58 protein-coding genes and 1 tRNA gene (2 of these 59 cut by a window edge) are annotated in these 56,371 nt (G+C 62.6%); 34 read left to right on the top strand and 25 right to left on the bottom strand.

Annotation, left to right across the window (positions count from 1 at the left end):
• The 3 genes from NP503_RS25485 to NP503_RS25475 all read left to right on the top strand — a co-directional run.
• Positions 1-75: the final stretch of an ABC transporter substrate-binding protein gene (locus NP503_RS25485; RefSeq protein ID WP_127272575.1), read on the top strand. Its footprint begins 1,125 nt before the window's first position; the window shows 75 of its 1,200 coding nt (coding positions 1,126-1,200); its start codon lies off the left edge, out of view; it ends in the stop codon at positions 73-75.
• A 372-nt stretch (positions 76-447) separates the two neighbouring features.
• The gene (locus NP503_RS25480; RefSeq protein WP_245456788.1) at positions 448-813 is read left to right on the top strand and encodes a thermonuclease family protein; all 366 of its coding nucleotides are present in this window, start codon (positions 448-450) and stop codon (positions 811-813) included.
• A 151-nt stretch (positions 814-964) separates the two neighbouring features.
• Positions 965-1,717, top strand: coding sequence for a GGDEF domain-containing protein (locus NP503_RS25475; protein ID WP_127267697.1), 753 nt, complete (start codon positions 965-967; stop codon positions 1,715-1,717).
• A gap of 58 nt (positions 1,718-1,775) precedes the next feature.
• On the opposite strand, the gene NP503_RS25470 is transcribed toward NP503_RS25475, so the two are convergent.
• Positions 1,776-3,323: a GMC family oxidoreductase gene (locus NP503_RS25470; protein WP_164748746.1), complete on the bottom strand. Its 1,548-nt coding sequence runs from the start codon at positions 3,321-3,323 to the stop codon at positions 1,776-1,778.
• Between the two features lie 43 nt (positions 3,324-3,366).
• The gene (locus NP503_RS25465; protein WP_127267698.1) at positions 3,367-4,044 is read right to left on the bottom strand and encodes a FadR/GntR family transcriptional regulator; all 678 of its coding nucleotides are present in this window, start codon (positions 4,042-4,044) and stop codon (positions 3,367-3,369) included.
• Between the two features lie 204 nt (positions 4,045-4,248).
• Here NP503_RS25465 and NP503_RS25460 point away from each other — a divergent pair, with 204 nt between their 5' ends.
• The 10 genes from NP503_RS25460 (at position 4,249) to NP503_RS25415 (ending at position 13,349) form a co-directional block, all read left to right on the top strand.
• The gene (locus NP503_RS25460) at positions 4,249-5,877 is read left to right on the top strand and encodes a GMC family oxidoreductase (RefSeq protein ID WP_127267699.1); all 1,629 of its coding nucleotides are present in this window, start codon (positions 4,249-4,251) and stop codon (positions 5,875-5,877) included.
• A 290-nt stretch (positions 5,878-6,167) separates the two neighbouring features.
• Complete coding sequence (locus NP503_RS25455; RefSeq protein ID WP_027039500.1) at positions 6,168-7,319, top strand: cupin domain-containing protein; 1,152 nt, start codon at positions 6,168-6,170, stop codon at positions 7,317-7,319.
• Positions 7,320-7,399: 80 nt separating this feature from the next.
• The gene (locus NP503_RS25450; RefSeq protein WP_127267700.1) at positions 7,400-8,533 is read left to right on the top strand and encodes an LVIVD repeat-containing protein; all 1,134 of its coding nucleotides are present in this window, start codon (positions 7,400-7,402) and stop codon (positions 8,531-8,533) included.
• A 6-nt stretch (positions 8,534-8,539) separates the two neighbouring features.
• Positions 8,540-8,950, top strand: a complete 411-nt coding sequence (locus NP503_RS25445; RefSeq protein ID WP_127267701.1) for a RidA family protein — start codon at positions 8,540-8,542, stop codon at positions 8,948-8,950.
• A gap of 26 nt (positions 8,951-8,976) precedes the next feature.
• Entirely contained in the window at positions 8,977-9,597 is a 621-nt protein-coding gene (locus tag NP503_RS25440; RefSeq protein WP_013529861.1) for a glutathione S-transferase family protein, read from the top strand.
• A complete protein-coding gene (gene fhmpcd1 / locus NP503_RS25435; RefSeq protein WP_127267702.1) occupies positions 9,597-10,526 on the top strand; it encodes a 5-formyl-3-hydroxy-2-methylpyridine 4-carboxylate 5-dehydrogenase in 930 nt (309 codons plus the stop codon). The genes NP503_RS25440 and fhmpcd1 overlap by 1 nt, the downstream gene beginning before the upstream one ends.
• 3 nt (positions 10,527-10,529) lie before the next feature.
• Entirely contained in the window at positions 10,530-10,667 is a 138-nt protein-coding gene (locus NP503_RS25430) for a hypothetical protein (protein ID WP_164748745.1), read from the top strand.
• Complete coding sequence (locus NP503_RS25425; RefSeq protein ID WP_127270364.1) at positions 10,657-11,487, top strand: ABC transporter ATP-binding protein; 831 nt, start codon at positions 10,657-10,659, stop codon at positions 11,485-11,487. The genes NP503_RS25430 and NP503_RS25425 overlap by 11 nt, the downstream gene beginning before the upstream one ends.
• Positions 11,484-12,299: an ABC transporter permease gene (locus tag NP503_RS25420; protein WP_127267964.1), complete on the top strand. Its 816-nt coding sequence runs from the start codon at positions 11,484-11,486 to the stop codon at positions 12,297-12,299. Before NP503_RS25425 ends, NP503_RS25420 begins: the two co-directional genes overlap by 4 nt.
• A gap of 39 nt (positions 12,300-12,338) precedes the next feature.
• Positions 12,339-13,349, top strand: coding sequence for an ABC transporter substrate-binding protein (locus tag NP503_RS25415; RefSeq protein ID WP_127267963.1), 1,011 nt, complete (start codon positions 12,339-12,341; stop codon positions 13,347-13,349).
• A 38-nt stretch (positions 13,350-13,387) separates the two neighbouring features.
• Here NP503_RS25415 and NP503_RS25410 read toward each other — a convergent pair whose 3' ends face one another.
• Positions 13,388-13,813, bottom strand: coding sequence for a hypothetical protein (locus NP503_RS25410; RefSeq protein WP_127267962.1), 426 nt, complete (start codon positions 13,811-13,813; stop codon positions 13,388-13,390).
• A 100-nt stretch (positions 13,814-13,913) separates the two neighbouring features.
• Here NP503_RS25410 and NP503_RS25405 point away from each other — a divergent pair, with 100 nt between their 5' ends.
• The 8 genes from NP503_RS25405 to NP503_RS25370 all read left to right on the top strand — a co-directional run bounded on the left by NP503_RS25405 (position 13,914) and on the right by NP503_RS25370 (position 22,390).
• Positions 13,914-14,942: a BMP family protein gene (locus NP503_RS25405; RefSeq protein ID WP_127267961.1), complete on the top strand. Its 1,029-nt coding sequence runs from the start codon at positions 13,914-13,916 to the stop codon at positions 14,940-14,942.
• A 78-nt stretch (positions 14,943-15,020) separates the two neighbouring features.
• Complete coding sequence (locus NP503_RS25400; protein WP_127270365.1) at positions 15,021-16,589, top strand: ABC transporter ATP-binding protein; 1,569 nt, start codon at positions 15,021-15,023, stop codon at positions 16,587-16,589.
• Entirely contained in the window at positions 16,586-17,683 is a 1,098-nt protein-coding gene (locus NP503_RS25395) for an ABC transporter permease (protein ID WP_127267959.1), read from the top strand. The genes NP503_RS25400 and NP503_RS25395 overlap by 4 nt, the downstream gene beginning before the upstream one ends.
• 2 nt (positions 17,684-17,685) lie before the next feature.
• Positions 17,686-18,621, top strand: coding sequence for an ABC transporter permease (locus tag NP503_RS25390; RefSeq protein ID WP_127267958.1), 936 nt, complete (start codon positions 17,686-17,688; stop codon positions 18,619-18,621).
• A gap of 47 nt (positions 18,622-18,668) precedes the next feature.
• The gene (locus tag NP503_RS25385; protein WP_127267957.1) at positions 18,669-19,475 is read left to right on the top strand and encodes a 4-pyridoxolactonase; all 807 of its coding nucleotides are present in this window, start codon (positions 18,669-18,671) and stop codon (positions 19,473-19,475) included.
• A 26-nt stretch (positions 19,476-19,501) separates the two neighbouring features.
• A complete protein-coding gene (gene ppaT / locus NP503_RS25380; protein WP_127270366.1) occupies positions 19,502-20,680 on the top strand; it encodes a pyridoxamine--pyruvate transaminase in 1,179 nt (392 codons plus the stop codon).
• A gap of 33 nt (positions 20,681-20,713) precedes the next feature.
• Complete coding sequence (locus NP503_RS25375) at positions 20,714-21,460, top strand: SDR family NAD(P)-dependent oxidoreductase (RefSeq protein WP_127270367.1); 747 nt, start codon at positions 20,714-20,716, stop codon at positions 21,458-21,460.
• A gap of 93 nt (positions 21,461-21,553) precedes the next feature.
• Positions 21,554-22,390: a sulfite exporter TauE/SafE family protein gene (locus tag NP503_RS25370; RefSeq protein ID WP_127269265.1), complete on the top strand. Its 837-nt coding sequence runs from the start codon at positions 21,554-21,556 to the stop codon at positions 22,388-22,390.
• Between the two features lie 21 nt (positions 22,391-22,411).
• On the opposite strand, the gene NP503_RS25365 is transcribed toward NP503_RS25370, so the two are convergent.
• From NP503_RS25365 to NP503_RS25320, 10 genes are all read right to left on the bottom strand, one after another.
• Entirely contained in the window at positions 22,412-23,761 is a 1,350-nt protein-coding gene (locus NP503_RS25365) for an HlyD family type I secretion periplasmic adaptor subunit (protein WP_127269264.1), read from the bottom strand.
• Entirely contained in the window at positions 23,758-25,527 is a 1,770-nt protein-coding gene (locus NP503_RS25360) for a type I secretion system permease/ATPase (protein WP_127269267.1), read from the bottom strand. The genes NP503_RS25365 and NP503_RS25360 overlap by 4 nt, the downstream gene beginning before the upstream one ends.
• 77 nt (positions 25,528-25,604) lie before the next feature.
• Positions 25,605-29,207, bottom strand: coding sequence for a DUF5801 repeats-in-toxin domain-containing protein (locus tag NP503_RS25355; RefSeq protein WP_127270368.1), 3,603 nt, complete (start codon positions 29,205-29,207; stop codon positions 25,605-25,607).
• Between the two features lie 318 nt (positions 29,208-29,525).
• Positions 29,526-30,173 (bottom strand): response regulator transcription factor, encoded by a 648-nt coding sequence (locus NP503_RS25350; protein ID WP_127268144.1) that lies wholly within the window; start codon positions 30,171-30,173, stop codon positions 29,526-29,528.
• Between the two features lie 175 nt (positions 30,174-30,348).
• Complete coding sequence (locus NP503_RS25345) at positions 30,349-30,711, bottom strand: AraC family ligand binding domain-containing protein (protein WP_164748744.1); 363 nt, start codon at positions 30,709-30,711, stop codon at positions 30,349-30,351.
• Positions 30,712-30,713: 2 nt separating this feature from the next.
• A complete protein-coding gene (locus NP503_RS25340) occupies positions 30,714-32,147 on the bottom strand; it encodes an FAD-binding oxidoreductase (protein WP_127268146.1) in 1,434 nt (477 codons plus the stop codon).
• Positions 32,147-33,325, bottom strand: a complete 1,179-nt coding sequence (locus NP503_RS25335; protein ID WP_127268147.1) for a M20 aminoacylase family protein — start codon at positions 33,323-33,325, stop codon at positions 32,147-32,149. The genes NP503_RS25340 and NP503_RS25335 overlap by 1 nt, the downstream gene beginning before the upstream one ends.
• The gene (locus NP503_RS25330) at positions 33,322-34,131 is read right to left on the bottom strand and encodes an ABC transporter permease (RefSeq protein ID WP_127268148.1); all 810 of its coding nucleotides are present in this window, start codon (positions 34,129-34,131) and stop codon (positions 33,322-33,324) included. The genes NP503_RS25335 and NP503_RS25330 overlap by 4 nt, the downstream gene beginning before the upstream one ends.
• Positions 34,128-35,327, bottom strand: a complete 1,200-nt coding sequence (locus NP503_RS25325) for an ABC transporter permease (RefSeq protein WP_164748743.1) — start codon at positions 35,325-35,327, stop codon at positions 34,128-34,130. The genes NP503_RS25330 and NP503_RS25325 overlap by 4 nt, the downstream gene beginning before the upstream one ends.
• A 31-nt stretch (positions 35,328-35,358) precedes the next feature.
• Positions 35,359-36,414, bottom strand: coding sequence for an ABC transporter substrate-binding protein (locus tag NP503_RS25320; RefSeq protein ID WP_127270371.1), 1,056 nt, complete (start codon positions 36,412-36,414; stop codon positions 35,359-35,361).
• A gap of 121 nt (positions 36,415-36,535) precedes the next feature.
• Between NP503_RS25320 and NP503_RS25315 the strand changes: the two genes are divergently transcribed.
• The 5 genes from NP503_RS25315 to NP503_RS25295 are packed head-to-tail and all read left to right on the top strand — an operon-like array spanning position 36,536 to position 41,105.
• Entirely contained in the window at positions 36,536-37,870 is a 1,335-nt protein-coding gene (locus NP503_RS25315) for an aspartate aminotransferase family protein (protein ID WP_127270372.1), read from the top strand.
• Complete coding sequence (locus NP503_RS25310) at positions 37,870-38,607, top strand: GntR family transcriptional regulator (protein ID WP_127270373.1); 738 nt, start codon at positions 37,870-37,872, stop codon at positions 38,605-38,607. The genes NP503_RS25315 and NP503_RS25310 overlap by 1 nt, the downstream gene beginning before the upstream one ends.
• Complete coding sequence (locus tag NP503_RS25305; RefSeq protein WP_127270374.1) at positions 38,607-39,713, top strand: ABC transporter ATP-binding protein; 1,107 nt, start codon at positions 38,607-38,609, stop codon at positions 39,711-39,713. The genes NP503_RS25310 and NP503_RS25305 overlap by 1 nt, the downstream gene beginning before the upstream one ends.
• Before the next feature lie 31 nt (positions 39,714-39,744).
• A complete protein-coding gene (locus tag NP503_RS25300; protein ID WP_127268010.1) occupies positions 39,745-40,680 on the top strand; it encodes a 3-keto-5-aminohexanoate cleavage protein in 936 nt (311 codons plus the stop codon).
• A complete protein-coding gene (locus tag NP503_RS25295) occupies positions 40,677-41,105 on the top strand; it encodes a thioesterase family protein (RefSeq protein WP_127268011.1) in 429 nt (142 codons plus the stop codon). Before NP503_RS25300 ends, NP503_RS25295 begins: the two co-directional genes overlap by 4 nt.
• A gap of 176 nt (positions 41,106-41,281) precedes the next feature.
• Here the strand turns inward: NP503_RS25295 and NP503_RS25290 are convergent.
• Positions 41,282-41,358: transfer RNA gene (locus NP503_RS25290), tRNA-Met, on the bottom strand.
• A 240-nt stretch (positions 41,359-41,598) separates the two neighbouring features.
• Here NP503_RS25290 and NP503_RS25285 point away from each other — a divergent pair.
• Positions 41,599-42,564, top strand: a complete 966-nt coding sequence (locus NP503_RS25285) for a Gfo/Idh/MocA family protein (protein ID WP_127268012.1) — start codon at positions 41,599-41,601, stop codon at positions 42,562-42,564.
• Positions 42,565-42,608: 44 nt separating this feature from the next.
• On the opposite strand, the gene mnmA is transcribed toward NP503_RS25285, so the two are convergent.
• Entirely contained in the window at positions 42,609-43,799 is a 1,191-nt protein-coding gene (gene mnmA / locus NP503_RS25280; RefSeq protein WP_127268013.1) for a tRNA 2-thiouridine(34) synthase MnmA, read from the bottom strand.
• A 288-nt stretch (positions 43,800-44,087) separates the two neighbouring features.
• Between mnmA and NP503_RS25275 the strand changes: the two genes are divergently transcribed.
• A complete protein-coding gene (locus NP503_RS25275) occupies positions 44,088-44,363 on the top strand; it encodes a DUF1153 domain-containing protein (RefSeq protein WP_013529904.1) in 276 nt (91 codons plus the stop codon).
• 62 nt (positions 44,364-44,425) lie between these two features.
• Here the strand turns inward: NP503_RS25275 and NP503_RS25270 are convergent, their stop codons facing one another.
• The gene (locus tag NP503_RS25270) at positions 44,426-45,352 is read right to left on the bottom strand and encodes an NADP-dependent oxidoreductase (protein ID WP_127268014.1); all 927 of its coding nucleotides are present in this window, start codon (positions 45,350-45,352) and stop codon (positions 44,426-44,428) included.
• A gap of 90 nt (positions 45,353-45,442) precedes the next feature.
• Here NP503_RS25270 and NP503_RS25265 point away from each other — a divergent pair, with 90 nt between their 5' ends.
• Positions 45,443-45,841, top strand: coding sequence for a helix-turn-helix domain-containing protein (locus NP503_RS25265; RefSeq protein WP_127268015.1), 399 nt, complete (start codon positions 45,443-45,445; stop codon positions 45,839-45,841).
• 86 nt (positions 45,842-45,927) lie between these two features.
• Here the strand turns inward: NP503_RS25265 and NP503_RS25260 are convergent, their stop codons facing one another.
• Positions 45,928-46,305 (bottom strand): flagellar export protein FliJ, encoded by a 378-nt coding sequence (locus tag NP503_RS25260; RefSeq protein ID WP_013529907.1) that lies wholly within the window; start codon positions 46,303-46,305, stop codon positions 45,928-45,930.
• 452 nt (positions 46,306-46,757) lie between these two features.
• On the opposite strand from NP503_RS25260, the gene ctrA reads away from it, so the two are divergent.
• On the top strand, positions 46,758-47,453 hold the full coding sequence (gene ctrA, locus NP503_RS25255; RefSeq protein WP_006203583.1) for a response regulator transcription factor CtrA: 696 nt from the start codon (positions 46,758-46,760) through the stop codon (positions 47,451-47,453).
• A 102-nt stretch (positions 47,454-47,555) separates the two neighbouring features.
• Here ctrA and NP503_RS25250 read toward each other — a convergent pair whose 3' ends face one another.
• Positions 47,556-47,960: a PleD family two-component system response regulator gene (locus NP503_RS25250; RefSeq protein ID WP_127268016.1), complete on the bottom strand. Its 405-nt coding sequence runs from the start codon at positions 47,958-47,960 to the stop codon at positions 47,556-47,558.
• Between the two features lie 239 nt (positions 47,961-48,199).
• Positions 48,200-48,829, bottom strand: coding sequence for a histidine phosphotransferase ChpT (gene chpT, locus NP503_RS25245; protein ID WP_024504504.1), 630 nt, complete (start codon positions 48,827-48,829; stop codon positions 48,200-48,202).
• A 391-nt stretch (positions 48,830-49,220) separates the two neighbouring features.
• Between chpT and NP503_RS25240 the strand changes: the two genes are divergently transcribed.
• On the top strand, positions 49,221-49,757 hold the full coding sequence (locus NP503_RS25240; RefSeq protein WP_236382921.1) for a DUF1134 domain-containing protein: 537 nt from the start codon (positions 49,221-49,223) through the stop codon (positions 49,755-49,757).
• A gap of 190 nt (positions 49,758-49,947) precedes the next feature.
• Entirely contained in the window at positions 49,948-51,084 is a 1,137-nt protein-coding gene (locus tag NP503_RS25235; RefSeq protein WP_127270376.1) for a hypothetical protein, read from the top strand.
• Between the two features lie 91 nt (positions 51,085-51,175).
• On the opposite strand, the gene NP503_RS25230 is transcribed toward NP503_RS25235, so the two are convergent.
• From NP503_RS25230 to NP503_RS25205, 6 genes are all read right to left on the bottom strand, one after another.
• A complete protein-coding gene (locus NP503_RS25230; RefSeq protein WP_127270377.1) occupies positions 51,176-51,991 on the bottom strand; it encodes an RNA methyltransferase in 816 nt (271 codons plus the stop codon).
• Positions 51,992-52,155: 164 nt separating this feature from the next.
• Positions 52,156-52,500 (bottom strand): helix-turn-helix transcriptional regulator, encoded by a 345-nt coding sequence (locus NP503_RS25225; protein ID WP_023809905.1) that lies wholly within the window; start codon positions 52,498-52,500, stop codon positions 52,156-52,158.
• A 152-nt stretch (positions 52,501-52,652) separates the two neighbouring features.
• Complete coding sequence (locus NP503_RS25220) at positions 52,653-53,432, bottom strand: HugZ family protein (protein WP_127267373.1); 780 nt, start codon at positions 53,430-53,432, stop codon at positions 52,653-52,655.
• Between the two features lie 31 nt (positions 53,433-53,463).
• Positions 53,464-54,645 (bottom strand): CaiB/BaiF CoA-transferase family protein, encoded by a 1,182-nt coding sequence (locus tag NP503_RS25215; protein ID WP_127267374.1) that lies wholly within the window; start codon positions 54,643-54,645, stop codon positions 53,464-53,466.
• Between the two features lie 6 nt (positions 54,646-54,651).
• Positions 54,652-55,413: a 3-hydroxyacyl-CoA dehydrogenase gene (locus tag NP503_RS25210; RefSeq protein ID WP_127267375.1), complete on the bottom strand. Its 762-nt coding sequence runs from the start codon at positions 55,411-55,413 to the stop codon at positions 54,652-54,654.
• Between the two features lie 61 nt (positions 55,414-55,474).
• Entirely contained in the window at positions 55,475-56,011 is a 537-nt protein-coding gene (locus tag NP503_RS25205; RefSeq protein ID WP_127267376.1) for a GNAT family N-acetyltransferase, read from the bottom strand.
• 29 nt (positions 56,012-56,040) lie between these two features.
• Here NP503_RS25205 and NP503_RS25200 point away from each other — a divergent pair, with 29 nt between their 5' ends.
• Both NP503_RS25200 and NP503_RS25195 read left to right on the top strand, forming a co-directional pair.
• A complete protein-coding gene (locus NP503_RS25200) occupies positions 56,041-56,205 on the top strand; it encodes a hypothetical protein (protein WP_164748917.1) in 165 nt (54 codons plus the stop codon).
• Positions 56,206-56,282: 77 nt separating this feature from the next.
• Positions 56,283-56,371, top strand: partial view of a glutathione S-transferase family protein gene (locus NP503_RS25195; RefSeq protein WP_127267377.1) — the 5' end (the start) only. The gene runs 904 nt beyond the window's last position; the window shows 89 of its 993 coding nt (coding positions 1-89); the start codon lies at positions 56,283-56,285; its stop codon lies beyond the right edge, outside the window.

Raw genomic sequence — 56,371 nt, 5'->3', positions numbered from 1 at the left:
CAACGCTCGATGCCGTTCTATCGGATTGAAAAAGGTGCGCTCAAGCTGGTTGCCAAATCGACGTCGGGTTTCTGACCGGCGCAAATCCCCGAGATCCTGTTCAAGCTGATGGGCAGGCGGGGCCGCAGCCGCTTGGCGATCGCACTCGGAAGCATCCTGCTTCTGGCCGGGATACTGCTGATCATTCAAGGCGGGGCGTTGCTTTCGGTCGATCGGCCTGTCCGTGCCCCGTCGCCGGATGTTGGCGATACCCGGCCTATCCGGCCGGTTGCCCCGGTTGCCGACGCACAACGCCTGGAGCCGGCGCGCAAGGTTGCTCAAGACCTGATCGCTCCGCCACGGCTTGATCCCGCTGAGATCGAAAGGGCCGAGCCCCGTCCGCCACTCAGCGAGCTCGGTCTCGCCGTGCCCCCGAAAACGCCAATGCCCGGGGATTGGCGGGAGGTCTTGCTCTACCGCCCGATTGCCACATCGTCGGCGATGTTCGAAGCCATGGGCCGCAAGGTGGTCATCAGCGGAGTGCGGGGCATCGATCTCGACAGCTCCTGCTCGTTTCATGACGTCACCTGGCCTTGCGGCCTTCGCGCACGCGCCGTTTTCAATTCCTGGTTGAGGGGACGCGCGCTGCACTGTTTCGTACCGCCGGACGTCGAGCGTTTTGCCGTCGCCGCACCGTGCAGGCTGGGCAAGCAGGATGTCGGCGCCTGGCTTGTCTCCAACGGCTGGGCCACGGCGCTGCCGAGCGGCATCTACGGCAAGGCGGAGGCGACAGCCCGAAAGGCTGAGATGGGCATATTCGGCCCGGCGCAATAGCCTGCCATTCATTCCCTGATGTTTTGTTTGTTAACCGCCACGGGCGCAGCCTTGATGGGGTCATCACGCAATCGATTAAATTGCAAGCTTCCTTGAAACTGAAATTGCAACACACCGGCCTTATACCAGCCCAACCACAGGAGATCGGCCAGTGATAAAGACTATGGCGAGCACCACCGACCAGGCATGGAAAAGCGTCGCTTTGCTGACCTTTCTGGGAACCGCTGCAATCCTGGGCGTTTCCGTCGGCCTCAATTATCTGCTCCTGTTCTCCGAGGCGCTGACGCCATTTGGGCGCAGCATGATCACGGCAATCCTGTTGCCCGTTGTCCTTGGCGTTCCGCTTTTTCTGTTCGTTGGATTAAAACGGATCGAGCTTCGTCGCTATCGCCGGGAACTCGACAAGTCGGCAACCTTCGACACCATGACCGGCTGCCTGAACGGAGCGGTCTTCACGTCGATGGTCGAAAAAAGAACGGCACGGCCGTCGGTACCGGGGCCGAAATCGGGCGCCTTCCTGGTCATCCATTCGGAACATCTGCGGTCCATCAACCTGCGCTTTGGTCTTGAATGGGGCGATCAGGCCTTGCGGCTCATAGCCTCGACCATACAATCGTCGGTGCGTGCGGAGGATCTGGTTGGACGCATGGGGACGTCGATGTTCGGGGTTTTCCTCGCCGGCGCGACCGAAGCAGAAGCCAGGGAAATCGGCGAGCGTATCCGGGCGCGCATCGCGCAAGTCTATTTCGCGCCAAAAGGGACCGAGGATGCCCTGACCGTCAAGGTCGGCGGCGTGGTGTTCGAAAACCAGGTGGAGTTCGCGGACATGTTCCGGTCCGCCGAGCAGCGCATGGCCGGCGTCCAGGACGGAGCCGCGTTTGAACTGACGCATCTCCATAGCTGACAATCGCTGGGAGCCAGAGCCATTCGGAACCCAGGGGAACTGTCGGACGCGGCCGCGGTTACGCTGAGGACGGGGTAGCCCGTGAAGACGCCGCCCAGGTTTCGGCGATGGCGACGATCGCGGCGTTGATCGGTCCGCTCGGGATCGCCGGCATCACCGAGGCGTCTACGACAAAGGCATTGTCGAAGCCGTTCAGCCGCAAGTCAGGATCGACGACGGCCTCAGTGTCACGACCCATCCGGCACGTGCCGGCCGGATGGTGATGGGTGGAAGCAGCCCTGGCGATGAAAGCATCGAGTTCGGCATCGGACTGAACCGGTGCGCCTGGCAGGATCTCCATATCGCGCCATTCGCCCAGAGCCGCATGATGGCCGACCATGCGCGCCCGCTTCAACGCCATCCTGAATGTCGCGCGATCGTGTTCGGTTTCGAGGTAATGCGGGTCGATGACCGGCTTGTCATTGCGACCAGGCCCGCTCGGTGTGATGCGCCCGCGGCTTGTTGGATGAGTGACGCCGCACAGGATGGTAAAGGCCGAGCCATAAAGCGGGGTCTTCAGGCCCTCGGCCGCCGACGGCGCGACGACGCAGGCCAGCACGATATCGGGACTTCCCGTGGAGCGGGTCGGGTCATCGCTGTGCAGGTACATCAGCGATTCGGAGTGCTGCAGGCGGGAAGGCGGCACCGGCTTCTTCGTGCTGTAGACATTGCCGAGAGCCAGCAGATGATCCTGCAGGTTGCGGCCGACATCGTCGCGATCGGCAAGGCAACGTATGTCAGCTTGCTTCAGCGTATCGGGACAGCCAATGCCCGACCGCATGAGGATGAGCGGCGTGGATACTGCGCCGGCGCAAAGGACGATCCGGTCGGCGCAGAGCGTTCCGGTCTGGCCCCCGCACACCACGCTCACGCCCGTGATCTTGTGGCCGTCCAGCACCAGGTGCTCGACCTCGTGGCCGGCAAGCAAGGTCAGGTTCGGCCGCGCCATGACCTGCGACGACAGATAGGCGTCGGCGACGCTCAGGCGCTTGCCGTCACGTATGTTGAGTGAATTGGGACTAGTGCCGACCAGTTCGCCGCTGTTGTGGTCGCTCAGGGCGGGAGCACCCATGGCGCGCCCGGCGGCGATGTAGGCCCGCACGACCGGACTGACTTCGGCGTCCGGCAGATAGACGTCCAGCGGGCCACTCATGCCGCGTGTCGGCCCGTCGAAGGCAGTGAAGGCTTCGCTGCGGATGAAGCCCGGCAACAACCCCCGATAGGACCAGCGCTCGCCGCCAGCTTGCGCCCAGGGTTCGAAATCATCGGCATGGCCGCGGACATAGGCCATTGCATGCAGGCAGCTCGAGCCGCCGACGATCCTGCCGCGCGGCCATTCATGGACGCGGTTGGCGGTGAAGGGCTGGGGCACGGTCCGGTAGCTCCAGTCGTAGGCGCGGCCCTGAAGCATCGTCCATTTCAGCGGATCGGCGATGTCGGGATCGGCCGGCATCGCCCCGGCCTCGACGAGGCCGACCTGGCACGACCGGTCTTCACTGAGCCGGCTGGCAACAACCGAGCCGGCGGATCCCGCACCGATCACCAGCACGTCGAAATGACGTTTCAATTTGAAATTCCCCGCACAGGCTCACTATCGGAAGCTGATACGATCACGCGGCAAAGGCGCCGGCATTCGACCGTTCCATGATCTGTCTCTGCACGGACAAAAGGTGCGTGCGCATTGCGGCCTCTGCCGCTTCGGGATCGCGCTGCGAGATCGCTTCGGCGATCAGGCGATGCTCGCCGTCGCGGTGGGCGATCCGCTTGGGGCAGGTGGGGGCTGCGGTGCGCGCAACTTTCACCCGCGCATCGACGCCGACCTGGCGCAGCATCTTGTAGAATTCCGCGGCGAGATGGTTGCGGGCCGCGGCAACGATCGCGAGATGGAAAGCGAAGTCGACCTCACCCGACGGGGCGTTCTCCGGCGTGGTTGCCGCGTCGAGGATCCGCGCCGTCTCGAAAGAGGAGGCGCGCAGCGACGCCAGTCGGGCAAGGCCCGGCTCCATGATCAGGCGCAATTCCAGGACCTCGATCGGATTGGTTACCCTGACCAGTTCCTCGCCATATCTCGGAAGGGCGGTCGGCGCCCGCCTGGCGCGCGCCGGTTTGAGGTCGCCCGAAAGGCGCAGCACTTCAAGCGCCTTGCGAAGCTGATGGCGCTTGACGCTCAGATGTTGCGCAAGATCGCGCTCGGACGGAAGCTTGCCGCCGCCCTGCTGCAACTGGCGGACCGCGGCGATGATGTCGTCGAGATCCGATGGTCCGACCTGCGGCTCGAATGCGCTCAAAACCAAATCTCCTGTCCGATCGGCAGACCGCCGACTCAACGTCCCGACATCATATTGTGACACGAAAACCTGTTCGACGGCACTCAACCAATTCAACCAATCTACAACTGTACGCAATGGTTGACAACACTAGTTGCGCGATGGTTGACTGCCCATGTCGACGGTTGCCATCGCGGCGGACCGTCTTTCTCCCGAGGATCACGCATGCCGGCTGGCGAAACCTTTGACTACGTCATTGTCGGTGCGGGATCGGCCGGCTGCGTGCTGGCGAACCGGCTGAGCGAGGACCCTGCCGTATCGGTGCTTCTGCTGGAGGCGGGGGATTGGGACCGCGATCCGATGATCCACATCCCGCTCGGCTGGGGCAAGATACTGACCGAGCGCCGCCACGACTGGATGTATTTCTGCGAGCCCGAGGCCAATGTCGGCGGGCGCAAGGTCGAATGCGCGCGCGGCAAGGTCATCGGCGGCTCTTCCTCCACCAACGCCATGGCTTATGTGCGCGGCAATCGCGGCGACTACGATCGCTGGGCGGCAAGCGGCCTGACGGATTGGTCGTTCGACAAGGTGCTGCCCTACTTCAAGAAGCAGGAGCGCTGGGAAGCGGGGGAAAGCCGGTACCGTGGTGGCAGCGGGCCGCTGAACACCCAGTTCTGCCGGTACAAGGACGAACTGATCGATGCCTTCGCCACAGCCAGCCGTGATGCCGGATACCCGCAGACCGACGACTATAACGGCGCCATACAGGAAGGCTTCGGCCGGCTGCAGATGACGATCGCCAACGGCCGCCGCTGCTCGACCGCGACCGCCTATCTGCGGCCGGCCATGCGCCGCGGCAATGTCAAGGTGCTGACCGGCGCGATGGCGACGAAGATCCTGCTCAGGGATGGGCGCGCGGCGGGCATTGCCTACACCAGAGGCGGGGCGAGCCATGAAGTTCTGGCGCGGCGCGAAGTCCTGCTTGCCGGCGGCGTCATCAACACGCCGCAGCTGATGATGCTGTCAGGCATAGGCGACGGCGGTGAGCTCGCGGCGCATGGCATCGAGACGAAGGTCGATCGTGCGCAGGTCGGAAAGAATTTGCAGGACCATGTTTCGGTCATCCTGATGTATCGGCGCAAACAGCCGGGACCGTTTCTCAAGATGATGCGGGCCGATCGTATCGGGCTGGATTTCGTCAAGACCTATCTCACCGGAAAGGGCTTTTCGGGAGATGTGCCTGGCGGCGTCGTGGCATTCCTGAAGAGCGACGCAAGCCGGCCGCTGCCGGACGTGCAGCTGCTTTTCACCGCTGCACCGCTGGGGGCATGGCCTTACATGTCGCCGTTCAAGGCGCCGTTCGCCGACGGCTTTGCGACCCGTATCGTTGCGGTGCAGCCGGAGAGCCGCGGCAGCGTCAAGCTGGCGTCGAGCGATCCGGTCGCTGCGCCGCTGATCCACCAGAACTTCCTGTCCTCGCAGAGCGACTGGCAATCGCTTCGCGCCGGCTTTCGCGTTGCGCGCAACCTTGCCAGCCAGCCGTCCATGGCTCCGTTCGTTGGCGCGGAGTTCTTTCCCGGCCCGAAATGCGAGAGCGACGAAGAGATCGACGAGCATATCCGCAAGACCTCGATCACCGTGCATCATCCGGCCGGCACGTGCCGCATGGGCGTCGATGCGGCATCGGTGGTCGATCCGGAATTGCGGGTGCGCGGCATCGCCGGACTTCGTGTCGTGGACGCCTCGGTCATGCCCGACCTCGTCTGTGGTAACATCAATGCGGCGGTCATCATGATCGCCGAAAAGGCCGCGGATCTGATCCGCAGCCGCGCTCAACAGAGCGTGGCGGCCTGATAGAGGCGGCCGGAATACAACCAAAGTCTTTTGGTTGAGACTGAAAAACTGCGTTGGTTGGACTGTCATGCGCTTCCGCATGGCCGTGGCGAAGCGGTTCCACGCCCTGATTGCGAGCCGTATCTCGCGCATTTCTAGGCTATTCTGCCTATTTTTGGGCATTTGCCTTCCAAAAATGCACCTCAACCAAAAACTTATAAAATTCGCAATTTGGCTATTGTCGAGCAAAACCAATGCGAATACGGTTGAGTTGGTTAGAAGTATTTTCTTCGTGACGAGAGGTGTCCGATATGTCCCTGGCGCAACCAGCTAACGATGTGCTCACCAACAAGAAGGCAGCACTCAAGGGCCTCTATGACGCCCTCTACGCAAAGAACATGTTTCCGTTCTGGGCGACGTCGGAAGGCGTCGACCATGACGAGATCAAGCAGCTGATGGCGACGTCGAAGGCCGTTCCCTTCGTGTGGTCCTATTCGGACATCGAGCCGCTGCTGCAGCGCGCCGCCGAACTGGTGACCATGGACGACAGTGAGCGCCGTTCGCTGATCCTGGTCAATCCCGGTCTTGCGCCCAAGCGTGCATCGGTCAGCACCATGTACACCGCCTACCGCCTGAACGATCCCGACGAGATCATGCCGCCGCACAAGCACTCGCCGAGCGCCATCCGCTTCGGCCTGACCGGCAAGGGCAATTTCACCGGCGTCGAGGGCGAAGACGTGGTTTTTGGCCCGGGCGACATGGTGCTGACGCCCAACGACGCCTGGCACAATCATGGCACCGTCGGCGGCGAGCAGGCGGTCAACCTGTCGGTGCTCGACTTGCCGCTGGTCGAAACGCTGCATGCCGTCCATTTCGACCACAAATACACCGAGATGGTCGATGGCAAGGAAGTCGAGAAGAAGGTGCAGACCGCCCGCTATCCCGGTGACTACTCACAGCGCATCTATGGCGAGGGTGGCCTGATGCCGCGTTTCGTCGACCACAAGCGCGGCGGCGGCCTGTCGTCGCCGATGTATGTCTATCGCTGGGAGAAGATGGAAGCGGTCCTCGACGCCCACAAGGATTGGGATGGCGACCCCCATGAAGGCATCGTCATCGACTATGTCGATCCGACCACCGGCGGACCCGTCTTCCACACCATCAATTTCTACGTGCAGATGCTGCGCCCCGGCGAGAAGACCTTGCCGCAGCGCGAGACCGCCAGCCTGCTCTTGGCGCCGTTCCGCGGCAACGGCCATTCGATCATCGACGGCAAACGTTATGACTGGAACCAGTTCGACACCATCGCCATACCTGGCGGTTCCTGGGTCGAGCATGTCAACGGCTCGTCGAGCGAGCCGGTGATCTTCTTCGGCGCCACTGATGCGCCGACGCAGAAGGCGCTGCTCCTCTACAAGCGCTGGGGCCGCAACCAGGCCGGCGATCTGCTCCGCCTCGTCTAGTTTCCGGTCCTTCGGCAAGCACTGTCCCGCCGCGATTGGCGGCGTGGACATCGAAAACGACGCTTCAGCAGCAAGGGTGTATGCATTTGGTTTCGGCGTTCAACACCAAGCAGATCGGCCATGTCGACTGTCCAGGCGGCGGCCAGGTCTGGGTCGATGGCAACATCCTTTATATCGGCCACATGCGGCCGCCGAGCGGCACGACGCTGGTCGATATTTCCGACCCGCGCAATCCGCGCAAGATAGCCACGATCGATGTTCCGCCCGGCTGGCACTCGCACAAGGTGCGCGCCAAGGATGGGCTGATGATCATCAACCACGAGCGCTTTGGCGATGCCGGCCCGGCCGATTTCGGCGGCGGACTGGCGCTTTACGACACAACCAAGCCGGCGCAGCCCAAGCTCATCTCGAAATGGATAACCGGCGGCAAGGGCGTCCACCGCTACGACTTCGACGGCCGTTACGTCTACATCTCGCCGACCGCCGACGGTTATGTCGGCAACATCGTGATGATCCTCGACCTGATCGATCCGGCACAGCCGGTCGAGGTCGGACGCTGGTGGATACCCGGCCAGTGGACGGGTGGCGGCGAAGAATACCCGTGGCATGACTATGTCACGCCGCGTTGCCACCATCCGCTGCGCATGGGCGACCGGCTCTATGTCAGCTACTGGCATCACGGCCTGTTCATCCTCGACATTTCGGACATCACCAAGCCGAAACTGGTCTCGCACGTCAATTCGAGCCCGAGCTTTCCGCATCCCACCCACACCTGCCTGCCGATCCCGCAGTTGCTGAAGGGCCGCAACATCATGGTGGTGGCGGACGAGGATGTCGCCAAACTGCGACCTTCGCCGCCGGCCTTCACCTGGATCTACGACATCACCGACGAGACCAACCCGTTGCCGATCTCGACCTTCCAGGTGCCGGGCCTCGACCCGGATGGCGCGCCGCAACCGCCGATGACCGGCTGCCACCAGCCCTCCGAGCGGTTCAATGGAACCGTCATTCCGTTTGCATGGTTCGCGCAGGGGCTGCGCCTCGTCGACATCGCCGATCCGTTCGCGCCAAAGGAAGTCGGCCATTTCATGCCCGACGCGCCGGAGGGGGCGGAGCGTTCCTCGTCCAACGACGTGACCATCGACGACCGCGGCATCGTCTACCTGATCGATCGCATCCGCGGCGTCGACATCATCGAAACCAGCGTTCTCTAGGGGGGTATGTTGAGCGACAGCACGCGAAAATCCGCCAGCCACTACGCCATCGGCAACAAGAACCCGAACCTGCCGTTTCATCCGGCGGTGCGTGCGGGCGATTTCATCTTCGTCTCGGGCCAGGTGCCGAAGGACGAGAACAACAACGTGATCAGCGGCACGATCGAGGAAGAGACGCTGGCGACGCTGAAGACCATTGCACGCGTCATCGCGCATGAAGGCGCGACGCTGTCGGATGTCGTGCGGATCACCACCTATCTCGAGGATACGCGCGATTTCGGCCGCTACAACAAGGCGTTCCTCGAAGGGATCGGCGACGCCGTTCTGGCACGCACGACCGTCGAGGCAAAGGCCGTCATCAACACCAAGATCGAAATGGACGCCATCGTCTACAAGCCGCTGCCGGCGAGCAAGTAGGCCTTGGACACTAGCGAGGAGACGACATGTACAAGCTGTTAGGCCGCCAGACATCAGGCAACGTCCAGAAGGTGCTCTTCATGCTCGAAGAGCTGGGGGCCTCCTACAAGCGCGAGGATTATGGCCGCCAGTTCGAGAACACGCAGACGGCGGAATACAAGGCGCTCAACCCGACCTCCAAGGTGCCGACGCTGGTCGACGGCGACACCGTGATCTGGGAGTCCAACACCATCCTGCGCTATCTCGCGGCATTCGGCGGCGAACAGTTGAATGGCGCCACGCCGGCCGAAAAGACCGAGGTCGAGCGCTGGATGGACTTCCTGCTGGCTGCGGTCAATCCGGGCTACCTGGCGGCCTTCAAGGGCGCCAAGCTCACGCCCGAAGAACAGACCGCCGAATACAAGGAACAAGTGAAGGACCTTGTCGCGCAGCTCAAGATCGTCGACGGCCACCTGGCCGGCAAGGACTTCCTGGCGCTCGGCAAGCTGACCCTTGCAGACATTGCCTGCGCGCCGATCCTGAAGCGCTGCGTCGACTTCAAGATCGACCGGCCGTCGATGCCCAATCTGGAGCGCTGGGTGGCCGCAATCGCCGCCCGGCCGGCTTTCAAGGCGGCAACCACTGCTGCTCCCGCAAAGGCGGCATGATGATCAAGCGCGCCGCTCTCATCGGACTGGGAACGATGGGTCCAGGCATCGCCGCGCGGCTTTCGCGCGGCGGGCTCGATGTGACGGCGTATGATGTTTCGCCAGGGGCAATCGAGCGCGCCCGCGGCATGCTCGATCTCGCCGGCGGCGTGCTCGACCGTCTCGACATCAAGGCGCCCGGGACTGGCGCCGGCAGCGTGCGTTTCGTCGAGACGATCGCCGAGGCCGTCGATGGCGCCGAACTGGTGATCGAGAACGTGCCCGAGAATATCGACATCAAGGCGCAGACCTATCGCGACATCGATCCGCTGATCGGCCCGTCTGTCATCGTCGCCTCCGACACGTCGGGCATCCCGATCACCAAGCTGCAGGCGCATATCTCGCAACCCGAGCGGATGGTCGGCATGCACTGGTCGAACCCGCCGCACATCATCCCGATGATCGAGGTGATCGGCGGCGAAAAGACCGCGCCTGAAACCGTGACTGTTATCCGCGATCTCATCCGCTCGATCGGCCTGCTGCCGGTGGTGGTGAAGAAGGACGTTCCAGGCTTCGTCGAGAACCGCGTGCTCTATGCGCTGCTGCGCGAGGCGGTCGATCTTGTCGAGCGCGGCGTCATCGAGCCGGAAGACCTCGACACCTGCGTATCCTGGGGCATCGGCTACAAGATTGCCGTCATCGGCCCGATGGCGCTGCTCGATATGGCGGGGCTGGATATCTACAAATCCGTCTCGTCCTTCCTGAATGCCGATCTCTCCAACCGTGACGATGTCGCGCCGATGGTGCTGGAGAAGACGGCCGCGTCGAAGTTCGGCATCAAGTCGGGCGAGGGCATGTTTGCCTACACGCCCGAGCAGACAAAAGCGCTGCAAGGTGAACGGGCGCGCAAGCTCGTCGCGGTGCGGCGCATCCTGGAAGGCCGGGAGTAGCCAATGTCACATGGTGCGCAGAGGGCAGGCCGGTTCGAGGAGTTCCACCGGTCGGCTGTTTGTGTGAAGGGCGCCTTCGCCATCAAGATGGTGCGGGTGCGGCAGAAAACAGCACGCGGGGCGGCAAGCCATGCGCATTGAAACCATCCGAGCCGCCGGCGACAGGCCGGCCCATATCCGCCATGACGATCTGATCTCCGCCAAAGGCGTTTCGGTGGTCATCGCCCGGCAGCTGATCCTCAGGAACATCGATCTTTCGGTGCCAAAGGGATCGTTCGTTTCCCTTATCGGCCCTTCCGGCTGCGGCAAGAGCACTTTGCTCAAGGTGCTGGCCGGGCTGGTGCAGCCGACCCAGGGCAGCGTTTCGATCGCCGGGCTCGCGCCGATCGAGGCTGCGCGCAAGCGGATGATCGGCCTCGTCTTCCAGGACGCCAACCTGCTCCCCTGGAAAAACGCCGTCGACAATGCCTCGCTGCTGCTCGGCATCGCCGACAAATCGCTGTCGCGCTCGGATCTGCGGGCGCGCGGGCAGGAGATGCTGGAATTGGTCGGGCTGGGCGACAGCGCCCACAAGCGGCCAAACGAGCTGTCGGGTGGCATGCGGCAGCGGGTTGCCATCGCACGGGCCCTGGCGCTCGACCCGGCGGTCCTGCTGATGGACGAACCGTTCGGCGCGCTCGACGCCATCACCCGCGATTCGATGGGCCAGTCGCTGCTGGAGATCTGGCAGCGTACCGGCAAGACGATCGTGCTCGTCACCCATTCCATCGACGAGGCCATCCATCTGTCGCGCCATGTTCACGTGCTAGGGATCAAGCCGGGGCGGATCACCGAGAGCCTCGACATTGCGCTGCCTTATCCGCGCGACCTGTCGGTCACCGAAGATCCGGAGTTCGTCAGGCTGGTGGTCCAGTTGCGAACGATGCTGCGCTCCAGCCATCAACCGGGAGGCGCGTCTTGAGCGACCAACCCATCACGGACCTTTCCGAGCCGCGCCTCGCCTCCAGCTGGAGTGCGGCGACCGGCAGTTGGCTGCCGGCGGTCATCCTCCTGCTGGTGACGATCGTGCTGTGGGAAGCGGCCGTGCGGATCTTTGCCATATCCGCTTTCATCATTCCCGCCCCTTCCGAGATCGCGAAGTCGCTGGTCGCGCAATGGGGCACGCTGATGCAGGCGACGCTGGTGACGGCGGGCGAGATCCTGTTCGGCTTCCTGGTCTCGGTCGTGGTCGGCATTGCCATTGCGCTGGTCATCGTGCGCTTCGATTGGTTGGGACGCGCGCTGTATCCGCTGGTGGTGCTGTTCCAGAACGTGCCGAAAGTCGCGCTGGCGCCGATCTTCATCCTCTGGTTCGGCTATGGGCTGGCGCCCAAGATCGGCCTCATCCTGGTCATTGCGTTCTTCCCGGTGACGCTCTCCATGCTGGCCGGCATGCAATCGGTCGATCGCTCGCTGCTGTCGCTGATGAATTCGGTCGGGGCCAGCCAGACGCAGATCCTGTTCAGGATCCGCGTTCCGCACTCGCTGCCGAACCTTATGGCCGGAACCAAGATCGCCGCCACGTTGAGCGTGATCGGCGCCATCGTCGGCGAATTTGCCGGGGCGTCGGACGGTCTCGGCTACGTCATCCAGTTCGCTTCGACCCAGCTCGACACGGCGCTGGTCTTCGCAGCGCTGCTGCTCGTTTCCGTGCTTGGCATCGCCTTCTACTACGCCGCCGAAATCCTCGAACGCATCGTGGTGCCGTGGGCGCCGAAATTCAGCCAGTCCTAGGCCCACTCGATCAACCAAATTCATAAAGGGGAACAAAACATGCTGAGACGGTCACTTATCAAGGCAGCTACCTTGGCAGCTTTTGTCGGCGCACTCGGCTTCTCCAGCGCGGCTCTGGCGGCCGACAAGGTCAACGTCCAGCTCGACTGGGTGGTGCGCGGCAATCACGCCATGTTCTTCGTCGGCAAGGAAAAGGGCTTCTTCGCCAAGAACGACATCGATGTGGCCGAGATCCGCAAGGGGTCCGGCTCGCCGGACGCGATGCGGCTGGTGGGTAATGAGAACGCGGATTTCGGGTTCGGCGATCTTCCCACGCTTGCCGTCGCACGGTCGCAGAATGTCCCGGTCGTGGCGCTGGCGGCTGTCAACCAGCACTCGCCGCTGGGGATCATTTCGCTGGCCAAGACGCTGAAGCTCACCAAGCCGTCCGACCTCAAGGGACTGACCATCGGCATTCATCCGGCCGGCTCCACCTACATCTTCTTCAAGGGTTTCCTGGCCGCCAACGGCCTGACCGAAAAGGACATGACGCTGAACAGCGTCTCGCCTCCCTATGAAAGCTATTTGCTGCTTGGCCGGGTTCAGACGGTCGTCGGCTATATCGATGCGGAGGTTCCCGAGCTGGAAGCGAAGGCCGGAGGCCCCGGCTCGCTCAGCATCATGATGGGGGCGGACCATGGGTGGAAAGCCTATGGCTCGGGCCTGTTCACCTCGCAGGCGATGATCAAGGACAAGCCGGACGTCGTACGCCGCTTCGTCAAGGCATACAGGGAGGCCTTCGACTATGTCGTGGCTCATCCGGAAGAGGCCGCCGAGATCACGGCCAAGGCCGCGCCCGGCTATGCGGAGAAAAAGGATGTACTGCTGGCGCAGATCAACGCCGACATCGCCTCGACGTTCAGCAGCCCCGACACAAAGGAACACGGTCTTGGCTGGATGACGAAGACGCAGTGGGAGGAGACCCTGAAGACGCTGACGGACCAGGGGGTGCTCAAGACGGCTCTGTCGGCGGACGACGTCTTCACCGACGCATTCCTGGCAAAAGAATAAGGGGCGCGCGGTGTTCGAACGGAAAGCCCGATGACCGCCTACCGGCAGACCAGGCTGTCCCGCGCGATGCCGCAGGACACATCACGCTCGCCTTTCGCCGCATCGGTGCGGTCGAGCGTGACCTGCACGCGGGTGGCATATGCGCGGCTCGCCAGACCGCACCACAGCCGCTCGACGGGCAGGTTCTCGCGTTTGTCGTTGAGGATCGTGAACGTGCCGGTCTTCGCATCGAACCAGAGCTCGACGCGGGTCTTCTTGCCCGGCTCGACCGTTGCGATCCCGGCTGAATACCAGTGGGCGAAGTCGGCGTTGCAGGAGAGGCTTTCGCTGCCCGCATTCGAAATCGTCAACGGAACCATGTCGAGCCCGTCAGTGCCGGTGCGGACGGTGACATGGTGCAACTCAACCGCGTTGGCGAAGGACGACAACGCCAGCATCACCGGAAGGCCATAACGGATCTTCACTTTGCCTGAGCTCCATAATGTAATTTTTCCTAGGCAGTCTATCTCGCTTTTGCGCAATAACAATAAGAATATTGATTGGTAAAACAACAGAGAGGGTAACATGTTAAAGTTTCTTAAGAGCAGTGTAAGTGCAGCTATATTGACCGGTGTCTTGATGAGCGGCGCGCTTGCCGGCGAGGTCAAGTCGATCGCCATCCTGACGCCCGAAGAAGGCACGGACTATGGCTGGAACCAGCAAGGCATCGACGCCGCCAAGGCGGCGGGCAAGGCCGCCGGCGTCGAAGTGGTCGTGGCCCAGGGCCTCGGCTATGGCGACGTTCGTCCGACCTTGCGGGAACTTGCCTCCGACGGCGCCAGCCTGTTGATCGCGCATGCCAGCGGCTACAACACCTCGGCGCCCGAAATCGCCAAGGAACTGAAAGTTCCGGTGGCGATCGTCGACACGCCAGCCGGCTTGGAGAAGGGCCTCGTCGCCGACTATACGCTGAGCGGCCACGAGGGTGCCTATCTGGCCGGCCGTCTCGCCGCCAAGGTGTCGCGTTCCAAGTCGGTCGGCATCGTCGTCTCGGGCGAACCGCCATCGTGGAATTCGCAGTCGGCGGCGTTCGCACAAGGCGTGAAGGCGGAAAACCCTGACGTCAAGATCACCTATGCGGTGATCGGCCCTGCCGCCTACAGCGACGCGGCCGGCGGCAAGCGCGTCACCGAAAGCGTGATCGCATCGGGTGCCGACATCATCTTCGGCCAAGGCAACGGTTCGAGCTTCGGCATGCTGCAGGCGGTCGAGACGACCAAGGCAGCCGATGGCGGCAAGGTCTATTTCATCGACGTCATCGGCGACAAGTCACCGATCGACAAGGGCTTCCTGCTGTCGTCGGTGGTGTGGAACATCGAGCCGGTCTATGCGGCGATGATTGCCGACCTGAAGGCCGACACGTTCGGCACCAAACACTATACGATCGGCCTCAAGGACGACTCGGTCAAGCTGCTGAAGACCGCTGCGATCCCGGACAATGCCTGGACGGAAATCCAGGCGCTGCGCGAGGACGTCATTTCCGGCAAGATCAAGGTTGAGCCGGTCTATGACGCGGCCGCCGTCAGGGCATTGATGACCAGCGTCGCCCAGTAAGGCGATCACGGCCGGCTGCCGGAGGGGTGATCCGTTCACCCCTCCGGACGATTCCCGTTTTTTTGGTGCTGGGCTTTCATGAGCGGTTTTTCTTCATCGTCCGTTGCAGGGCGCGACATCGTCGCGCTTGAAGGCGTGACCAAACGGTTCCCCGGCATCGTTGCCAATGACAGCGTCGACCTGTCGATCCGCCCGGGCGAAGTGCATGTGCTATTGGGCGAGAACGGCGCTGGAAAATCGACACTGATCGGCATGTTGTCCGGCCTGCAGCAGCCGGACGAAGGACGCATACTGGTCGACGGCAAACCGACGCCGATCACCTCGCCGCGCCATGCGCTGACACTCGGCATCGGCACTGTATTCCAGCACATGATGCTGGTGCCGACGCTGACGGTGGCGGAAAATCTCCTGCTTGGCGGGCCGTGGTGGCAGCGCCCCAGGACCGAGGAACTGGCGGCGCGCGTCGCCGAGATCACCGGCACGCTCGGCATCACCGTCAAGCTTCAAGCCAAGGTATCGGAGTTGTCGCTCGGCGAGCAGCAGCAGGTCGAGATTCTGCGCGCGATGCTGCGCAACAGCCGGCTGCTCATCCTTGACGAGTCCACCTCCATGCTGACGCCGAAAGGCATCGACGAACTCGGCGCACTGATGCGCCGCCTTGTCGAGCAGGGCCTGGCGATCGTCTTCATCACCCACAAGCTCAAGGAGGCGGCTGCCTTCGGCGATCGCATCTCGGTGCTGAAGCTCGGCCGCAAGGTCGGCGAGATCCCGCCCGAGCGGTTTCGCGCGCTGGGCGAACAGGAGATCGTCTCGGAGATCGTGGAATTGATGTTCGGCAAGCAGAAGGATGATCCGGAAGCCGTCGAGCGTCCGGTCCGCACTGCCCGAGCAGAAGCGGCCCCGCTGCTTCAGGTCGCAGATCTGGCGGTCGCGCCGACGGACAATGCGCCGGGCCTGTCGTCGATCTCCTTCGACATCCGCCCGGGCGAGATCCTGGGCATTGCCGGCATCGACGGCAACGGCCAGAAGCAACTGGCGGAAGCGCTGGCCGGCCAGCGTACAGCTGCCGGCGGCTCGATACGGCTGGACGGCGCCGCCATCGAGACGCTGAGCGTCGGCGAGCGCCGCCGGCGCGGCCTTCGCTACCTGACCGACGACCGGCTGGGCGAGGGCACTGTCGGAACCTTCCCGGTCTCGATCAACTTCTTCCTCAAGCAGGTCGGCGCGGCCCCGTTCTGGCGCAACGGCGTCGAGCAGCGCGCGGAGATCGACAAGCGCGCCGCCCAGCTCGTGCGCGAATATGACGTGCGTACGCCGAGCCTGAAGACGCCTGTCGCGCGGCTGTCCGGCGGCAACATCCAGAAGGTGCTTCTGGCACGGGAACTGGCTGAGGGCGCCAAGGTGGTGATCTTCAACAAGCCGACCTACGGGCTCGATCTCGCCAACACTTTGGCGTCGCGCCAGCGCATTCGCGACACGGCGGCGCGTGGCCTTGCGGTGCTGCTGATCTCCACCGACCTCGAGGAATTGCTTGGCATGTGCGACCGCATCGCCGTCATCGCCGACGGAGCTTTGGTCGGCACCGTCGAGAATGCCGACGATGCCCGCACCAAGGTCGGTCGCCTGATGATCGGACTTGCCGCATGAGCATCGACACCGCACCCACGGTCAGTGCCACCGCACTCGATGCCACGAGCGGGGCAAGGACGCGCCGCGACATCGCGCATCGGCTGCTGATGACGCTCGGCCCGATCCTCATCGCTCTCGTCATAGCCGGCTGTATCCTGCTTGCGGTCGGCGTCGACCCGCTCGCCTACTACGGCTTCGTGCTGGAGAAAGGACTGTTCTCGCCGCTCGGCATCCAGCAGACGCTGACGCGCATGGCGCCGCTGCTGTTTCTTGCCGCCGGCCTGATCGTGGCCTTTCGCGCCGGCATGTGGAATCTCGGCGGCGACGGCCAGTTCCTGCTCGGCGCGGTGACGGCGGCGGCCAGCGCTCCTATGTTCGTGCAGGTCATGCCAGCCTGGCTGGCGCTGGTCTGCTCGTTCCTCATCGCCATGGTGGTGGCGATGATCTGGTCGCTGGTGCCGGCCCTGCTGCGTGCCTATCAGGGCGTCAACGAGATCATCACCACGCTGATGATGACGTTCCTCGGCACCTCGCTCGCCAATGTGCTGGTCAAGCTGGCGTTTCGCGACCCCAACACGACCGTGCCGCAGACCCGTACGCTGCCGGTGGAAGACCGGTTGCCGCGCCTGTTCGAAACGACCATCACCAGCGGCTTGCTGCTTGGGCTGGCGGCGATCGTCATCGTGCATCTGGTGATGACGCGCACGGCGTTCGGGCTGAAGCTGAGGATCGTCGGCGCCAATCCACGCGCGGCGGTTCACTCGGGACTCGGTGTCCCCGGCCTGACCGTCGCCGTCTTCGCCATTTCGGCCGGGCTGGCCGGGCTTGCCGGCGCCGTCGACATCATCGGCGTCCAGGGCAATGTCCGCGCCGACTGGAATCCCGCCTATGGGCTTGCCGTGATTCCCGCCGTGTTTCTCGCCCGCATGAACGGCTTTGCGGCAATCGGCTTCGTGTTCCTGCTCTCGGTGCTTTCGATCGGCGGCGAGAGCGCGGCGCGCCGGCTCGGCGTGCCCAATCATTTCACTCTGGTGCTGGTTTCCATCGTGCTGATCGTGCTCGCGCTCGCCGAATATTTCGATCACCGATACAACCAGTCGCGGAGGGCCTAGGCATGACCGGGCTGTTCAGCGAAGTCTTTCTCAGCGCGCTCCTGTTCGGCGCCGTCACCGCGGCGATCCCGCTGCTGCTTGCCGGGCTCGGCGAGCAGATCTCCGAGAAGGCGGGCGTGCTCAATATCGGCATCGAAGGCATGATGCTGGCCGGCGCCTATCTCGGCTTTGTCGGCGCTTTCTATTCCGGGTCGCTGTGGCTGGGTTTTCTCACCGGTGCCGCCGGGGGTGCTGCGGTGGCGCTTGTCATGGCGCTGCTTTGCGTGCGCATCGGGCTGAACCAGATCGTCATCGGCATCGCGCTGACCTTGGGGCTCGAGGGCCTGACGGCACTGCTCCACCATTTCCAGTTCTCACGCAGCTACCCGCGCCTGCCCGCGGCGGATGCGACCGTCATTCCGCTGCTTTCGGACATCCCGGTCATCGGGCCTGCATTCTTCAAGCATCATCTGATCGTCTATCTGGCGGTCGCGCTGGTTTTCGGCATGAGCTACCTCTATCGGCGCACGCAACTCGGCCTCAATTTGCAGGCGGCAGGCGACAAGCCGGCCGCGCTCGATGTCGCCGGCATCGATGTCGTGCGGACCCGCACCATCGCCGTGTTGACGACCGGAGCGCTGGCTGGGCTCGGCGGCGCCTATCTCGCCAATGTCGGGGCTGGGCTGTTCATTCCGTTCATCACCAATGGCGCGGGCTTTCTCGGCATCGTGCTGGCCATGCTGGCGCGCGGTCGCCCGATCTGGGTGCTGTTCGGTGCGTTGCTGTTCGGTGTCTGCCTGTCGCTGACGACGGCCATGCAGGTGGCCGGGATCAACATACCGACCGACATCATCCAGATGCTGCCGTTCCTGGCGGTGATGATCATGCTGGTGCTGTTCGGCCGGCGCGCGAGCCTGCCGGCGGCGCTCGGCATTCCATACGAGCGCGGCGCGCGCTGAGGACAATTCATGCGCGGATGGGACCCGCGCCAATAAAGGAGGCAAGAATGTCGGATACCAAGGTCTACCTGCTCGATGGCGGCTCGCTCGTTCTCGACGGCTATCATGTGTTCTGGAATCGCGGCCCTGGCGGCGAAGTGCGCTTCCCGGTCTATTCGATCCTGATCGAGCATGCCGAGGGCCGGTTCCTCATCGACACCGGCTACGACTACGATCACGTGATGAAGGTGCTGCCGTTCGAAAAGCCGATCCAGGAAAAGCACCAGACCATCCCCGGCGCCCTGGCGCTGCTCGGCCTCGAACCGAAGGACATCGACGTCGTCGTCAATTCGCATTTCCACTTCGATCATTGCGGCGGCAACAAGTATTTTCCGCATGCCAAGAAGATCTGTCACCGGACCGAGGTGCCGCAGGCGTGCGATCCGCAGCCCTTCGAACATCTCGGCTATTCCGATCTGAGCTTTTCGGCGGAGGCTGCCGAAGCGCGTGGCGCGACCGGGCAATTGCTTGCGGGAACGACACGGGCGAACTCGACCTTTGAAGGCATCGATGGCGACGTCGAGCTTGCCAGGGGCGTCCGGCTGATCTCGACGCCCGGCCATTCGATCGGCCATTACAGCCTGCTGGTCGAGTTCCCCAAGCGCAAGCCGATCATGTTCACGATCGACGCGGCCTATACGCAGAAGAGCCTTGAAACGCTGTGCCAGGCGGCCTTCCACATCGACCCGGTGGCGGGCGTCAATTCGATGCGCAAGGTGAAGAAACTTGCCGAGGACCATGGCGCCGAGCTGATGTACTCGCACGACATGGACAACTTCAAGACCTACAGGACCGGCACGCAATTCTACGGCTGACCCCCGCCAATCCGGAGACCAAGACGATGCGTTATCTCGAACATGCCGATCCGGTCATCACCCTGACCGCGGGGCCGGTGAACGCCTATGCCGAAGTGCTGCGCGGCCTCGGGCGCACGGTGCTCTACGACTACGACCCGGCGTTCCAGCTTTTCTACGAAGGTGTGGTCGACAAGGCGCAAAAGGCGATGCGGCTGTCGAACAAGCCGGTCATCCTGCATGGCGAGCCGGTGCTTGGCCTGGAGGCCGCCGCGGCCTCGCTGATCACGCCGGACGATGTCGTGCTCAACCTTGCCTCAGGCGTTTACGGCAAGGGGTTCGGCTATTGGGCGAAGCGTTATTCGCCACATCTGCTCGAGATCGAGGTGCCCTATAACGAGGCGATCGATCCGCAGGAGGTCGAGGCAATGCTGAAGGCGCATCCGGAGATCACCGTCGTTTCCGTCTGCCACCACGACACGCCGTCCGGCACCATCAATCCGATCGACGCCATCGGTGCGCTGGTTTCAGCGCATGGCGGCTATCTCATCGTCGATGCCGTCTCGTCCTTTGGCGGCATGAAGACGCATCCCGGGGATTGCAAGGCCGATATCTATGTCACCGGCCCGAACAAATGCCTGGGCGCGCCTCCCGGCCTGACGATGATGGGTGTCAGCGAGCGGGCCTGGGCCAAGATGAAGGCCAATCCCCTGGCGCCGCGCGCGTCGATGCTGAGCATCGTCGACTGGGAGCATGCGTGGTCGCGGGACAAGCCGTTTCCATTTACGCCGTCGGTCTCGGAGATCAACGGGCTCGATGTCGCGCTCGACCTCTACCTCAATGAGGGACCGGAGGCGGTGTGGGCGCGCCATGCACTCACCGCCAAGGCCATGCGCGCTGGCGTTGCCGCGATGGGCCTGTCGATCTGGGCTGCCAGCGACAGCATCGCGTCGCCGACCACGACCGCTGTCCGCACGCCCGAAGGTTTCGACGAGAAGGCGCTTCGCCAGGCCGCGCGCGCCCGTTACGGCGTGGTGTTTTCGTCGGGGCGCGGCGAGACCTTGGGAAAGCTGACGCGCATCGGCCATATGGGACCGACCGCCCAGCCGATCTATGCGATCGCGGCGCTGACGGCACTGGGCGGCGCCATGAATGCGGCCGGCCAGAAACTGGCGATCGGCAGGGGCATCGACGCGGCGCTGGCCGTGATCGACGCCGACGCCTGAACAGACATCACCACGGATTGAGGGAGCATTTTCATGACTGAACGGCTTGCGGGAAAGACGGCCCTGGTTACAGGCGCCGCGCAGGGTATCGGCAAGGCGATCGCAGCGCGGCTTGCCGCCGACGGGGCAACCGTCATCGTCAGCGACATCAATGCCGAAGGCGCCGGGGCGGCGGCCGCGGCGATAGGCGGAAAGGCGAGGGCGATCGCCGCCGACATTTCCGATCCGGCATCCGTCAAGGCACTCTTCGGAGAAATCCAGGCCCTGACCGGGGGCATCGACATCCTGGTCAACAATGCCAGCATCGTGCCGTTCGTCGCCTGGGACGATGTCGATCTCGACCATTGGCGCAAGATCATCGACGTCAATTTGACCGGCACTTTTATCGTCAGCCGTGCCGGTACGGACCAGATGCGTGCGGCGGGGAAGGCCGGACGGGTAATCAGCATCGCATCCAACACCTTCTTTGCCGGCACGCCGAACATGGCTGCCTATGTCGCGGCCAAGGGTGGCGTCATCGGCTTCACCAGGGCGCTCGCCACCGAGCTTGGCAAATACAACATCACCGCCAATGCGGTGACGCCCGGCCTGATCGAGAGCGACGGCGTCAAGGCGAGCCCGCACAACGAGGCGTTCGGCTTCGTCGAGATGCTTCAGGCGATGAAAGGCAAAGGGCAGCCGGAACATATCGCGGACGTGGTCTCGTTCCTGGCCTCCGACGATGCGCGCTGGATCACCGGCCAGACGCTCAATGTCGACGCCGGGATGGTGCGCCACTAGCCAAAGCGCATCCCAAAAACTGTTACGCATTTCGGAACGACCTGCATCGGGGTTGCTGCAGCGGACGGGCGCGGCCATCAAAGGGAAATCATAGTGGACTTCGGATTCGACACGTCGGTTTTCGACGAGCTGACGATTGCAATGCTGGTCGCCGGCCTGGCCATGACCGGCGTGGCGTCCGGCGTGCTGGCTGGCCTGCTGGGAGTCGGTGGCGGTATCGTCATCGTCCCGGTGCTGTTCTGGGTGCTTAGCCTGTTCCAGTTTTCTCCTGATGTGATCAGCCATCTGGCGGTGGCGACGTCGCTTGCGGTCATTATCCCCACCTCGATCTCATCGATGCGGTCACACAACAGGCGCGGCAACGTTGATCGGCCTCTGCTCAATCTGTGGGGCCCGGCCATTTTCGTCGGTGCCCTCGTCGGTGGCATCATGTCGAAATTCATCCCGGGCGCCGGCTTGCGGCTGGTCTTCGGCGTCGTCGGCCTGCTGGTGGCCGTCAACATGGCGTTGCCGAAGCACCTCGTGATCTCCGATCACCTGCCGAAAAGCGGCTGGATCAACCGCGCGATCGCTGCTGTGATCGGCTTTGTCTCTTCGCTCATGGGGATTGGCGGCGGCACATTGTCGGTGCCGACGCTTTCCAGCTTCTCCTTTCCGGTGCACCGGGCCGTCGGCACATCGTCGGCGCTTGGCCTGCTTATCGCGCTTCCAGCGGTGGCCGGCTTCATCTGGTCGGGTCTCGCAATTGCAGGCAGGCCTCCGCTCAGCCTGGGTTACGTCAGCCTGCCGGCGGTTGCCATCATAGCGCCGGTGAGCTTTCTGTTTGCACCCTTGGGCGCCAAGCTCGCCCACGCGCTCAACCCGCGCTACCTGAAGCTTGCCTTTGCGTTCTTCCTGGCGATCACGGCCGGGCGAATGCTGCTTTCCTGAATCCGGTTCAGCGGCCTACTGCTATTTTTCCCGCATGGCCCGGCGGAAGTTCTGCGTGATCGGCTCGGCGAGATAAGAAAGCACGGTGCGAGCCCCCGTCCGGATCATCGTCTCGCTCGACATGCCGGGCAGCAGCTTGCGGCCCTCCAGCTTGCCGAGTTCGCTTTTGTCGATCACAACTGTCGCCGCGAAATAAGGTGCGCCGCTGCGTTCCTCAACCATGCGGTCAGCCGACACGATCTCCACGACGCCCTCGAGCGGCGGCAGGTTGTAGCGGGCGAAGGCCGGGAAGCTGACGCGCGCGAGCTGTCCGGGTGCGATCGTCTCGACATCCTCCGGCTTGACCATAGCCTCGACCACGAGTTGTTGTCCGAGCGGTACGATCGTCATCAATGTCTCACCGGGTTTCACGACACCGCCCGCGGTATGGACCTTCAAGTCCATGACGATGCCGTCAACCGGCGCGACAACGTTGGTACGGCTAAGCACGTCCCTGGCGGAACGCTCCTGCTGTCCGAGGTCAAACAGCTCCGCCTCGACCTTGCTCAACTCGTCGACGGCCTCGTTCAGGCGCACTGTGTTGAGGTTCAGGATCTGCATGTCGATCTCGGCCATGGCGCTTCCGGCACGGGCGATTGCCGCGACATTGGTGGCGCGCTCGCCCTCGATCTCCCGCTGCTGGCGTCTGAGCGACAAGTTCCGTTCGCGGGTGGTCAGCCCTTTCTTGAGCAGACCCTCAAGGTCTTTGCTTTCACCCTCGATTGCCTCGATCTGCTTGTCTTCCGTGACGATAAGCTGCTCCAGCCCCGTTATCTCTTCCTCGACCTGGTGACGGCGCTGGCCGAGAATTTCCTGCTCGTCCTTCAGATTGTGGTGCTTCGCTGTAAACACGTCACGCTGTGCTGCCACCGCGTCCTTCACGGCGATCGCGGGGTTTGCGAGCAACGCCGGATTGAACTCGATCTCGGTCTTGCCGTCACGCTCGGCCCTGAGACGCGCGGCCAGCGCCTCACGCGTTGCTATCCGGTTCTGGATCAGGTCGAGCTGCGCCTTTGCCTGCGTGTCGTCGAGCCCGACGAGGATCTTGCCCGCCTTGACGATATCCCCGTTGGCGGCGTTCAACTCCGCGATGATGCCGCCCTCGAGGTGCTGGATGAGCTTGCGGTCGCCGGCGACCTTGATCACGCCCGACGCCACCGCAGCGCTGTCCAGCGGCGCCAGGGCCGCCCATCCCCCGGCCACGCCGAAGAACAGGAACATGATCGCGAAGCCGGTGCACGTCACGCCGGTGAGACGGAGGGGTTGCGGCTCCAGGAGAGAGGGCGGCGCGAGGGGCAGCGGCACGACCTTCAATTCGGGGGGGCGGCTCATGCTTCCTTGACCTCTTTGATTTCCTTCACCACTTCAAGGGCTGGCAACTGGGCCGCCTTGGGCAGATGGGCCACCTTGCCGACACGGCTGGCGAGTTCGTTGAAGACATGGTCGCGCGGCCCGAAGAGATCTTGCTGACCCCTGTTGAGGACCAGTATCTTGTCTACCTTGTCCAAAATGCTGGCGCGGTGCGCGATAAGGATAACGGTCGTATTCGTCGCCTTGGCCACGCCGAGAGCGGCAATCAATGCCTCCTCGCCCTCCCTGTCGAGGTTGGAATTGGGTTCGTCGAGGATAAGCAGCGCGGGGTCGCCGTAGAGTGCCCGCGCCAGCCCGATGCGCTGGCGCTGCCCGCCCGACAGTATCGCACCCGCTTCGCCGATTTCGGTGCCGTACGCCTTCGGCAGTCCTTTGATCAGCTCGTGGACTCCCGCCAACTGCGCGGCCTCGACCACCTTGTTGAAGACCGCCGGGTTGAGCATCGCGAAGCGGCAAATGTTTTCGGACACGGTGCCGGCGAAGAGCTCGATGTCCTGCGGCAGATAGCCGACATGACGACCACGGTCTTCCGCCGCCCATTGGGCAACATCCGTTCCGTCCAGCAAGGCGCGCCCCGCGGACGGGCGCCAGGCGCCGGCGAGTATGCGCGCCAGGCTCGTCTTGCCAGCCCCGCTCGGACCGATCAACGCCATCGCTTCACCCGGCTCGAGGCGGAAGTTGATCCCCTTGAGGATGTGCTCGCCACCCTGCCGGGCAAGCACAAGGTTGTCGGCCTCAAACCTGCCTTTCGGACGGGGCAGTGGCAGGACCGGTGTGGCCTCCCGGTGCTGTCCGGCGACCGCGGTGAGGCGCCGGTAAGCGGCACGGGCTCCGACCGTCGCCTTCCAGGTGCCGATCGCTTGCTCGACCGGTGACAATGCGCGGCCCATCAGGATCGAGGCGGAGATCATGATACCGGGCGAGGCCTCGTTGCGAAGAACCAGATAGGCACCGAGGCCGAGTATGGCCATTTGCAGGGCCAGCCGGTGACAACGCGCGATGGCCGCGATGACCCCACCCCGGTTAGCGGCAAGGACTTGTCCTTTGTTCGCCTCGTCCTGCTGTGCCTTCCAGCCTTCCATCAGCGGCTTTAGCATACCCATCGCCTGGACGACCTCGGCGTTGCGGATCGTCGCCTCGGCCTGCACGTATGCCCGCGACTGTGCATTTGCAGCCTCGGTCAATGGTTTGCGTGTGACGTATTCGTTGAGCAACGCCAACGCAAAGAGGACAATCCCGCCGCACAGCGCCAACCAGCCCAGCCAGGGGTGCATGACGAATATGGCGGCGAAAAACAACGGTGCCCAAGGCGCGTCAAGAATCGGGAAGATGCTCGGGCTGGTGAAGAAATTCCGCACTTGATCCAGGTCGCGTAGCGGACGGGCGTTGGCATGACCGGGCGCCGAGGCGGCATATTCCACGGATGCGGTCAGGAGAACCGGTGCCAACCGCGCGTTCATCCACGATCCGACTTTAGCCAGAAGACGCCCGCGCACCACCTCCAGCCCCGCCATTGCCGCGAGTGCCCCTGCCGCCATAAGCGACAGCATCACCAGCGTCTCCAGGCTGTGGCTGGACAACACGCGGTGGTAGACCTGGAGCATATAGAGCGCCCCGGTCAGCATCAGCACGTTGATGCCGCCGCTGAACCAGACAAGCGGCCGGATGGCGCGTCTGGCCTCTTTCATCACCACCTGCAGGGCAGGCGGCTGTTGGTTGGTTCTCATCATCTGGATGACATCTCCGTGCAAGAGATCGCGGGAGGCGCACGGGGGCAGCATCGGCTGCCCCCGTTGGTCAAGTGTCAGGCGACATCAACAAGTATGTGCTGCATGTCTGTCACATCCCCGTCCGCGTCCGCCACCTGGAAGGCGAAGTCGAGGCTGGCTGACGGCGTCTCGGTCACGGTCGTGCTGAAGGCGATGTCCACGATCTTCAGCACGTCGTTGTCAGCGCCGTCGAAGCTCACCAGATCGTTGGTCGCAACGCTGCTGCCGCCGCCAGCTCCGGTCTCCCTGATCAGGTCGATGGCACTGCCGGTGATCCCGTTGCCCGACTGCATGATCTGGACACCCTGCAGCAGGTACTCTTCGCCGGCTGCGTTGTAGTCGTTCTGCTCGATGATCACGAGGCCGTCATTGTTGTCGAGCGTGAACTCCGAGCTGTACGGGGACGGGGCCTGACCCGTCTTGAAGATGTCGGCGTTCTGCACGTACATAGCCCGTGTGATCGAAGTGTCGTCCGCGGTGCCGAAAATGTTGTCGGCACCGTTGTCGGCCAGGTTGAGGATCAGCATCAGGTCCTCGCTGTTGCCGATGCCGTCGAACTCGATGGCCATGCTGCCGGCGAAAGCCGACGTCTGCGGTGTCTGCTGCACCTCGGTTGCGATACCGACATTGTTGTCGAAGAACCGCAACGTGAGCAATTCGCCTTTCTGGATCGTGTCACCGGCGACACCGTTGGTGTTCTGCGTCGCAGACACCCATGTTTCATTGTCGTTGCTCACCATGTCGTGAGCGCCGAAGGCGAATGAGGAGTCAAAGGGGTTGGATGCCCCCTCGCCGTTATTCGTCAATCCGAACGGGTTGGATCTGTTGATCGCGTTGCCGGTGAACTGCACGTAGAAGTCTTCGTCTACATTCTGCGTGGTCCCGTCATCCGCCTGCAATTGTTCCAACACGATCTGCGGGTGGCCCGTATTGCTCGTGGGCTGCTTGGACAAGAGTTCACTGGTGTGGATAAGGTCGAAGCTGAAGCCTTCGAGCGGATCGGTCAGGGTGATGGTGTAAGTGCCGGCACCCTTGTCGAAGAGGAGGGTGCCGCCCGCCGTGCCCGGCTGGACGAGATCCGCTGGGTCCTTGTCGTAGGTGAAGCTGAAGTCGAACGTCGCGAAATCGGAGTCCTCCGACGCGAGCGTGACGTCCGAGGTGATGAGATTGCCCCCGCCGCCGCCGGCGATCGAGCCGGTGAGTGCGATCTGGATGCCATTAAGCGGGTCGCCATCCTGGTCGACGAAGTCAGAGTGCGTGGCATCGTAGAACGCGTCCGGGCGAGCATCCGCGCCGATGTCGTACCCGAAGGCTCCGGTGGCGGACGCATTGGCCGCATTAGCCAGGGTTTCGTGGGTACCATCGCTACCACCACCGGAGGCATCACCGTCGAACGGCACCGTGATCGTCGGGCCGTCATCCTCGAAGGTGAAAGCAGTGCCGATGTTGGCTGTTGCCTCGGCGGTGTCGCCGTCACCATCGGTGGCGGTCGCGGTCAGAGTAACCAGATCGGCCGCGGCAAGTACCGCCGCCGAAGCGCCACTCTCCACGGGATCTGCCGGATCGTTATGGATAACCGAACGGTCCTGAGTCAGCGTTACCTCGCCGGTGTTCTCATCGACGCTGATCAGGAAGGCGACCGTAGCCGTGTCGTTCTCCAGATAGCCTTCGATTTCGCCGTTGCCATTGACGCGCAGCAGAATGTTATCGCCGCTGAGCGTGTCGTCGAGGCCGCTGTCGACGTCTGCGCTCTTGACGCCGAGCTCATAGGTGACGGCGCCGCCGTCGGCGCCGAGGTCGGTGCTGAAGGCGGAAGTAAAGCTTGCCGATGTGGTATCGGAAAGATCGCTGTCGTCGGTGGTCAGCGTCGGAATAGTGCCGTCCGCCGTCACCGTCGGGCCGTCATCCTCGAAATGGAAGGCGTCGCCGATATTGGCGGTTGCAGCGTCGGTGTCGCTGTCACCATCGGTGGCGGTCGCCGTCAACGTCACCAGGTCGGCCGCAGCGAGTGTCGCCGCCGATACGCCGCTCTCCACCGGATCGGCTGCATCGTTGTGGACGACCGAGCTATTCTGGGTCAGCGTCACCTCGCCGGTGTTCTCGTCGACGCTGATCAGGAAGGCGACCGTGCCTGTGGCGTTCGCCAGATAGCCTTCGACCTCGCCGCTGGCGTTGAGGCGCAGCAGGATGTTGTCGCCGCTGAGCGTGTCGTCGAGGCCGCTGTCGACACCGGGGCTCTTGACGTCGAGCGCATAGGTGACGCCGTCGAGGCCATCGGCGCCGGCGTCGACGCTGAAGACCGGCGCGAAGCTTGCCGACGCTGTATCGGGAATGTCGGTATCGTCGGTAATCAGCGGCGAAACAGTGCCGTCCGCTGTCACCGCCGGCCCGTCATCGTCGAAGTTGATGAAGGAGCCGACCTCTTCGCTGTGGGCGTTGGTGTTCGTCGTCGAGAAATGGAACTCGGAGATATCGAGCCCTTCGTTTGAATCGACCGATGATACCTGCAGCCGATCCATTGGGCTGCTGGTGATGACATCGACGGTGGTGACGTTGTCGAGTCCGGTGATGGTGACTATGCCCGTGCCGAGCCCACTGACGGTGACGTTGCCGCTCCCAGTGGCATAGGTGCCATTGGCGATGATGGTGGACGCAAACCCTGATTCACCCGTCAACGTGAGGCTGGTGATGTTCACGAGGTTGGTCGCGGTGCCGTCAAAGAAATCCGTGCCTTGATCGTTGCCCGTATTGTTGAAGGCAGCGATACTGACGTCCACCCGATCAGTGGGAGTAGAAGGCGTGATCTGGTTGATTGTGAATCCGGCCCGCGTGACGGTCTCGAGATGGCTATCGTACTGGATTTCCGAGGCATCACCCGCGGCCAGATCACCGCCGGTCACAAAATCGACCTGGAGCGTTTCGCCCGGATTAATGCTCTGGTTGTTGACGCCGAAGCCCTTTTCACTCACGTTGGCGGTGCCACCGTTCAAGCCTATCACCAGAAGCTGCTTGGAAGCGTCATCGGGCGAATTGATCAAGTAAAAATCATTGTTGCCGGGCGCGGCGTCCTCGCCCAAAAAACTGACCACGGAGGTTCCCGCAACGGAGGCGAACACTGCGTCTTCCAGATTGATGCGGTCGTCCGGGTTGGTCTCGTCCGGATGGAACAACGGCACGTACTGGACCGTATACAAATCCGCATTGGTGTTGCTGGTGTTGATCAGGGCGAACGAGAAGGCGAGCGGTCCGGTCTCGGCGGGCTCAGTGCCCGCGTCAGAGGTGCCAATGACGCCGATCACGACGTTTGGATGCGTTAGGTCCTGGAACAGCCAGACATAATTGCCATCGACCGTCTGAATGCCGCTGTTCACGCCGACGGTGGTGGAAAACGGGGTTCCAGCGAGGTTCTGTGAGAGAACGACCGAGGTGATGGTTTCTCCCGCGCTCGCCGAGGCCTCCACGAAGTTGGCCTGGAAGGCGACCTCAGGCGAGGTCAACCCATCCGGATCGTCGAGACTTAGGAGATATTGCACCGTGGGGTTGGTGTCGTATGGCGGAATGGCCGGATTGATATCATCGTCCGTAAAACCGATTGTCTCGTCGATGATGATGTCTTGAGCTACGATATCGAGTGCCATGGAGATTCTCCTTGGTTCAAAATGCTTTCTGGAAAGGGATGCAGCCCCCAATGCCGGAAATGCACCTACCCCGGTGCAGCCGGTCGCATACTGAAATGCGCCCCTCCAATTTCATTGTGCCGCCGGCGCAGAGGGCGCGTCCATTCCCGCTTCGATAGTATTGCGGTCAATGTCCGCACCTGATCGAACGATATATATCCATCGGTAGATCAGGCTGGCGGGTGCTGGGGGAGGCCGCGCCGGCACAAGGCAGATGCCGTCAGACGGCTTTCCGGCCGTTGCCGTGCGTACAATGTCGGCGCGAGGAGAGAGGGACGGTCAGAGCAGGCCGGTTCGGCCCGTTCGTGGACGCTCGGTGGCTTTGCCGTGCGTCATCCAGGCCAGTTCCGCCCGGCCGCCGAGGTGCAGCTTCTCGTAGACGTGATGCAGGTGCATCTTCACCGTACCTTCGGATAAATGCAGCCGCTGCGCGATGGTCTTGTTGCGCAGCCCGCGCGAGACGAGATCGGCGATCTCGGTCTCCCGCCCGGTCAGCCGGGACATGGGCTGCGGCTGCGAGCCCGGCATCAGCAGCTGCTGGACGATCTTGTTGTCGATCCACTTCTTGCCCGCCGCCACCGCATTCACGCATTCGACGAGAAAGCGGTGGCTGATGCCGTCCAGAAACAGGCCGTCGACGTCGAGCGTCTGTATTTCCTTGATATCGAGCCTGCCGGTTGGCTGCACGATGAAGATGATGCCGAGAGCGCTGTTGCCAGCCTTCAGCCGTGAGGAAAGACCTGATGTCTGCTGGTCCTCGAGATCCACGCCCACGATGACGATATCAGGTTGATGGCGCTCCACATGAGCGAGAACGTCCACAGGGCGGCGGCACTGGGCGACAACATCGTGTCCAGCCTTCTGCAAAACCCATTCCAGACCGGCGAGATATACCCCTCGCGGGTCCGCCACGACCAACGTCGACATGCGAACACCGTCCGTAAAAAACGCAACGAACTTGGTTAAGTACCCGTAAAATCAGGAAACCAGAGCCTAGGCCTATTGTCAAGTAATAGCTAATATACATGTTGCTATAATAACGCCCCGAGACTGCCGCTCGGAACGGCGCCGTGAAAGGCCAACCTATGATATGCCTGTCACGTCAAGGTTCTAACGTCCCTTGCCGCGCGGCCCAGTCGTACGGGTATAGGCAGTAAAAATAGCCGGTGCGTTCGGTTGCGATGTATTTCAGATGCGTGCCATTGGGCAGCCAGACGATGTCGCCAGGGCGGCATTCGTGGCGGCCGTCATCCAGTTCGATCGTCAGCGTGCCTTCATGGATGAACAGGACCTCGTCATAGGTCACGGTCCAGTCGATCGAGGCGTTCTCCAGATACTCGATGCCACCGCCCATGGTCCGGCTGATCTCGGCATTGATCACGCGCGCGATCGACGACGTTCCGGTCGGCGTGACTGATGGCTTCAGAGTCAACTCGCTGTGCTTGAAAATCCTGGCCTTGGACATTGTCATCCTTTCTTTGCGCGAAGATTGGCTTTGGAGGGAGTGACGCCGGACGGGGCCAGCCCGGCGAGCCATCTCGTCACCGGATTCAGCTTGCGCCCGGCATGTTCGAGATCGTCGCGCCGACGCACCGCGCCACGGACGAAATGCGCACCGACGAAGCGAAAGGGTTCGGGCGGGAAACCGCGCGCCACCGGACGCACCAGCGCCGAATGCGTCAGTTCCGATTCGCCGTCAGTCAGCAGGCCGGTGAGGATCTCGCCGCCGATATAAGCCATTGTCGTGCCATTGCCGGAAAAGCCGTAGCCGTAGACGACATCGCGGTTGGCGGGCAAAGCGCCGAACAGCGGCACGCCGCTGACCGTCCGGTCGATCGGGCCGTTCCACGATGTTTCGAGCGGGAAATCGGCGAGCGCCGGGTGGCCATCCCGCAGCACGCGACGCATTTCGGCGACCCGTGGCGACAGGCCATGGAAACGCTGGTCGACGATGCCGCCGAAGCCAATGACGCCACCGCTGACGCCGACGGACAGCCGACCATCGCGCGTCGGAGACCAACCGCCAACGAAGACGCGGGAATCGATCATCAGCGGCGCCCGGCGGTAGCCGACCTTGTCGAGAAGGCCTGGAATGGGCTGTGACATGGCGTCGTCGCTGGAGATGTTGAAGATCGCAGGGGCCAGTTCCGGAATCGCCCCGGACCAGGCATTCATGGCAAGCACGACCTTGCCGCAGGACACAGTTCCTTTCGCCGTTTCCACCGTGAGCTTGCCACGTCGCGAAAACCGCTTCATCGGCGACTTTTCATAGATCCGAACGCCGCGGTTCAGCGCTGCACGACGCAGGCCGCGCACCAGGAACCCTGGATGCACAGTTGCCGACGAAGCGTCGAACGCACCGCCAAGGTGGCTCGTCGTACCGGCCATCGCCGCGATCTCCGGGCGCGAAACTCGCCGCGCCGGGACGTAGCCGTGCGCTGCCAGCTTGTTTAACGCGTCGTCCCAGGCGCCAAGCTGTGCTTCGCACGTAGCGCCCCAGATCCAGCCGATGCGATCGAACCAGGCGTCGATTGCCTCGGTCTTGCAGAAAGCCTCGATGCCGCCGATCGCGGCTTCGGATGCCTTGATGATCGAAAGCGCGTCGTTTCCGTCGCGCAGCGCGGCAAGCGCGCTGTATTTGGTCCACGCCGAAAGCACCATTCCGGAATTGCGGCCGCTCGGGCCACCACCACAAATGTCGCGCTCTACAATGACAACGTCGAAGCCTGGATTGTGCTGCTTGAGGCGAATGGCGGTCCACAGTCCGAGATACCCGCCGCCAACGATGCAGATGTCGGCCTGCGTTGTCTCTTCGAGCGGAGGCGCAAGGTCCGGGTCCTCGGGCAATGCCTGCCGCAGCCAATGGCTCCGCCAGCGGATGTCTTTTTCCGGCAACTGCATCACGATGCGCCTGCCGCGGACAGGCGGCGCTCCACCAGCCTGACCAAAAGACTGGCGCCCATCGGCAGGATAGCGTCGTTGAAATCGTAATTGGTGTCGTGCGCGGCGGCCTGGTGCGCGTCGTCCGCCTGGCCAAGCAAGAAATAGCAGCCCGGCCGCTGTTCCAACATGTAGCAGAAATCTTCAGAACCCATCTCGGGAGGCGGATCGACGACGAGACGTTCCGAGCCCATCACCTCGTTCGCAATCGCGATCATCGCGTCGGCTTGCGCCGGAGTGTTGATCGTCGGCGCGAAGGGCGTTTCGTAGCGAATATCGACGCTGGCGCCAAAAGCTTCAGCCTCGTTTTTCGCGATGCGGCGGATTGCCATCTCCAGCGTCTTTTGAACCTGATGGTCGAAGGTGCGCACGGTGCCGGTCAGAAACGCCGCATCGGGGATGGTGTTGAAGGCTTCGCCGGCGCGCAGGCTGCCAACGGTGACGATTGCCGGAGAGTGCACATCGGTCAGGCGACCGGGCAGGGCTTCTATCGCCAGCAGGATGCGCGCGGCGACGGGGAGTGGATTGATCGCCAGATGCGGCATCGCCGCGTGGCCGCCCCTTCCATGGACGACGATCTCGAAGCGATCGGCCGCCGCGGCCACCGTTCCGCGGTGGACGGCGATCTCGCCGAGAGGCCGTTCGCAATTGTGCAGCGCGTAGACTTCATCGCAGGGGAAACGCTCGAAAAGGCCATCATTCAGCATGGCGAGTGCCCCACCTCGACCCTCCTCGGCCGGCTGGAAAATGAAATGCACGGTGCCGGCGAAGTCGGGCGAGCGGGCAAGCGCCGAGGCTGCGCCGAGCAGCATCGTCGTGTGACCGTCATGGCCGCAGCCATGCATCCTCCCGGGAATGCGGGATGCATGCGGCAGCGGCCGCGCCTCGGTCATCGGCAGGGCGTCCATGTCGGCTCGGATGCCAAGACTGCGACCAGCGCCGAGCCTGCCCCTGAGCGTACCGACGACACCTGTCCGTCCGACGCCTTCGGTCGTCTCGATGCCCCACGAGCGCAGTTTGTCCGCCACGAAACGCGCCGTCTCGAACTCTTCGAAGCCGAGTTCTGGATTGGCATGCAGATGCCGCCGCCAGGTCGTCATCTCGGTCTCCAACTGCTGTACCGATGGAACCAGTCTCATGCCGATGCCCTTGCGCGGAGAGTTTGCGAGCGGCCCTGAAGGATGGCGATGACACCAAGCAGGGTCGCAGAGAATGCGATCAGCAGCACAGCGACGGCCGCGATGGCAGGGCTGATGGATTCGCGAACCCCGGAGAAGATCATGCGAGGCAAGGTTCGCTCCGCGCCTGTCGAGAGGAAACTTGCGACGACGACTTCGTCGAAAGAGATGATGAAGGCGATGATGGCCCCTGTAATGACGCCCGGCGCTATCAGCGGCAGCACTACCTTGAAGAATGTGCGGATGGTGCCGGCGCCGAGCGATGCGGCCGCGCGAACCAATGTCCGGTCGAAGGTCGAAAGGCTGGCGACGACAGTCGTCAGCATCACAGGCACGGCCATCGCCGTATGCACCAGAATGATGGATAGCTTGTTGCCGACGAGTCCCAGTGTGGCGAAGAATGAAAAAGCCGCGACGCCGACGATGACAACCGGCGTCACCAAGGGCGCGGCGATGATCGCGTAGAGAATCCGTTTGCCGGCAAAATCGCCCCAGGCGAGTCCGATCGCCGCAGGTATGCCGAGCAGCAACGCCAGGACCGTGGTGGACAGCCCGATGACGACCGAGTTCCACAGTGCGTTCGGCCAACGCTGGTCGACCCACAGTTCGGCATACCAGCGCAGCGACCAGCCCGGCGTCGGAAATGCCAGCGAATTGCTCGAGGTCAGCGACATAGGGATCACGATCAGCAGGGGCAGGATGATGAACGCCAGCAACGTCGCCGCATAGGCATACATCAGCCACTTCCGGAAGCGGTCGGCGCTCATGCGACATGCGCCTTGCGGCGGAAGAGGACGGACGCCGTCCAGAACAGCAACGCAAACAACACGAGGATCATCAGCAGTTGCAGCGAAAGCGCTGCACCCATGCCCCAGTTCAGTGTGCTGTTCGTGTAGAAAGCTATGTAGCTGGAGATCATCTGGTCGGTCGGCCCGCCGACAAGCGTCGGGGTGATGTAGTAGCCAAGTGCGAAGACAAAAACGATCGCCCCGCCAGACAGGATCCCTGGCAGGATCAACGGCAACTGCACGCGGCGCCATGCCGTGAGCCACGGCGCACCCAGCGACAGTGCCGCGCGCATGTAGGTGGTCGGAACCCGCCGCATGACAGCGACGACGGAGAGCACCATCATAGGCAGCAGAACCTGAACCATCGCCAAATAGAGCGAAAAGCGGGTGTAGATGAGGTCGAGGGGTTCGCTGACGATACCCAATCCGAGCAGAGTGGAATTCACGGGGCCGTTCTTCTGCAGCACGATGATCCAGATGACGGTGCGCACCAGCAGCGATGTCCAGAGCGGAAACAGGATCAACGCGAACATCAGCTTCGACCAGGCCGGGGGCGCGCTGACAATTGCCTGCGCCAGCGGCACGGCGAGCACCGCGCAGATGACGGTCACCACGATGCTGATCCAGATCGTACGCAGCAGCGCGTCGACGAAGATGGCGCGGTCGGCGGAAACGGCTTCGATCGAATTGTCCGCGCCTCGCTTCAGGTCCAGGCTCGCAAGCAGATAATAGTCCGTTCGCGCGCTTTGCTGACGCGCTATGACCTGCCAGAGATCGATGTTTTTCCAACCGGCCTGTTTGGCGAGCACCTCGTCGCGCACGGGGCGCATGTCGAGCTTGCCGTCGGCCGCATCCTTTGCCGTCTTGATGACGAGGAAACGGCTGCCGACCACGCGCTGGTTCACGAGTTGCGCCAGGACGCCTTCCTTCCCGGCGCGCCGCGCGTCGGCCAAATCCTCGACGAGTGCTGCAAAGACGGGTTCGCCAGGCAGGCCGCTATCCGCATTCCAGCCCGCCAGAGCGGCAATTGTGCGCGGCAGGTTGTTCGAGAAATCCGAGTTGTCGACGGCCAGAGCGAGGAAGCGCGCTACCGGCCACAGAAACAGAATGACGACGAACAGAATAAGCGGGGTCGTCAACAGGGCGAGCATGCCGCCCCGTTGGCGCCGCTTCATAGCCGGCTTTGTCCCGACCAACATGCCTGGGTTACTTCGCGAGCCAGGCCTTGAAGCGTTCTTCCAGTGCTTCCTTGTGCTCGGTCCAGAAGTCGTTGTCATAGGAGGCGCCGTACTGAAGGTGCTCCGGCGACGTCGGCAGGTAGGCCTTCCAATCCGCGGGAATGAGGTCGGCGGCTTCCTTGCGGCCGGTGCCATAGGCATAGAGTTTCGAGAAGCCGGCCTGGTTTTCAGGGATGGAGAACCACTTGAGGAGATCCAGCCCGGCCTGCTGGTGCGGCGCGCCCTTCACCACCGCCCAGTAGTCGGTGCCATAGAAGAAGCCAGCGTCCCATGCGATCGCATAGGGCTTCTTCTCGTTGATGGCTTCGTTGGTGATGCGCGCATTGAACGCGTCGCTGAGAGCCACTTCACCACTGTCGAGGTTCTGGATGCCCTGCGTCGTTGTGGACCACCAGACGACGTGCGCCTTGATCTTGTCGAGCATGGCGAAAGCCCGGTCGACGCCTTCCGGCGTGCCCAGCACCTTGTACATGTCCTCGCGCTTAACGCCGTCGGCCATCAGCGCATTTTCCAGCGTGAACTGTGCCTGCTGGTAAAGCCCGCGCTTTCCCGGAAATTTCTCGACGTTCCAGAAATCCGCCCAGCTCTTCGGCGCGGCGTCACCTTTGTAGACCTTCGTGTTGTAGGCAAGGACCGTAGCCCAGGTGTCGGATGCGACGCCGCATTCGTGCAGGGTGCCTGGGAGATAATTCGCCGCGTCGCCGGTGATCTCGGGCGTCAGCGGGACGAACAGGCCTTCGGCGCAGCCGACTTCCATGGCGGGCGCTTCGACCGAGACGACGTCGTAGGTAATGTTGCCCGCCTGCACCTGGGCACGCACCTTGGCGACCTCGCCGCCCCATTCTTCCATGACGATCGGAACGCCCGTCTTTTCGGTGTACTTGTCCCAGACCCCATCCTTGTAGGCCTTGTCCCATGTACCCCCCCAGCCGACCACCGTGACGGGGTCGGCCGCGGACGCGGCCAAAGTCGAGGTCGCGAGGCAGATCGCGGCGGCAGATACGGCTTGCAGATAAGTCCTCATTGCAGTTCCCCTTTCTTATCGTTGCAGATTTGATCAAATTTCAAACGCAAAATCGATTGATTAGCAACAGGAATTTGCGATATGGTGCAAAAAAGTTGAAAAGACGAGGAGATTTGATCGAATGCTGCAAGGCACTAGAGACCTGCGCGCCAATGTCAGTCTCGCTGCTGTTCTGGACGAGGCGCGACAGCGTTTCGCTGACGCCAACCCGAACAGCCGGGCGCGTCAGAACGAGGCCGCGGCATCGTTGCCGGGCGGCAATACGAGGGCTGTTCTATGGTATCGGCCATTCCCCGTATCGTTTGTTTCCGGTGAAGGCTGCAGGGTGACCGATTTGGACGGCCATACCTATGTCGACCTGGTCTCGGAATACAGTGCCGGTTTCTACGGCCACTCCGACAAGGCGATTTCGGCGGCCCTTGTGGACGTCATACAGGGTGGCATCATGCTGGGCGCACCCAACCGCTATGAGGCGCGCCTGGCTGCCGCGGTGGTCGACCGTTTTCCGGCCATAGAGCGCGTGCGCTTCTGCAACTCGGGCACCGAGGCGAACATCATGGCGATTTCGGCGGCTCGCGCCATCACGCAGCGCTCGAAGATCCTCGCCTTCCGCGAGGGCTATCATGGCGGCGTACTCACTTTTGCGCATGGCGGCTCACCGCTCAATTTGCCTTTCCCCTTTGTCTTCGCCGACTACAACGATAGTGCAGGCGCCGTGGCGCTCATCAAGGAACAGGGCGACGAGCTTGCCGCAGTGATCGTCGAGCCGATGATGGGCGGCGGCGGCTGCATCCCGGCGACGCGTGAGTTCCTGGAAGCGCTGCGCGCGGCGACGAAGGAGACCGGCGCGCTGCTGATCTTCGACGAGGTGATGACCTCGCGCCTCGACTACCGCGCGCTCCATGGCGCACATGAAATCTTTCCCGATTTCGTGACGCTCGGCAAGTATATCGGCGGCGGCGCCAGTTTTGGCGCATTCGGTGGACGCGCCGACCTCGTCGATCGCTTCGATCCGGCTTTGCCCGGTGCGTTCTCGCATGGCGGGACGTTCAACAACAATATTCTCAGCATGGCTGCTGGCTTCACCGGTCTGACCGAGGTGCTGACGCAAGAGGCGAGCCGCGCCATCAATGGGCGCGGCGATCGCTTGCGCGAAGCGATGAACGTCTCCCTTGAAAGGCATGGCGTCGAGGGCATCGTCATAGGGCGTGGGTCGTTGATGAACCTGCATTTCGTCAGGGGGCCGGTGGACACTCCGGCGCGGCTCGACGATGCCGATCCTTCGGTGATTGCGCTTTGGCATATCGAAATGCTGTTGCGAGGGTACTACGTGACGCCGCGCGGCATGCTGGCGTTGTCACTGCCATTTGGCGACACCGAACTCGACGGCTTCGCCGGCGCATTCGACGATTTCCTGTCGAGCAACCTCAAAATACTGCCGCGCCGGACAAACTGATGCTTGATCGCAAGAATGCCAGTGCCGGCTCAGCCGCGCAAAAGACAGCTCATGTTCGTGTCCATACGGGCTTGAAGGAAGCACTGATGAACGGTGACTTCCTGCCCGGCCAAAGACTGGTCGTGCGACAGCTTGCCGAACAGTACCGGACCAGCGCCATGCCGGTGCGCGAGGCCTTGCGGCAACTCGTCAGCGACGAGGCAATGTTCGACCACCCAAATCGGGGCGTCATCGTCCCCGAGGCCACGGTGGCGCGTATTTCGGATCTGGTGCGTGTGCGCTGCAGCGTCGAAGGAACGGCGGCCGAGTGGGCCGCGACGACCATCACGCCCGAAGAACTCGATGAATTGGCGAAGCTGAACGGGCTGATGCGCGAATGCGTCGAGAGCAATGTCATGGCTAGCTATCTCGGCTTGAACAGGCGCTTCCATTTCACGATGTACCATGCCGCGCGGTCACCTCTCATCCAGCAAATCATCGAGAAATTGTGGCTGCAAGCAGGACCGTTCTTGAACATCGTCCGCTCGGACGTGACCTACGGCCTGGGCCTTGACCATCATGACGAAATGCTCGCGGCGCTGCGTCGCGCCGATGGCGCGGCTGCGCGCAAGGCGCTGGTGGCCGACCTGCGCGAGGCCGCCGACATCATTCTTCGCGCCGCCGCGGCGGCTGAGGCTCAGCCTGCGCGCAAACGCCCGGCTTCGGCACGCCGTGATCCCAAGGCGCAGGCGCGGTGATGGGCGGATCCCCGCGTGGCCCGGTTCATGTCGAGTTTCGTGGCGTCAGCAAGCGCTACGGGCAGACGGTCCAGGCGGTGCGTCAGCTCGACCTGGAAATCATGCGCGGCGAATTCCTGACGCTGCTGGGGCCTTCCGGGTCTGGCAAGACGACGGCGTTGATGATGCTTGCGGGGTTCGAAGATACGACCGAGGGCGAAATCCTCATTGACGGTCAGCGCATCGACAACGTTCCCGCCAATCGTCGCGGCATCGGCATGGTGTTCCAGAACTACGCGCTTTTCCCGCACATGACGGTCGCCGAAAACCTGGCTTTCCCGCTCGAGGTCCGCAAACTTGGCCGCGACGAGGTGACGCGACGTGTCAGGAACGTTCTCGACATGGTCCAGTTGCCCGAATTCGGCAACCGGCGTCCGGCGCAGCTTTCGGGTGGCCAGCAACAACGCGTCGCGGTTGCCCGCGCCCTGATCTTCGAACCAAATCTTGTCCTGATGGACGAACCGCTCGGCGCCCTCGACAAGCAATTGCGCGAGCAGATGCAGTTCGAAATCAAGGATATCCATGCCCGGCTCGGCGTCACGTTCGTTTATGTGACACACGACCAGACCGAGGCGCTGACCATGTCGGACCGGATCGCGGTGTTCAGCGCCGGCCGCATCGAGCAGCTTTCGACACCACGCGAACTGTATGAGCGTCCGACGGGCAGCTTTGTGGCGAGCTTCATCGGCGAGAACAACCGCATGTCCGGCACCGTGCTTGCCGGCGGTGAAAACGGTGGCGTGGCCGTCCATCTCGACGATGGCGATCTGGTGTTGAACGCCATTTCCCCTGGCGCGACGCCCCCTGCGGGCGCCAGGGTGACGCTGTCGATCAGGCCCGAGCGCATGTCCTTATTGCACGATGGCTCCACCGCCCTCAACGTGATTGCGGCAACCGTCGTTCAGTCCGTTTATGTCGGGGATCACATCCGGCTCGTCGCTGTGACGGCGGGCGGCCTGAAATTCATTGTCAAGCTTGCCGCATCGTCGTCTCGGTCCGAACTCAATGCGGGCGAGGCGGTTCGGTTGGGCTGTGGTCGTGAGGATTGCCTCGCGCTCGAGAGATAGCAACAAAAGGCAGACAAGGGAGAGTTCAACCATGAAGAAATCGCCGAAAGTCGTCATCACCTGTGCGGTCACCGGTTCGATCCACACGCCGACGATGAGCCCGTATCTGCCGATAACGCCGTCCGAGATCGTCGACGCCGCCGTCGGAGCAGCCGAAGCCGGAGCGTCGGTGATCCATCTGCATGCCCGCGATCCGGAGACCGGCAAGCCTACCCCTGATCCAAAGCTGTTTATGGATTTCCTGCCGCGCATCAAGCAGCAGACCGACGCCGTGATGAACATTTCCACCGGCGGCGGGCTGAAGATGACCCTCGAAGAGCGCCTTGAAGCCGCGCACGCTTCGAAGCCGGAACTCTGCTCGCTCAATATGGGATCTATGAATTTCGCCCTGCACCAAATCGCGCCGAAATACACCGACTGGAAGTACGACTGGGAGAAGGGCTACCTGGAAGACACAAAGAAGGGCATCGTCTCCAACACGTTCGAGCAGATCGAGCGTATCATCGTCGAAGTCGGCCAGGCCTACGGCACGAAGTTCGAGTTCGAGTGCTACGATGTCAGTCACCTCTACACGCTTGCGCACTTTCTAGACCGCAAGCTGCTGAAGCCGCCGCTTTTCGTCCAGACGATCTTCGGGCTGCTGGGCGGAATCGGCGCCGACCCAGAAGACATGATGCACATGCGCAGGACGGCTGATCGGCTGTTCGGAGACGATTATCTCTGGTCGATCCTTGCCGCGGGCAAGCACCAGATAAATCTCTGCACGATGGGCGCGATCATGGGCGGCAATGTACGGGTCGGTTTGGAAGACAGCCTCTATGTCGGCAAGGGCACGCTCGCTAAGAGCAATGCCGAACAGGTTGCCAAGATAAAGCGCATTCTCAACGAGTTGTCGCTCGAAATCGCGACGCCCGACGAAGCCCGTCAACTGCTGGATCTCAAGGGCGCAAACGAGGTCGGGTTTTGACGCCCGGCATCGAAACCTATGTCGGCGTCGTGCATCCTTGGATGTGCGACGCGATGGGCCATCTCAACGTTCGTCATTATGTGGCCATGTTTGATGACGCCAGTTTCCAGTTTCTGGGCAGGATTGCCGATCCTCGTTTGACGCCGACCCTCGGCTGGGCGGATGTAAGGATGGAGATCGACTACGTGCATGAAACCGCGGCGGGAACCCTGGTCACCGTTCGCAGCGTTATAGAAAAGCTTGGGAAATCGTCGCTGACTTATCTACATGAAATGCGCGGCACGCTGGATGGAGTCCTGCATGCGCGCATGCGCACCGTAACGGTACGCTTCGATCTTCAAGCGCGGAGCAAGATCGAGATCGAAGGCGAAGCCCGGCAGGCGAGCGCGAAACTCCCGAGGGGTGAAGCCGATACGCGTGGGTGACGGCGAGAATGTCCGGTGACGGCATCGTTAGCCGCATTGGCGTCACTGAGCGAGATGCTGTAGGTCGCTGAAGGCTTCTACTCGCCCTACGAAGGTCAGGTATGCCGCTATCGCACAGGACACCGCATGGGGCAGCCCGCCACAATCGGCCATTGCGTACGATAGTGGCGTTGAAGTGGTAGCGGGAGAGGGACTTGAACCCCCGACCCCAGGATTATGATTCCCGTGCTCTAACCAACTGAGCTACCCCGCCAGGGCGGCGAAAGGCCCGAAATCCGCCTCAAATCGAAAGGCATGTCGGGGGCGTTCGCCAAGGTCGCGCGGATATAAGGTTGGGAGGGTGAGCCTGTCAAGCTTCGAAGCAACCGGCTTGCCGGCTTATCGTCATTATCGAAAAGCTTTGCCATGCGGACATTTGGTTGCCGCCGCCGGGGTTGAGTTCGAAGGGGCACGTCGCTATGTCTCGGCCACGAGTTTTTAGAGTTTGAAACAGATGAAGCCGCGCATAGCAGTCCTCGGTTGCGGATACTGGGGCAGCAACCACATCCGCACTCTCAAGGCGCTCGGCGCGCTGTACGCGGTCTCCGACACCAACCGGGCCCGCGCAGAAGGCTTCGCCAGCGAGCAGGACTGCCTGGCGATCGAGCCGGACCAGTTGTTCGTGCGTGACGATATCGACGCCATCGTCATGGCGCTGCCGCCGCAATTCCATGCCGACCTTGCCGTGCGTGCCGTCACGGCCGGCAAGGACGTGCTGGTGGAAAAGCCGATCGCGCTGACGGTTGCCGACGCCGAGCGTGCGGTGCAGGCGGCCAAGGACAATGGCCGCGTCTTCATGGTCGGCCATGTCCTGCGGTTCCACCCCGCCTTCGAGACGCTGAAAGGGCTGATCGACAAGGGCGAACTCGGCGAAGTCCGCTACATCCACTCGCACCGGCTCGGCCTCGGCAAGTTCCACACAGAGAACGACGCGCTGTGGGACCTGGCGCCGCACGATCTGTCGATGATCCTGGCGATCACCGGCACGGAGCCGATCGAGGTGCGCGGCGAGGGGGCCGCCCTGCTCGACAATCTCAGCGACTTCGCGCATCTGCACATGCGCTTCCCCAACGGCCTGCGCAGCCATCTCTTCACCTCGCGTCTCAATCCCTATCGCGAGCGGCGGCTGACCGTGGTCGGCACCAAGGCGATGGCGGTGTTCGACGATGTCGAGCCATGGGAACGCAAGCTTGCCGTCTACCGCCATGCAGTGTGGCAGGACAGCGGCCAATGGGCCTTCACCACCAATGAGCCATCCTATGTCGCGGTTGCCCAGGGCATGCCGCTGACACGCGAGCTGGAGCATTTCATCCAGTGCATCGAGACGCGTGCCGAGCCGCGCACCAGCGGCGAGGAAGCGATCAGGGTGCTGCGCATCCTGACCGCCGGCACGGTCACCCACACCAAGTCGAATTCCTGAAGCGCGGATTATTTATTCGGCGGGAATCTTATTCGGCAGGTATCTTATTCGGCAGGTATCTGGGCCGGCCTGGCGGCAAGCCGGGTCAGCATCGCCTCGGCCTCGGCGCCACGCTCCGAACGCTCGATGAAGCCGCCGCCGAACACGCGAGCTTCGTTGCCGTCATCGGAGTAGAGCACGCAGGCCTGGCCCGGCGCGATGCCGGATTCGCCGTCGACCAGTTCCACCCATGTGGCACCGGCACGATGATGCAGCACGGCCGGGCGCGGCGGCCGCGTCGAGCGGACCTTGGCGAACAGCTCCAGGCCGCCTGCAGGGACGTCTGTGAGCGGTCCGTCGCCCAGCCAGTTCATATTGCGCAGATAGATCTTGTGCGTCTCCAGCGCCTCGCGCGGGCCAACCACGACGCGAGCGCGGTCGGCATCGAGGTGGACGACGTAAAGCGGCTCGCCGGAAGCGATGCCGATGCCGCGGCGCTGGCCGATCGTGTAGCGCAGGATGCCCTCATGGCGGCCGAGCACGCGGCCGTCGATGTGGACGATGTCGCCCGGATTGGCCGCGGTTGGCTTCAGCTTGGCGATGATGTCGGAATACTTGCCCTGCGGCACGAAGCAGATGTCCTGGCTATCCTGCTTGGCGGCAACCGCCAGCCCCATCTCCTCGGCGATGGCGCGAACCTGCGGCTTCGACAGGCCGCCGAGGGGAAAGCGCAGATAATCGATCTGTGCCTGCGTGGTGGCGAACAGGAAATAACTCTGGTCACGGTCGGCGTCGACGGGCCTGTAGAGCGCGCGGTGGGCGCCGTTGGCGCCGGAACGGATGTAGTGGCCGGTGGCCAGCGCGTCGGCGCCGAGCTCCTTGGCGGTGGCCAGGAGGTCGGCGAACTTCACCGTCTGATTGCAGGAAACGCACGGGATCGGCGTCTCGCCGGCGACATAGCTCTCGGCGAAGGGATCGATGACCGCCTTGCGGAAGCGTTCCTCGTAGTCGAGCACATAATGGGGGATGCCGAGCGTCTCGGAGACACGGCGGGCATCGTCGATGTCCTGCCCGGCGCAGCATGAGCCGGCCCGGTGCGTCGCCGCGCCGTGGTCGTAGAGCTGCAAGGTGACGCCGACGACGTCGTAGCCCTCGCGTTTCAGCAGGCCTGCGACGACAGAGGAATCGACGCCGCCCGACATGGCGACGACGATGCGGGTGTTTTCGGGACGTCCGGGAAGATTGAGACTGTTCATGATGCTTTCGTTCTGCGCGGCGCCTCAATGCCAATGTCGAGAATATAGGTCAAGCTTTACCGGCGCGCCAGCGTGCAGGGCGATTCACCGGTTGCGGCCGATCTCCGCCAGGGGATGCATTTTCCCCGGCAAATCAGCGTTTGCGGGCAGATGTTTCAAATGCCGGCGAAAAGACTAACGCGGCGTTCATGATCCTTACCTAGTCATTAGGGTCTGCTTAGGCAATTTTTAAAGCTGTGGCGGTAACGTGGCGGGGATTGGGTCTTTGAGTTTTTTGTAGAGAGTACGATGACCGATCTGGTTAGACCGAGAGTCAAATATGTTATCGGGCCTGACGGCAGCCCTCTTACGATTGCCGATCTGCCGCCGACCAATACACGTCGCTGGGTTATCCGGCGTAAGGCGGAAGTGGTTGCGGCCGTGCGCGGCGGGCTTTTGAGCCTGGACGAGGCATGCCAACGCTACAAGCTCACCACCGAGGAATTCCTGTCCTGGCAGGCGTCGATCGACGAATATGGCCTTGCCGGGCTGCGCACGACACGCATCCAGCAATACCGGCACTGACATTGCGAATTTAGACGAAGGGCGCGGCTAACCCCGCGCCCTTCTGTTTTCACCGTTCCCGCTCAGAGCGATAGCACAACCTTGCCGATCGGCTTGGTGGCGAGGAAGGCGTGAGCGGCCCCCGCCTGGTCCAGCGGGAAGCTCTTCGCCACATGGACGGCGAGCTTGTTGGCATCGATCAACCGAGCCAGTTCCACCAGGCCCTCCCTGTCGGGAACGACGGACATACGCTCGACCCGAATGTCTCGCGCGCCGGCCTGGGTCCTGGTGTTGTCGCCGACATCGAGCAATGACACCAAAACGCCGCCACGCCTGAGCACCTTCAGCGAGCGTTGGGCGTGGTCGCCGCCCATTGGATCCAGCACCAGATCGATGTCGCGAACCTTATCGGTGAAATCGCCCTTGGTGTAGTCGATGACCTCGTCGGCGCCGAGTTCGCGGAGGAAATCGAGCTTGCCCGGGCTGACCGTGGCGACAACGTAGGCGCCGCGCGCCCTGGCGATCTGCACCGCCAGATGACCGACGCCGCCGGCTCCTGCATGGACCAATATGCGCTGCCCCGATTTCAGCCCGCCGTGGCGAACAAGCCCTTGCCAGGCGGTGAGGCCGGCCAGCGGCAAGGCGCCTGCCTTGAGGTGGTCCGCGCTCTTCGGCTTCAGTGCGATTTGATCGGCAGGCACGGCAGCCAGCTCGGCATAGGCCGCCGCCTGCTTGGGGAAGCGCGGCATGCCGAACACCTCGTCGCCGATCTTGAAGCCGGTGACGCCGGCGCCGAGTGCTTCGACAGTTCCCGAGATATCCCAACCCAGGATGTAAGGCGGCTCGCCGAGCAAGGGGTAGTAGCCGGCACGGACGGCGCCGTCGACCGGATTGATGCCTGCGGCCTTGACGCGGACCAGCACTTCGCCGGTCTCTGGCGTGGGATCCGGCTGATCGGCGATGACAAGGACGTCGGGTCCGCCGACGGAATTCTGGATAACGGCACGCATTGAGATGTCTCCTGCTTGGTTGGTGCCACTATCATTTGGATAGTAATATCCCCTTGTCCAGTATGTACCTTCCTGATATATACGCACCTCATGGATAGTGAAGATGATTGCGGTTTCGGCTATGATGCGTTCCGGCGGGCGTGTCCTTCGCACACCGTGCTGGAGATGCTGGCCAGCAAATGGGTCTATCTGGTGGTTTGCGCGCTGCGCAAAGGCCGGCTGCGCAATGGCGAGCTTGCCCGGAAGCTCGAGGGCATCACGCCGAAGATGCTGACGCAGACGCTGCGGGTGCTCGAGCGCGACGGCCTGGTGCGGCGCGAGATCTTCCCGGTCATTCCGCCGCGCGTCGAATATGAATTGACCGAGCTCGGCCAGAACCTGGCGGGGCTGCTTACCCAGATCAGGTCATGGGCGGAGCAGCATGCGCCGGATATCAAGGATGCCCGTGCAAGGGCAATTGCCGAGAGTGAAGGGGATTTGGCCGCGTAGGGCGGGTTCATTTTTCCCGCCGGAGCCGCAAGCCGCGACAATGCGCCAGCCTGATGGCGAGCGTTGGTGCGGCAAACCGCCAGGTCTTAGCCGATCATGGCGCTGCGGCCACCGACTTCGGCTTCGCGGATCTTCGTGTCGCGCGATTCCAGCATTTCCGCCTTGGAAAGCTCCGCTTCAGCTTCGCCGAGTAATGATTCGGCGGCGCTTCGCTGCTGGGCGAGGTCGCTTTGGGAATTCCTGAGGTTGTCGCGGCGCAGGCGAGCCGCCTTGGCGAAGGTCGGATAGGCGAAATGGTTGATGTCTGTGATGCCGGCCTTCTTTTCCTCGGCGGTGATCTGAAGCTCCAGCTCGACGGCCATGCGTTCGAACTCGGCGATCATCATGTCGAGCTGGAGCAGCTGCCGCCGCTTCTCATTCACCTGAAACTGTTTCAGCCGAACGAGGTTTTCACGTGACTTCATGATTCGGTACTCCCGGAAACGCACACCCGCACTTATCGTCCAAACCACCTGGAAACGCCCAGGCCGCACCCGTGTCCACCGCCTTTCCCCGAACTATGGGAAACAAAACCCTAAAGTTTTTTGCCGGCGGTAACCATTCGTTTACGGGCATTGTTAATCATACGGGTCAGGACTTAAGGCCGGGTAAAAATTCCGGCCACCGATGCGGAAGCGACGTCGATGAGTCCCTGGAGTCGCTTAGTCCAGGTTGTTAATGTGTTGCATTAGGAATTTGGTTCTGAGATTCGTTATTAGATTCAAGAGGGTGTAGAAAGAGGTTAAAAAATCTGGTACCGTCATGGACGGGAAATTAGGATTTGTTAACCATTCAATGGCAGCCTCTGCACAAGGCAACCACTGCTCCGGGTCCGGACGGGTCGTGAAATGGTCCGGCAGCAGAAAAGGGGAATGAAATGCGTGTTCTGCTGATAGAAGATGACAGTGCAACCGCACAAAGCATCGAACTGATGCTGAAATCGGAAAGTTTCAACGTCTACACGACCGATCTCGGGGAAGAGGGCGTCGATCTAGGCAAGCTCTACGACTACGATATCATTCTTCTCGATCTCAACCTGCCCGATATGTCGGGCTACGAGGTCTTGAGAACGCTTCGCCTTTCCAAGGTCAAGACACCTATTCTCATCCTCTCCGGCATGGCCGGCATCGAGGACAAGGTGCGCGGCCTCGGCTTCGGCGCGGACGACTACATGACCAAGCCGTTCCACAAGGATGAGCTGGTTGCCCGCATTCATGCCATCGTGCGGCGCTCCAAGGGCCACGCCCAGTCGGTCATCACCACCGGCGACCTGGTGGTCAACCTCGATGCCAAGACCGTCGAAGTCGGCGGCCAGCGCGTGCACCTGACCGGCAAGGAATACCAGATGCTGGAGTTGCTTTCGCTGCGCAAAGGCACCACGCTGACCAAGGAAATGTTCCTCAACCACCTCTATGGCGGCATGGACGAGCCTGAGTTGAAGATCATCGACGTCTTCATCTGCAAGCTGCGCAAAAAGCTCGACGCGGCATCGGGCGGTCAGAACTACATTGAAACGGTCTGGGGGCGCGGCTATGTGCTGCGCGAACCGGAAGACATTCGCGTCAGCGCCTGAGCGACGAATCGCTCGAATCTTTTCCATAAAAAACCCGGCTTCGGCCGGGTTTTTGCATGACGGCTGGTAAGGGTCTGTTTTGGGCTGCTGAGCAGGAAACCGTCACGCACTTTTTCTGGAATTGCTCAAGGGTACCGAATCAGGTGCGCTCTTCAAGGTGCGAAAGCGCTCGAGCAGCTGCGGGCGGTTGAACGGCTTCAAGAGATAGCCCTGGGCGCCGGCTCGCTTGGCCCGCATGATCGAAGCAATATCGAGCTCGACCAGGGAAATCAGGATCTGCGGCCTTATCGGGCTCTCCATGGCGCGGACGCGACGGATGAGATCGACCGCCGGTACGTCAGGCAAGGCGCCATCGACGACGATGATGTCGGGCATATCGGCGGCGCACATCTCCAGCGCGTCCAGTCCGCTGGCGGCCTCGATGACAATCATTTCGGAGCCGCCCAGGATGCGTTTTGCAACCTTCCTGATGACGCTTGAATCGTCGACGAACATGCAGCGTTTCATTTCCGGGTCCTCTTTGCCTTCTGGCAGTCCGGTAGCGTCGGGGGCATCCAGGACGCACCATAGGCCAATCTGGTAAAGAAGCCGAAAAGGCGTTAGGTAAAATTTTTACAAAGATAGGCAGGTGCCTACTTTTATTCGCGAATGCTTTGGCGCTGCCTGGACGACCAGACGCATCTCAAGTCGATGAGCTGGAATTACAGATTTCAATGTAGAAATACTTCGCTTTATCGGCTGCGCAATCAGGCCGCAGAAAGCACGATTTCTTCCGGCGTCGCGTGGATCGATATCGTCATGCCGGCTTCGCGCGCCAGAAGCAGCGTGTAGTAGGGCTGCACGGAATGCGCGTCGATCGGTTCCTCCGGCTTGTGGCCGGAATGCAGTTCGAGGAATTTCGGCGGCACACGCAGCATCGGGCCAGCCGACGCAAGCGCGAAACGAGGTTCGGTCTCAAGATTTTCCAGCGTCACGGAAAGCTTGCCGCCGCGCGGAATGGCGGCATTGGCGACGAGGATCAGGTTGAGCAGCAGCTTGACCTTGTTCTTGGGCAGCAACGCGCGGGGCCCGTTCCAGGTCAGTTCCGGCTTTTCGTTCTTGAGGAAGGCGATGGCGACCGCTTCGGCATCGCCGGTATCGATCAACATGCCGGCCGAGCCGGCGGCACCAAAGGCGATGCGGGCGAACTGCAGGCGGGCCGAAGCGTTGCGGGCGCTCTGACGGATCAGCTTCATGGCGTCCTCGTCGGCGCCGCCTTCATCAAGCAATTCGAGCCCGTTGTTGATCGCGCCGACCGGCGAGATGATATCGTGGCAGACCCGGCTGCACAAAAGCGCTGCCAGATCGGGTGCGGAAAGGGTGAACAGATCGGCCATCGGCGAAAAATCCCTGCAAAATCTCACAACTCATGGCCGGGCGATCGATCGTCGCCTGCCACACGAATCACACACTCTCTCCTCGGGCTTTCTGAATACACAGCGCCCGTGCGTGCAGCAACAAATCCAAATTGTGGTTGTGGCAAATGGCGTGTTCACGCAGGCTGCCGGCCCCACTTGAGCGACCCCAAACAGCCTTCGAACCGCCATGTTCATGTGGGAGCTTAATGGTTGAAAAAGGATTACGGCATAGTTTGCCCCTAACAGTTACCCTTAACGGCCGGCTAAAAGAGCCGTACGGGGTGCGAGGCGTCGGCGAAGGTGCTCCCTGACGGAGATTGGAAGCATGTTTTCCCGATACTACGACCGGAGCTTTCTCCGTGTCTTCTCAATGGCGGTCACGCTCCTGGGCGTTCTCGTCTTCTCGACTTCAGCCCTGCGGGCCCAGGAATACACCGCTCAGGAGATTGTCGATTCCGGTCACAAGTTCTTCGGCGCGACATCAGGCGGGCTCGCCACAGTCGTCGAGAAGATTTTTGCTTCCTACGGCCTGCCCAACGGCTATCTGCTGGGCGAAGAGGGCTCGGGCGCGCTGATCGGTGGCCTGACCTATGGCGAAGGCACGCTCTACACCAAGAATGCCGGCGACCACAAAGTGTTCTGGCAAGGCCCATCGCTCGGCTGGGATTTCGGCGGCGAGGGGTCGCGGGTGATGATGCTGGTCTACAATCTCGACGATGTGGGCAGCCTCTACAACCGCTATGGCGGCGTCGCCGGTTCGGCCTATGTGGTGGCTGGCGTCGGCTTCAACGTGCTGAAGAACAACAATGTGGTTTTGGTGCCGATCCGCACCGGTGTCGGTGCCCGGCTTGGCGTCAATCTCGGCTATCTGAAGCTTACCGAGCGCGCCACTTGGAATCCGTTCTAAGCTGAAGTCCTTGGCTGTCGTTGCACAAAACCGGGACCGCTTTTGGGTCGACATGCATTAAACTCGTGGCGTTGCGGCAAACCCTTGCCGCAACGCTGGATTTCCGCCATGTCAACGTGGCACAGTCAAAGCGCTCCATGCGCTTTTGGTTTATCTGGTTTGATGCTTACCGGCCACAACGGGTAGTCACTTGGTCCAGTCGGTCCTGTTCTTCGTCCTCGGCTTTCTCTGTGCTGGCTTTCTGGCGCTCATGGTGGCTCCGGCCATATGGCGTCGTGCGGTCACGCTTACACGCAGACGCGTCGAATCCTCGATCCCTCTGACGCAAACCGAAATCCAGGCGGACAAGGATCGCATCCGCGCCGAATACGCCATGACGACGCGCCGCCTGGAAATCAGCGTCAAGGCGTTGCGAGAGAAGACGGCCGAACAACTGGTCGAGATCAATCGCGGTCGCGAGGCCATGAAGGGCCTGGCGGTCGAGCGGACGGACAAGAACCAGGCGCTGACCGAACTGGGTGCGAAGAACGAAGCGCTGCGCCAGCGAGAGGGCGAGTTGCAGCAGCTTTCGGAGCGTCTGAAGGAAACCGAACGCAAGCTGGAAAAGCGTGCACTTGAGCTGCAAAAGCTGGAGCGCATGTATGACGACGCCAGTTTTTCCTCGAGCAGCCGGCAGATCGAACTCGTGGCGCGAGAGTCCGAAATGCAGAAGCTCGCCAGTGACATTGCGATGCTGCGCGGCCAGCGCAAGGAAGCCGACAGGCGCGGCCAGGAAATCGCGGCCGAAAGCAAGGCCGCGCGGGAGGCCCTGAAAGCCGAGAAGAAAAGGACCGCCGAACTCGACAAGAAGGTCGAACGGCTGCTGGCCACACTTGCCGATCGCGAAGACAAACTCGACCGCCGCGAAAAGGAACTGGCACGCATGCGCGAAAGATCGAAATCCGAAGACAGCGCGCCAGCCTTGCGGCTGGTCGGCAAAGGCGGCGATGTCGCCAGGAGTGATGATTTGGACAAGGCAATCGCCAAGCTCGACAGTGACCGTGAGCAGCTCGAGGCGAGGCTGACGGCGCTGGCGCGCGAGAACAAGCGGCTGAAGGCCGACCTCACCGCACTGGCCGCGTCCAAGGCCACGGACAGCAGCTCCGCCTTGCGCGAGCAGATGAACGCGCTGGCGGCGGAGGTCGTCCATCTGACGGCGAAGCTCGAGGGGCCTGGTTCGCCGATCGCCAAGGCATTGGCAGTACCGTCGGACGCCCGCTCCGGCAACGGTGACCGCAGTCTTGCCGACCGCGTGCGCGCGCTGCAGAAGGCTGACGCGACAAGCTGAATCAGGCCTCCTTAGAGCATTTCACCGTTTCACGGAAACGGCGAAATGCCCTAACTCTTTGCTTTGACGCAATTCTGGACGGAAAACCGCTTCACACTTTTCCTGGAATTGCTCTGGCCGAAAAATGATGCAGCGCAATGGCTGAAGCCGCGGCGACATTCAGGCTGTCGAAGCCTTCCGCCATGGTGATCCGCACGTCGTGCAGGCTTGCGAGCAGGTCGTCCGGCAAGCCTTCGCCCTCGGTGCCGAGATAGAGCGCCAGGCGCTTGCTGCGCTGCGCATCGCGGATGTCGGTCTTCCCGCGTGGCGACAGCGCGAATTGATCGAAGCCACGTCGGGCGAGCATCGTCGTGAAGCCGGCGGTGTCGGAGAACGATGCGAAAGGGATCTTGAGCGCGGCGCCGACCGAAACGCGGATCGCTTTGCGATAGAGCGGGTCGCAGCATGTCGCATCCAGCAGGACCGCGTCAGCGCCAAAGGCGGCGGCATTGCGGAAGATCGAGCCCACATTGTCATGGTTGGCGATGCCGACGAGCACCACGACCAGCGCCCGAGGCGGCAAGCCGTCGAGCAGGTCTTCGGCCGGCTGCGGCTCTCCCTTGCGGCCAATGGCCAGGATGCCGCGATGCATATGAAATCCGGCGATAGCGTCCATCACCGCGCTGGTGGCGACATAGACCGGGAGGTCGGCGGGCGCCTTGCTCAGGATGTTGTCGAGACCTGCCAGCCGGTTTTCCAGGACCAGGATCGATTCGGCGGCAAAGCGCCCGGTCGAGAGCAGCAGGTCGAGCACCACCTTGCCTTCGGCGACGAAGCGGCCTTGCCGGCCGGCGAGGTCACGCTCGCGAATGTCGAGATACGCAGCGACGCGCGGATCTTGCGGGTCGTCGATGCGAATGGGATCCATGCATTCCTCGCGACCGTCGCATCGGCCCGAAAATCCGGACCGCTTCCCGGCGCTCACCTGGTTTGGAAAGCACGATGCGACGATTCGGGACAATCAGCCAGCTTTATGCGCCCCGGATGGGCGCATGTCGCTCTGAAAACGCCGGCGAGATCGGCGCTATGTGGTCAGGTTCCAGCACGGCGCAAACGGTGCGCCATCTGGGACAGATCATCCTTGCCGCTGCCGAAAATGCCGTCCAGCATGACAAGCAGTTCTCGCACGGCGTCGGATTTGCAGGAGTAGTAGATCATCTGCCGGTCGCGGCGGGTCTCGACTAGGTCGAGCGCCCGCAACTTGGCGAGGTGCTGGGACAGGGCGGATTGGCTGAGCATCACCTTCTCGGCAATGGCTCCAACCGACATCTCACCTTCGGCGAGGTAGCTCATGATCAACAGTCGCTTCTCATTGCCCATCAGCATGAGAAACTCTGCCGCCGATTCGGCGTTCACGATTAGCTTTGTCGAGACCATCGATCCCCCATGCTTCCTGTTCATCCCGACGCCATGGGGGCAATGGCGTCTGATTCCATAAATTCACTTGTCGATCGGCGCTGGCGATTCAGCGTCACCAAAAGGTAGAGCATTTCACTTAAATCTCAAGTGTTGCTTTTGGTCCAGCATAATTAAGTCTCCGTCCCGGCGTCGACAATGGCTCGGCCGGCCTTGGCCATATCGACCAGAACGTGCCGCAATTCGCCTGCCGCCGCCAGAGGTTGTGGGTAAAAAACCCGGCAAACATCGTCGCCCGAAACCAGGTCCATGCCATCGGCATCGAATCCGGCAACACTCCAGCCGTTTCCGGATACTTTGGCGAAATGCTGTGCGTAAACGGCGATCGCGTCGAGATGGTCGGCGTTCATGTGGTCGATGGCGGATTGTTCGCGCGCCGCGAGTTCCTCGACGATCGGTCCGCTGGCGAGCAAATCCGATCGATCGAGCTGATAGGCCTTGCCGAAGCCGCCGTTGAGGCTGGCGCGTTGCGGATCGAGGCGAAAGATCGAAAAGTCGCCGAGACCGGCGTAAAGTTTCGCCTTGGGATTGCGGTTGAGATAGCGGCGCTCGGCGCGGGCGTGTTCGCCTGATCCGCGCTCAAGCCGTGCCGCCTGGCAGATCAATGTCAGGCGCGGGTGCGCCAGCGGGTCGCCCTTGCCCGGTTCGCCGAGCAACAGGGAACAGCGCGGATCGGCAAGCAGGGCGCCGGTGTGCGCCGAAAGCATCGACACCAGGATCAGCGGCGCGCCATCGATGTCGGTGGCCACGCCGACCCTGCTGGCCAGCGGCGAGCCGGTTTGCGGTTCGATCACCGCCAGGGCGCCAAAGCGGGCGCTGCGCAGAAGCGTCTTCGCCAGCCGGATCGCTTCGGCGTCCGTCTCGCGGATCACGTCCTTTTTCGGCTCGTCCAAGGCAGCACCGCAGTAAGTTGATCTTTCTTCTCTAGTTATCGTTATCGGTCAGCAAGCCGGATTTGACAAGGCCGTCGATCTCGGCTTTCGCAAAGCCGAAACGTGCCAGAATTGCCGATGGCGACAAATCCTCATTGCCTGGCATAGTGGCCAATGTCGGTTGCGAGCTCGAGAAACGCGGCGCGGGGGCCGGGCGCTCAAATGCACCTGTCGTCACAGAGGCGTTGCGTGCCCGATTGTGCGGGTGGTGCTTCGCCTCTTGCAGCGACAGGACGGGGGCCACGCAGGCATCGGTCTGGGCAAACAGCAGGTCCCAGTCGTCGCGTGGTTTCTGCCGGATCCGATCGGCAATGGCGGCGCGCATCGGCGGCCACAGGGCCTTGTCGTACTGGCCGGACGCAAAGCGCTCGTCGAGCGGCAGCAGCCTGGCGAATTCGGCGAAGAATTGCGGCTCGAGACAGCCGATGGCGATATGGCGTCCGTCCGACGTCTCATAGGTGTCGTAGAACGGGGCGCCGGAATCGAGCAGGTTCGCGCCGCGCTTGTCGCTCCACAAGCCGGCCGCCGTCAAGGCGTGCAGGGGCACCGCCAGCATCGAGGCGCCGTCGACCATCGCGGCGTCGATGACGTCACCCTTGCCCGTGCGAGAACGTTGGAACAGGGCGGCCAGCACGCCGGCAATCAGCATCATGGCGCCACCGCCATAGTCGGCGACAAGGTTGAGCGGCGGGACGGGACGGCCGTCGGCATGGCCGATGGCGTGCAGCACGCCGCTATAGGCGAGGTAGGTGATGTCGTGGCCGGCGCGGCCGGCGAGCGGGCCGTCCTGACCGAAGCCGGTCATACGGCCGTAGATCAGCGCCGGGTTGCGCGCCAGCACCGTTTCGGGGCCGAGGCCAAGCCGTTCCATGACACCCGGGCGAAACCCTTCGAGCAACATGTCCGCCTTTTCGGCAAGGCGCAGCAACAGATCGGTGCCTTCACGGCGCTTCAGGTCGAGGCGCAGGAGGGCGCGGCCATGGCGGTCGATGTTGTACTCATCCGGCAGCGACAGGAACTCGCTCGTCCCCGTCCGTTCGATGCGCAACACTTGCGCGCCCATCTCCGACAGCATCAGGCCGGCCAGCGGCACCGGTCCGAGCCCGGCCATCTCGATCACCTTCAGCCCGGTCAGCGGACCGGTTTTAGCGGCAGCGGACAGGCCGGCGTTCATGACCTTCTATTTCGGCGCCATGCGGATGGCGCCATCGAGACGAATGGTCTCGCCGTTCAACATCTGGTTCTCGATGATGTGCAGGGCGAGAGCGGCATATTCGGACGGTTCGCCCAGGCGCGACGGGAAAGGCACGGCGGCGCCCAGCGAATCCTGAACCTCTTGCGGCATGCCGGCCATCATCGGCGTCTTGAAGATGCCGGGCGCGATGGTGCAGACGCGGATGCCGGAACGGGCAAGGTCGCGCGCCACCGGCAGCGTCATGCCGACGACGCCGCCCTTGGATGCCGCATAGGCGGCCTGGCCGATCTGGCCATCATAGGCGGCAACCGAAGCGGTGTTGACGATGATGCCGCGCTCGCCGCCCTGCAGCGGCTCGAGCTTCGACGCGCGCTCGGCGACGAGGCGGATCATGTTGAACGTACCGATCAGATTGACCTCGATCACCTTGCGATACTGATCAAGGGGGTGGGGACCATCCTTGCCGATCGTCTTCACGCCGATGGCGATGCCGGCGCAGTTGACCAGGATCCGCGGCTCGCCAAGCTTGGCGGCTACGTCGGCGAGCGCAGCGGTTCCGCTGTCGGCGCTGCTGACGTCGCACTGGACGGCAATACCACCGATCTCGGCCGCGACCTTGGCGGCGCGGTCAATACCCACGTCGAAGATGGCGACGCGGGCGCCCTTGGCGGCCAGCGCGCGCGCCGTTGCCTCGCCAAGGCCGGAGCCGCCGCCGGTGACGATCGCGATCTGGCCGTTCGGGTTCATGACGTCATCCTTTGATCTCAGGAACAGTGGGACGGATCAGGCGCCAGATCGACGGGAAAGGTCAAGCCATCGCCGCGACAGGATCGGCCACCCTGGCCTGATCGGCGTGGCAGACCTCGCCCAAGAGCCTGGCGACCGCGCCCGGCGCGATCTCGTGCGACAGCAGCCGGTCGAGATCGACGGGGCGCGGCATCGAAATCTGGCCGCGCGGAATCCGCTTGAAACCGAGCGGCCCGTAATAGGGCTCGTCACCGACCAGCATGACGGCAGGTGCGCCGGTCTTGGCGGCGGCCTCTAGCGCGATCGCCACTAGCCGGCGGCCGATGCCGAGATTCTTGAAGGCCGGCCGCACCGCGAGCGGCCCGAGCATCAATGCGCGGCCGGCACCGGCGGCGATGCGGGTCATGCGCACCGAGGCGACGACGATGTCGCCATCGACGGCGACAAAGGACAGCGAACGCTCGTGCCCTCCGGCCTCACGAATCTTGTAGGCGGCCAGCACAAAGCGGCCCGGCCCGAAGGCTTCGTCATTGATGGCTTCGATCTCGGGGTCGTGCGCCGGGGTTTCCGGCAGGTATTTCACGTCGGCAAGGCTCATGGTCTTTGCGTTCCGGTAAGGAGGAAAGGTTGCTGCAAACGGCAGCATTCGCCAGTCAGCGCTTCATCAAGCGCGGGCGCCCTTTCGTCGTCGGTAAAACCGGATCGAAGCAAAATCGAACATGCGGATTGTCCGCTAGCATCAATTTCCCGCCGCTGCAATCGGCCGTTTTGTTCGTCATTTCCGCCAAGTGACGGTCTGTTCAGCACCTGACGTCTTCGACAGGGCAGCCTTGCGCCTACATCAACCAACAGGACGCAAGGAGATTTGTATGGGAATGCTGGTCGAAGGAAGGTGGCAGGACCGCTGGTACGATACAGCGGACAATGGTGGCAGGTTCGTGCGGACGCAGTCGCAATG

Source organism: Mesorhizobium sp. SEMIA396 (genome assembly GCF_024518615.1).
Taxonomy (GTDB): domain Bacteria; phylum Pseudomonadota; class Alphaproteobacteria; order Rhizobiales; family Rhizobiaceae; genus Mesorhizobium.
This window is presented reverse-complemented; position numbering and strand designations above follow the sequence as displayed.

Bases quoted from the DNA above. Each gene is read 5' to 3' on its own strand.
- NP503_RS25445 (WP_127267701.1), top strand. From the start codon at position 8,540: ATGTTGAGCGACAGCACGCGAAAATCCGCCAGCCACTACGCCATCGGC.
- NP503_RS25230 (WP_127270377.1), bottom strand. From the start codon at position 51,991: ATGGATCCCATTCGCATCGACGACCCGCAAGATCCGCGCGTCGCTGCG.
- NP503_RS25385 (WP_127267957.1), top strand. From the start codon at position 18,669: ATGTCGGATACCAAGGTCTACCTGCTCGATGGCGGCTCGCTCGTTCTC.
- NP503_RS25460 (WP_127267699.1), top strand. From the start codon at position 4,249: ATGCCGGCTGGCGAAACCTTTGACTACGTCATTGTCGGTGCGGGATCG.
- NP503_RS25285 (WP_127268012.1), top strand. From the start codon at position 41,599: ATGAAGCCGCGCATAGCAGTCCTCGGTTGCGGATACTGGGGCAGCAAC.
- NP503_RS25310 (WP_127270373.1), top strand. From the start codon at position 37,870: ATGCTTGATCGCAAGAATGCCAGTGCCGGCTCAGCCGCGCAAAAGACA.
- NP503_RS25320 (WP_127270371.1), bottom strand. From the start codon at position 36,414: ATGAGGACTTATCTGCAAGCCGTATCTGCCGCCGCGATCTGCCTCGCG.
- fhmpcd1 (WP_127267702.1), top strand. From the start codon at position 9,597: ATGATCAAGCGCGCCGCTCTCATCGGACTGGGAACGATGGGTCCAGGC.
- NP503_RS25300 (WP_127268010.1), top strand. From the start codon at position 39,745: ATGAAGAAATCGCCGAAAGTCGTCATCACCTGTGCGGTCACCGGTTCG.
- NP503_RS25260 (WP_013529907.1), bottom strand. From the start codon at position 46,305: ATGAAGTCACGTGAAAACCTCGTTCGGCTGAAACAGTTTCAGGTGAAT.
- NP503_RS25355 (WP_127270368.1), bottom strand. From the start codon at position 29,207: ATGGCACTCGATATCGTAGCTCAAGACATCATCATCGACGAGACAATC.
- NP503_RS25400 (WP_127270365.1), top strand. From the start codon at position 15,021: ATGAGCGGTTTTTCTTCATCGTCCGTTGCAGGGCGCGACATCGTCGCG.
- chpT (WP_024504504.1), bottom strand. From the start codon at position 48,829: ATGGCCGATCTGTTCACCCTTTCCGCACCCGATCTGGCAGCGCTTTTG.
- NP503_RS25425 (WP_127270364.1), top strand. From the start codon at position 10,657: ATGCGCATTGAAACCATCCGAGCCGCCGGCGACAGGCCGGCCCATATC.
- NP503_RS25225 (WP_023809905.1), bottom strand. From the start codon at position 52,500: ATGGTCTCGACAAAGCTAATCGTGAACGCCGAATCGGCGGCAGAGTTT.
- NP503_RS25365 (WP_127269264.1), bottom strand. From the start codon at position 23,761: ATGAGCCGCCCCCCCGAATTGAAGGTCGTGCCGCTGCCCCTCGCGCCG.
- ppaT (WP_127270366.1), top strand. From the start codon at position 19,502: ATGCGTTATCTCGAACATGCCGATCCGGTCATCACCCTGACCGCGGGG.
- NP503_RS25335 (WP_127268147.1), bottom strand. From the start codon at position 33,325: ATGAGACTGGTTCCATCGGTACAGCAGTTGGAGACCGAGATGACGACC.
- NP503_RS25345 (WP_164748744.1), bottom strand. From the start codon at position 30,711: ATGTCCAAGGCCAGGATTTTCAAGCACAGCGAGTTGACTCTGAAGCCA.
- NP503_RS25430 (WP_164748745.1), top strand. From the start codon at position 10,530: ATGTCACATGGTGCGCAGAGGGCAGGCCGGTTCGAGGAGTTCCACCGG.
- NP503_RS25265 (WP_127268015.1), top strand. From the start codon at position 45,443: ATGGATAGTGAAGATGATTGCGGTTTCGGCTATGATGCGTTCCGGCGG.
- NP503_RS25450 (WP_127267700.1), top strand. From the start codon at position 7,400: ATGCATTTGGTTTCGGCGTTCAACACCAAGCAGATCGGCCATGTCGAC.
- NP503_RS25270 (WP_127268014.1), bottom strand. From the start codon at position 45,352: ATGCGTGCCGTTATCCAGAATTCCGTCGGCGGACCCGACGTCCTTGTC.
- NP503_RS25455 (WP_027039500.1), top strand. From the start codon at position 6,168: ATGTCCCTGGCGCAACCAGCTAACGATGTGCTCACCAACAAGAAGGCA.
- NP503_RS25375 (WP_127270367.1), top strand. From the start codon at position 20,714: ATGACTGAACGGCTTGCGGGAAAGACGGCCCTGGTTACAGGCGCCGCG.
- NP503_RS25205 (WP_127267376.1), bottom strand. From the start codon at position 56,011: ATGAGCCTTGCCGACGTGAAATACCTGCCGGAAACCCCGGCGCACGAC.
- NP503_RS25250 (WP_127268016.1), bottom strand. From the start codon at position 47,960: ATGAAACGCTGCATGTTCGTCGACGATTCAAGCGTCATCAGGAAGGTT.
- mnmA (WP_127268013.1), bottom strand. From the start codon at position 43,799: ATGAACAGTCTCAATCTTCCCGGACGTCCCGAAAACACCCGCATCGTC.
- NP503_RS25305 (WP_127270374.1), top strand. From the start codon at position 38,607: ATGGGCGGATCCCCGCGTGGCCCGGTTCATGTCGAGTTTCGTGGCGTC.
- NP503_RS25215 (WP_127267374.1), bottom strand. From the start codon at position 54,645: ATGAACGCCGGCCTGTCCGCTGCCGCTAAAACCGGTCCGCTGACCGGG.
- NP503_RS25330 (WP_127268148.1), bottom strand. From the start codon at position 34,131: ATGAGCGCCGACCGCTTCCGGAAGTGGCTGATGTATGCCTATGCGGCG.
- NP503_RS25315 (WP_127270372.1), top strand. From the start codon at position 36,536: ATGCTGCAAGGCACTAGAGACCTGCGCGCCAATGTCAGTCTCGCTGCT.
- ctrA (WP_006203583.1), top strand. From the start codon at position 46,758: ATGCGTGTTCTGCTGATAGAAGATGACAGTGCAACCGCACAAAGCATC.
- NP503_RS25360 (WP_127269267.1), bottom strand. From the start codon at position 25,527: ATGAGAACCAACCAACAGCCGCCTGCCCTGCAGGTGGTGATGAAAGAG.
- NP503_RS25240 (WP_236382921.1), top strand. From the start codon at position 49,221: ATGGCGGTCACGCTCCTGGGCGTTCTCGTCTTCTCGACTTCAGCCCTG.
- NP503_RS25275 (WP_013529904.1), top strand. From the start codon at position 44,088: ATGACCGATCTGGTTAGACCGAGAGTCAAATATGTTATCGGGCCTGAC.
- NP503_RS25325 (WP_164748743.1), bottom strand. From the start codon at position 35,327: ATGAAGCGGCGCCAACGGGGCGGCATGCTCGCCCTGTTGACGACCCCG.
- NP503_RS25390 (WP_127267958.1), top strand. From the start codon at position 17,686: ATGACCGGGCTGTTCAGCGAAGTCTTTCTCAGCGCGCTCCTGTTCGGC.
- NP503_RS25415 (WP_127267963.1), top strand. From the start codon at position 12,339: ATGCTGAGACGGTCACTTATCAAGGCAGCTACCTTGGCAGCTTTTGTC.
- NP503_RS25440 (WP_013529861.1), top strand. From the start codon at position 8,977: ATGTACAAGCTGTTAGGCCGCCAGACATCAGGCAACGTCCAGAAGGTG.
- NP503_RS25405 (WP_127267961.1), top strand. From the start codon at position 13,914: ATGTTAAAGTTTCTTAAGAGCAGTGTAAGTGCAGCTATATTGACCGGT.
- NP503_RS25340 (WP_127268146.1), bottom strand. From the start codon at position 32,147: ATGCAGTTGCCGGAAAAAGACATCCGCTGGCGGAGCCATTGGCTGCGG.
- NP503_RS25210 (WP_127267375.1), bottom strand. From the start codon at position 55,413: ATGAACCCGAACGGCCAGATCGCGATCGTCACCGGCGGCGGCTCCGGC.
- NP503_RS25350 (WP_127268144.1), bottom strand. From the start codon at position 30,173: ATGTCGACGTTGGTCGTGGCGGACCCGCGAGGGGTATATCTCGCCGGT.
- NP503_RS25395 (WP_127267959.1), top strand. From the start codon at position 16,586: ATGAGCATCGACACCGCACCCACGGTCAGTGCCACCGCACTCGATGCC.